General features: G+C 39.3%; 54 protein-coding genes and 1 other annotated feature (2 of these 55 only partly in view). Of the genes, 1 reads left to right on the forward strand and 53 read right to left on the reverse strand.

All coding sequences use genetic code 11. The annotated features are described in order from the left end of the window. The 14 genes from pknB to M3610_RS01670 form a co-directional block, all read right to left on the reverse strand. Positions 1–784, reverse strand: the 5' end (the start) of a protein-coding gene (pknB, locus tag M3610_RS01605; protein WP_251456126.1) for a Stk1 family PASTA domain-containing Ser/Thr kinase. It extends 1,199 nt beyond the left edge of the window; only the first 784 of its 1,983 coding nucleotides appear in the window; the start codon lies at positions 782–784; the stop codon falls past the left edge of the window. After that, entirely contained in the window at positions 781–1,539 is a 759-nt protein-coding gene (locus M3610_RS01610) for a Stp1/IreP family PP2C-type Ser/Thr phosphatase (protein WP_251456724.1), read from the reverse strand. The genes pknB and M3610_RS01610 overlap by 4 nt, the downstream gene beginning before the upstream one ends. Before the next feature lie 5 nt (positions 1,540–1,544). After that, positions 1,545–2,636 (reverse strand): dual-specificity RNA methyltransferase RlmN, encoded by a 1,092-nt coding sequence (gene rlmN, locus M3610_RS01615; protein WP_098572713.1) that lies wholly within the window; start codon positions 2,634–2,636, stop codon positions 1,545–1,547. A 3-nt stretch (positions 2,637–2,639) separates the two neighbouring features. Further along, the gene (rsmB, locus tag M3610_RS01620; protein ID WP_251456128.1) at positions 2,640–3,989 is read right to left on the reverse strand and encodes a 16S rRNA (cytosine(967)-C(5))-methyltransferase RsmB; all 1,350 of its coding nucleotides are present in this window, start codon (positions 3,987–3,989) and stop codon (positions 2,640–2,642) included. A gap of 2 nt (positions 3,990–3,991) precedes the next feature. Further along, positions 3,992–4,930 carry a methionyl-tRNA formyltransferase gene (gene fmt, locus M3610_RS01625; protein ID WP_251456130.1) on the reverse strand — a complete coding sequence of 313 codons (939 nt, stop codon included), beginning with the start codon at positions 4,928–4,930 and terminating at the stop codon, positions 3,992–3,994. Then, on the reverse strand, positions 4,927–5,412 hold the full coding sequence (gene def / locus M3610_RS01630; RefSeq protein WP_251456132.1) for a peptide deformylase: 486 nt from the start codon (positions 5,410–5,412) through the stop codon (positions 4,927–4,929). Before def ends, fmt begins: the two co-directional genes overlap by 4 nt. Before the next feature lie 113 nt (positions 5,413–5,525). Continuing rightward, positions 5,526–7,937, reverse strand: a complete 2,412-nt coding sequence (gene priA / locus M3610_RS01635) for a primosomal protein N' (RefSeq protein ID WP_251456134.1) — start codon at positions 7,935–7,937, stop codon at positions 5,526–5,528. Further along, positions 7,924–9,147 (reverse strand): bifunctional phosphopantothenoylcysteine decarboxylase/phosphopantothenate--cysteine ligase CoaBC, encoded by a 1,224-nt coding sequence (gene coaBC / locus M3610_RS01640; protein ID WP_251456725.1) that lies wholly within the window; start codon positions 9,145–9,147, stop codon positions 7,924–7,926. Before coaBC ends, priA begins: the two co-directional genes overlap by 14 nt. Positions 9,148–9,229: 82 nt before the next feature. Next, the gene (locus M3610_RS01645; protein ID WP_251456136.1) at positions 9,230–9,463 is read right to left on the reverse strand and encodes a hypothetical protein; all 234 of its coding nucleotides are present in this window, start codon (positions 9,461–9,463) and stop codon (positions 9,230–9,232) included. Between the two features lie 75 nt (positions 9,464–9,538). After that, complete coding sequence (gene rpoZ, locus M3610_RS01650; protein WP_098572707.1) at positions 9,539–9,757, reverse strand: DNA-directed RNA polymerase subunit omega; 219 nt, start codon at positions 9,755–9,757, stop codon at positions 9,539–9,541. A gap of 1 nt (position 9,758) precedes the next feature. Beyond that, on the reverse strand, positions 9,759–10,373 hold the full coding sequence (gene gmk / locus M3610_RS01655) for a guanylate kinase (protein ID WP_098572744.1): 615 nt from the start codon (positions 10,371–10,373) through the stop codon (positions 9,759–9,761). Between the two features lie 11 nt (positions 10,374–10,384). Next, entirely contained in the window at positions 10,385–10,648 is a 264-nt protein-coding gene (remA, locus tag M3610_RS01660) for an extracellular matrix/biofilm regulator RemA (protein ID WP_026566410.1), read from the reverse strand. Between the two features lie 60 nt (positions 10,649–10,708). Then, on the reverse strand, positions 10,709–11,584 hold the full coding sequence (locus M3610_RS01665) for a YicC/YloC family endoribonuclease (RefSeq protein ID WP_251456726.1): 876 nt from the start codon (positions 11,582–11,584) through the stop codon (positions 10,709–10,711). Positions 11,585–11,690: 106 nt separating this feature from the next. Further along, the gene (locus M3610_RS01670) at positions 11,691–14,369 is read right to left on the reverse strand and encodes a calcium-translocating P-type ATPase, SERCA-type (protein WP_251456138.1); all 2,679 of its coding nucleotides are present in this window, start codon (positions 14,367–14,369) and stop codon (positions 11,691–11,693) included. Between the two features lie 183 nt (positions 14,370–14,552). On the opposite strand from M3610_RS01670, the gene M3610_RS01675 reads away from it, so the two are divergent. Further along, positions 14,553–16,262: an Rqc2 family fibronectin-binding protein gene (locus tag M3610_RS01675; protein ID WP_251456140.1), complete on the forward strand. Its 1,710-nt coding sequence runs from the start codon at positions 14,553–14,555 to the stop codon at positions 16,260–16,262. Positions 16,263–16,332: 70 nt separating this feature from the next. On the opposite strand, the gene pyrE is transcribed toward M3610_RS01675, so the two are convergent. The 39 genes from pyrE to M3610_RS01870 all read right to left on the reverse strand — a co-directional run. Further along, positions 16,333–16,980 carry an orotate phosphoribosyltransferase gene (gene pyrE, locus M3610_RS01680; RefSeq protein ID WP_251456142.1) on the reverse strand — a complete coding sequence of 216 codons (648 nt, stop codon included), beginning with the start codon at positions 16,978–16,980 and terminating at the stop codon, positions 16,333–16,335. Further along, on the reverse strand, positions 16,977–17,693 hold the full coding sequence (pyrF, locus tag M3610_RS01685; RefSeq protein ID WP_251456144.1) for an orotidine-5'-phosphate decarboxylase: 717 nt from the start codon (positions 17,691–17,693) through the stop codon (positions 16,977–16,979). The genes pyrE and pyrF overlap by 4 nt, the downstream gene beginning before the upstream one ends. Further along, entirely contained in the window at positions 17,665–18,606 is a 942-nt protein-coding gene (locus M3610_RS01690; protein WP_251456146.1) for a dihydroorotate dehydrogenase, read from the reverse strand. Before M3610_RS01690 ends, pyrF begins: the two co-directional genes overlap by 29 nt. After that, complete coding sequence (locus M3610_RS01695; protein WP_251456148.1) at positions 18,603–19,376, reverse strand: dihydroorotate dehydrogenase electron transfer subunit; 774 nt, start codon at positions 19,374–19,376, stop codon at positions 18,603–18,605. Before M3610_RS01695 ends, M3610_RS01690 begins: the two co-directional genes overlap by 4 nt. Then, complete coding sequence (carB, locus tag M3610_RS01700; protein WP_251456150.1) at positions 19,373–22,579, reverse strand: carbamoyl-phosphate synthase large subunit; 3,207 nt, start codon at positions 22,577–22,579, stop codon at positions 19,373–19,375. Before carB ends, M3610_RS01695 begins: the two co-directional genes overlap by 4 nt. Beyond that, positions 22,572–23,663: a carbamoyl phosphate synthase small subunit gene (locus tag M3610_RS01705; protein ID WP_251456153.1), complete on the reverse strand. Its 1,092-nt coding sequence runs from the start codon at positions 23,661–23,663 to the stop codon at positions 22,572–22,574. Before M3610_RS01705 ends, carB begins: the two co-directional genes overlap by 8 nt. Next, on the reverse strand, positions 23,660–24,946 hold the full coding sequence (locus tag M3610_RS01710) for a dihydroorotase (protein ID WP_251456155.1): 1,287 nt from the start codon (positions 24,944–24,946) through the stop codon (positions 23,660–23,662). Before M3610_RS01710 ends, M3610_RS01705 begins: the two co-directional genes overlap by 4 nt. Next, positions 24,906–25,850, reverse strand: a complete 945-nt coding sequence (locus M3610_RS01715) for an aspartate carbamoyltransferase catalytic subunit (protein WP_098572697.1) — start codon at positions 25,848–25,850, stop codon at positions 24,906–24,908. Before M3610_RS01715 ends, M3610_RS01710 begins: the two co-directional genes overlap by 41 nt. A 153-nt stretch (positions 25,851–26,003) precedes the next feature. Further along, positions 26,004–27,311, reverse strand: coding sequence for a solute carrier family 23 protein (locus tag M3610_RS01720; RefSeq protein WP_251456157.1), 1,308 nt, complete (start codon positions 27,309–27,311; stop codon positions 26,004–26,006). Between the two features lie 170 nt (positions 27,312–27,481). Beyond that, complete coding sequence (gene pyrR / locus M3610_RS01725) at positions 27,482–28,024, reverse strand: bifunctional pyr operon transcriptional regulator/uracil phosphoribosyltransferase PyrR (protein WP_098572695.1); 543 nt, start codon at positions 28,022–28,024, stop codon at positions 27,482–27,484. Positions 28,025–28,209: 185 nt separating this feature from the next. Beyond that, the gene (locus M3610_RS01730) at positions 28,210–29,121 is read right to left on the reverse strand and encodes an RluA family pseudouridine synthase (RefSeq protein ID WP_251456159.1); all 912 of its coding nucleotides are present in this window, start codon (positions 29,119–29,121) and stop codon (positions 28,210–28,212) included. After that, entirely contained in the window at positions 29,093–29,602 is a 510-nt protein-coding gene (lspA, locus tag M3610_RS01735; RefSeq protein ID WP_285850877.1) for a signal peptidase II, read from the reverse strand. Before lspA ends, M3610_RS01730 begins: the two co-directional genes overlap by 29 nt. A gap of 104 nt (positions 29,603–29,706) precedes the next feature. Further along, positions 29,707–29,991 (reverse strand): hypothetical protein, encoded by a 285-nt coding sequence (locus M3610_RS01740; protein ID WP_098572692.1) that lies wholly within the window; start codon positions 29,989–29,991, stop codon positions 29,707–29,709. A 140-nt stretch (positions 29,992–30,131) separates the two neighbouring features. Beyond that, complete coding sequence (gene ileS / locus M3610_RS01745; protein WP_251456161.1) at positions 30,132–32,897, reverse strand: isoleucine--tRNA ligase; 2,766 nt, start codon at positions 32,895–32,897, stop codon at positions 30,132–30,134. Positions 32,898–32,971: 74 nt separating this feature from the next. Beyond that, positions 32,972–33,214, reverse strand: a binding site (T-box leader). 49 nt (positions 33,215–33,263) lie between these two features. After that, positions 33,264–33,779, reverse strand: a complete 516-nt coding sequence (locus M3610_RS01750; RefSeq protein ID WP_026566392.1) for a DivIVA domain-containing protein — start codon at positions 33,777–33,779, stop codon at positions 33,264–33,266. Positions 33,780–33,866: 87 nt separating this feature from the next. Continuing rightward, positions 33,867–34,643, reverse strand: coding sequence for a YlmH family RNA-binding protein (locus tag M3610_RS01755; protein ID WP_251456163.1), 777 nt, complete (start codon positions 34,641–34,643; stop codon positions 33,867–33,869). 30 nt (positions 34,644–34,673) lie between these two features. After that, positions 34,674–34,940, reverse strand: coding sequence for a YggT family protein (locus M3610_RS01760; protein WP_098572689.1), 267 nt, complete (start codon positions 34,938–34,940; stop codon positions 34,674–34,676). Between the two features lie 6 nt (positions 34,941–34,946). Continuing rightward, complete coding sequence (locus tag M3610_RS01765; protein ID WP_098572688.1) at positions 34,947–35,408, reverse strand: cell division protein SepF; 462 nt, start codon at positions 35,406–35,408, stop codon at positions 34,947–34,949. Between the two features lie 11 nt (positions 35,409–35,419). Next, complete coding sequence (locus M3610_RS01770) at positions 35,420–36,097, reverse strand: YggS family pyridoxal phosphate-dependent enzyme (protein WP_098572687.1); 678 nt, start codon at positions 36,095–36,097, stop codon at positions 35,420–35,422. Next, entirely contained in the window at positions 36,094–36,921 is an 828-nt protein-coding gene (gene pgeF / locus M3610_RS01775; protein WP_098572686.1) for a peptidoglycan editing factor PgeF, read from the reverse strand. Before pgeF ends, M3610_RS01770 begins: the two co-directional genes overlap by 4 nt. Positions 36,922–36,990: 69 nt before the next feature. After that, positions 36,991–37,260 (reverse strand): YlmC/YmxH family sporulation protein, encoded by a 270-nt coding sequence (locus tag M3610_RS01780; protein ID WP_098572685.1) that lies wholly within the window; start codon positions 37,258–37,260, stop codon positions 36,991–36,993. Between the two features lie 92 nt (positions 37,261–37,352). Next, positions 37,353–38,132, reverse strand: coding sequence for an RNA polymerase sporulation sigma factor SigG (gene sigG, locus M3610_RS01785; protein ID WP_026566385.1), 780 nt, complete (start codon positions 38,130–38,132; stop codon positions 37,353–37,355). 160 nt (positions 38,133–38,292) lie between these two features. Next, positions 38,293–39,012, reverse strand: a complete 720-nt coding sequence (gene sigE / locus M3610_RS01790) for an RNA polymerase sporulation sigma factor SigE (RefSeq protein WP_026566384.1) — start codon at positions 39,010–39,012, stop codon at positions 38,293–38,295. A 44-nt stretch (positions 39,013–39,056) separates the two neighbouring features. Further along, entirely contained in the window at positions 39,057–40,109 is a 1,053-nt protein-coding gene (gene spoIIGA / locus M3610_RS01795) for a sigma-E processing peptidase SpoIIGA (RefSeq protein WP_311315790.1), read from the reverse strand. 276 nt (positions 40,110–40,385) lie between these two features. Then, positions 40,386–41,522, reverse strand: coding sequence for a cell division protein FtsZ (ftsZ, locus tag M3610_RS01800; RefSeq protein ID WP_251456165.1), 1,137 nt, complete (start codon positions 41,520–41,522; stop codon positions 40,386–40,388). 38 nt (positions 41,523–41,560) lie between these two features. Further along, positions 41,561–42,859, reverse strand: coding sequence for a cell division protein FtsA (ftsA, locus tag M3610_RS01805; protein WP_251456167.1), 1,299 nt, complete (start codon positions 42,857–42,859; stop codon positions 41,561–41,563). A gap of 126 nt (positions 42,860–42,985) precedes the next feature. Continuing rightward, complete coding sequence (locus M3610_RS01810; RefSeq protein ID WP_098572682.1) at positions 42,986–43,348, reverse strand: small basic family protein; 363 nt, start codon at positions 43,346–43,348, stop codon at positions 42,986–42,988. After that, the gene (locus M3610_RS01815) at positions 43,348–44,079 is read right to left on the reverse strand and encodes a DUF881 domain-containing protein (protein ID WP_251456169.1); all 732 of its coding nucleotides are present in this window, start codon (positions 44,077–44,079) and stop codon (positions 43,348–43,350) included. Before M3610_RS01815 ends, M3610_RS01810 begins: the two co-directional genes overlap by 1 nt. Before the next feature lie 50 nt (positions 44,080–44,129). Further along, the gene (locus tag M3610_RS01820) at positions 44,130–44,840 is read right to left on the reverse strand and encodes a DUF881 domain-containing protein (RefSeq protein WP_251456171.1); all 711 of its coding nucleotides are present in this window, start codon (positions 44,838–44,840) and stop codon (positions 44,130–44,132) included. Beyond that, complete coding sequence (locus M3610_RS01825) at positions 44,815–45,606, reverse strand: cell division protein FtsQ/DivIB (RefSeq protein WP_098572680.1); 792 nt, start codon at positions 45,604–45,606, stop codon at positions 44,815–44,817. Before M3610_RS01825 ends, M3610_RS01820 begins: the two co-directional genes overlap by 26 nt. A 246-nt stretch (positions 45,607–45,852) precedes the next feature. Continuing rightward, positions 45,853–46,761, reverse strand: a complete 909-nt coding sequence (gene murB, locus M3610_RS01830) for a UDP-N-acetylmuramate dehydrogenase (RefSeq protein ID WP_251456173.1) — start codon at positions 46,759–46,761, stop codon at positions 45,853–45,855. Between the two features lie 61 nt (positions 46,762–46,822). Continuing rightward, the gene (murG, locus tag M3610_RS01835; RefSeq protein ID WP_251456175.1) at positions 46,823–47,926 is read right to left on the reverse strand and encodes an undecaprenyldiphospho-muramoylpentapeptide beta-N-acetylglucosaminyltransferase; all 1,104 of its coding nucleotides are present in this window, start codon (positions 47,924–47,926) and stop codon (positions 46,823–46,825) included. A gap of 152 nt (positions 47,927–48,078) precedes the next feature. Beyond that, complete coding sequence (spoVE, locus tag M3610_RS01840) at positions 48,079–49,143, reverse strand: stage V sporulation protein E (RefSeq protein ID WP_396953631.1); 1,065 nt, start codon at positions 49,141–49,143, stop codon at positions 48,079–48,081. A 138-nt stretch (positions 49,144–49,281) separates the two neighbouring features. After that, entirely contained in the window at positions 49,282–50,634 is a 1,353-nt protein-coding gene (gene murD / locus M3610_RS01845) for a UDP-N-acetylmuramoyl-L-alanine--D-glutamate ligase (protein ID WP_251456177.1), read from the reverse strand. After that, positions 50,635–51,609, reverse strand: a complete 975-nt coding sequence (gene mraY / locus M3610_RS01850) for a phospho-N-acetylmuramoyl-pentapeptide-transferase (RefSeq protein ID WP_251456179.1) — start codon at positions 51,607–51,609, stop codon at positions 50,635–50,637. Between the two features lies 1 nt (position 51,610). Further along, a complete protein-coding gene (locus M3610_RS01855) occupies positions 51,611–52,054 on the reverse strand; it encodes a hypothetical protein (RefSeq protein WP_098572674.1) in 444 nt (147 codons plus the stop codon). 2 nt (positions 52,055–52,056) lie between these two features. Beyond that, complete coding sequence (locus M3610_RS01860) at positions 52,057–53,517, reverse strand: UDP-N-acetylmuramoyl-L-alanyl-D-glutamate--2,6-diaminopimelate ligase (protein WP_098572673.1); 1,461 nt, start codon at positions 53,515–53,517, stop codon at positions 52,057–52,059. A gap of 190 nt (positions 53,518–53,707) precedes the next feature. Further along, on the reverse strand, positions 53,708–55,627 hold the full coding sequence (locus tag M3610_RS01865) for a stage V sporulation protein D (RefSeq protein WP_098572672.1): 1,920 nt from the start codon (positions 55,625–55,627) through the stop codon (positions 53,708–53,710). A gap of 116 nt (positions 55,628–55,743) precedes the next feature. Continuing rightward, positions 55,744–57,671, reverse strand: the 3' portion of a protein-coding gene (locus tag M3610_RS01870) for a penicillin-binding protein (RefSeq protein ID WP_098572671.1). Its footprint extends 319 nt past the window's final position; 1,928 of the gene's 2,247 nt are visible here — the last part of the coding sequence; the start codon falls outside the window, past its right edge — the gene reads right to left on this strand; the stop codon is at positions 55,744–55,746.

A 57,671-nucleotide genomic window follows, 5' to 3' on the forward strand; every position in this document is an offset into this window, starting at 1 on the left:
CATCAACACTATTATAACGATGAAATGGATCCTTTGCAGTTGCCTTCAAGACTATATTCTCTACACTTTGTGGAATATTTGAATTCCATCTTCTAACAGAAGGTGTTTCTGATTGAAGATGCTTTAATGCAATCGAAACGGCAGATTCCCCCGAGAAAGGAAGCCTCCCTGTTAAAACTTCAAACATTACAATCCCAAGCGAATAAATATCTGATTTCCTATTTGCCATACCGCCTCTTGCTTGTTCTGGTGATAAATAGTGTACTGAACCCAAAACCGAATTAGTTTGGGTAATGCTTGTTGCACTCAATGCCATAGCAATACCAAAATCAGTGATTTTTACATTGCCTTCCCGATCAATAAGTATGTTATGTGGTTTAATATCACGATGTATAATATGATTTTGATGAGCATGAGATATGGCAGAAGTTAATTGCATCATAATATCTAAAGCTTTTTCGACACGAAGTGATGAATGTTGGTTTATGTATTGCTTTAATGTTTGCCCATTCACATATTCCATTACAATATAGTAAAGAGAATCCTCTTCGCCTACATCGTATATACTGACAATATTGGGGTGGGTAAGACTAGTAGCAGACTGTGCCTCTCTATGGAAACGGCGAATAAATTCCTCATCATTAACAAAATCAAGGCGTAGCATTTTAACAGCAACTTCTCTGTCTAAAATCATATCATGTGCTAAATAAACATTTGCCATACCGCCTCCGCCAATCATTTCAAGCACTTTATAGCGGCCGCTTATTCTTTTCCCAATAATCACTGATAATCACCCAATTCATTATCATTAGCATATTCTAAAATAATTAGGGTAATATTGTCTTCTCCACCATTCTCATTTGCCATGGTAATTAATGTAGAAGCCTTTTGTTCAAGTGAATCTTCATTTTGAAGAATTTGAATCATTTCTTTTTCATTTACTTTATTGGACAACCCATCAGAGCATAGTAAAAGATAGTCACCTTCTTCAAACATGATTGTTTTAAAATCGATTTTAACATCTTGTTCCGTTCCTAATGCTCTTAAAATCCAATTTTTCCTTGGATGATGCTCCGCATCCTCCTTGGTAATTTGTCCCGTTCTGACCAATTCGTTGACAAGTGTATGATCCTCTGTAAGCTGCTTGAAGCCCGAATCATTTAAAATATAACAGCGACTATCCCCAACATGTGCTATGGTTGTAAAATTCTCTGAAGCTATGACCGCTTCAATTGTTGTGCCCATCCCCTCACATTCTGCATGGCTTCTGGAATGGTCATATAGTAATTGATTCACTTGAAGAACATGCGTTTTTAACCAAGCTTCCGCTTGATCTGCCGTTTGAATGCCTTCAGACTTCTCCCACATTTCCTGGAGATGTGAAACAGTCATATTACTTGCTACATCACCGGCAAGGTGACCGCCCATACCATCAGCTACGATGGCAAGGCGGTGTCCGTCCCGATTTACAAAAGTACCACCACTATCTTCATTATTCTGACGAACTCTTCCTTGGTCCGTTTTAAAAACAGCTTTCACTTTTGTCACCTCGTCTCCTCTTTCCGCTCCTTTGCACGAAGTTGCCCACATGCTGCAGCTATATCTGAACCTTGCTCTCGGCGAATCGTTACATTAATTCCGCGGTTTTTCAATGTTTTTTCGAAAGCAAAAATTTTGTCTCTTGGTGTCCGTACATAATCCCTTTCAGGAACATAGTTGACAGGAATTAGATTCACATGGCACTTCAATCCTTTTAATAGTTCAGCTAATTCTTCGGCATGCTCAACTGAATCATTAACTCCTCCAAAAAGACCATATTCAAAGCTGATTCGGCGACCTGTCTTATCGATATAATACCTTACTGCCGTCATTAAGTCATCAAGTTTATACGCCTTGTTAATCGGCATTAACCTCGATCGTAATTCTGTATTTGGAGCATGCAAGGAAATCGCAAAGTTAATTTGCGTATCTTCATCGGCAAACTTATAAATCTTTGGAACAATTCCACTTGTTGAAACGGTGATATGTCGTGCTCCTATGTTAAGCGCCTTTTCATGATTAATTATTTTTAAAAATGACATCATATTATCATAATTATCGAATGGTTCACCAATCCCCATGATAACAACAGAGCTTACCCGTTCATCGGTTTCATCTAGTGTTTGCTGGACTTTAACTACTTGAGCAACGATTTCGCCTGCCTCCAAGTGTCTTTTAAGTCCGCCTAGTGTAGAAGCACAAAAGGTACATCCAATTCGACAGCCTACCTGGGTCGTGACACAAACGGAGTTCCCATAATCATGACGCATTAATACAGTCTCAATCGAATATCCATCATGAAGTTCAAAAAGGAACTTAATGGTTCCATCAGAAGAGGTTTGTTGAATTGCCGTATTTAATGTAGTTAGTACAAAATTACTTTCTAACTTTTCTCTAAGGCCCTTTGAGACATTACTCATATCCTCAAAAGATGTAATTCTTTTTTTATAAAGCCATTCAAAGATCTGTTCGGCACGAAATGGCTTTTCACCATTTTCAGAAAGCCAATCCTTTAATTCTTGTAATTGTAATGAATAAATTGATTTTTTCTTTACTTCCGCTGTTGTGTTTGTCTCAGTTGTATTTAATTGTTCCAACTGTTACACCCTCTTTCTTAATACTGCTATATAAAATCCATCTGACCCAATATCTTGTGGGAATATCTGTAAATCGAAACCTGTAATTAATGGCTGGATTGCTTCAGGCATCCGGCTTTTAAATGTTACATCCCCTTCGAATTCAGGGTTGTTCTCAAGAAATGTCTTGACTGTATATTCATTTTCTTCTTTATCGACTGTACATGTACTATAGACAAGAATACCGCCCTTTTTCAATAACGGGGTTACGGACGTTAATAAGTCTTGTTGAATGGTACTTAGCCGCTTTATATCCATCTCTGTTTTGGTATATTTCATATCTGGCTTTCTTCTCATTACACCGAGTCCGGAGCACGGAGCATCGAGAAGAATTCGATCAAATGATTCAAGCTTAAACTTTTCCTGTAAATTTCTTGAATCAGAGACACTTGTTTTAATATTTTCTAACCCTAACCGTTTGGCATTATCATTGATTAATCTTACCTTGTGCTGATGAAGGTCTACTGAAATCACTTCACCTGTATTATCCATTTTTTCAGCAATATGGGTACTTTTACCACCTGGTGCCGCGCATGCATCGAGGATATATTCGTTTGGCGATGCACCTAGAGCATATGCTGCAAGCATCGAACTTTCATCTTGGATGGTAAACATTCCATATTTGAAGGAAATAGTTGAAGCCAGATTTCCCTTTAACGAACGAATGGCCTCAGGAATGACCGGGCTTTTTTCGATTTGAAACCCATCTTCTTCTAAAATGGAGATACATTCGTCTCTTGAAATTTTCGTAAGGTTCACTCTAGCTGTTTGCAATGGTGCAGTTAGGTTGACCTCACACATTTCTTTCGTTTTATCAAAACCGAATTGAGCCACCCATCTGGTAACAAGCCATTCCGGATGACTAGTTTCAAGTGCCAGCCGCTTATTGGGATCGGCGATTTCCGAAAGTGACGGAAGCCCTTCTCTTTGGATGCTCCTTAAAACTCCATTTACCAAACTGCCGATTCCTTTATGACCACGTTTTTTGGCAATTTCAACTGCTTCGTAAATTGCAGCTCTATCAGGTATTCGATCAAGGTAAACCATTTGATATAGAGTGAGCCTTAATAAATGGTGAACCCAATTTGCTAACTTTTTATTTTCTTTGACAAACGGCTCTAAAAAATAGTCAAGCGCCATTCTTCTCTGTAATGTCCCATAGACTAATTCTGTTAAGAGGCCGACATCTTTTGCAGGAAGTTCGTTTTTTTCAATGGTAGAATTAAGAAGTAAATTGCTGTATGCCTGATTTTTCTCAATAGCAACTAACATGTCCATTGCGATGGTTCGTACATTGTTTATGGTTGATGTCATTGCTATTCTCCTAGTCTCGTGCCTACTGAAATTTTAGAACCTCTTAAGAATTGTTCACACAGCATTTTTGATTTCCCGGAAGGCTGAAGTTCAATGATTTTAATGGCTGTTTCATTTCCCGTACTAACAGTGAAGCTATCTGATTCTACCTTAAGGACAGTACCAGGTTCTATTCCCCTTTGCCCCGCTTGCTTATTAGCTCGCCATATCTTTACCACCTGACCATTCAAGGTGGTAAACGCAACCGGCCAAGGGTTTAATCCACGAATATGGTTATAGATTTCTTCACCCGTTCTTGTCCAGTTAATTTTTTCTTGTTCTCGTTTAATGTTGGATGCAAAGGTTGCATCGGCATGGTTTTGCGGCTTTGGCGTAAGTCGGCCCTCCAATAGAAGCGGCAAGGTTTCCGATAACAATTTAGCTCCGGCTTCACTTAGTTTGGCGAAAAGTGTTCCAACATTGTCTTCTTCAGTGATAGGAACCTCAATGCTTGTTAAAATATCTCCAGCATCCAATTTTTCAACCATATACATTATTGTCACACCTGTTTTCTGTTTCCCTTGAAGAATAGCGTAATGGATAGGAGCACCGCCGCGAAGTTCAGGAAGCAAGGATGCATGAACATTGATACAACCGTATTTAGGGGCTTCTAATAATTTATTGGGTAAGATTTGACCAAATGCGGCCGTAACAATTAAATCAGGTTTCAATGATAGGATCTTTTCGAGTTCTTGTTCTTGACTTATTTTTTCTGGCTGAAAGACCGGAATATCATGTTTTAAAGCCTCAACCTTTACTGGAGGGGGGGTCAATATCTTTTTCCTGCCAACTGGTCGGTCTGGTTGTGTCACTACACCAATGACATCATATCCGTCATTAATAATTTGTTGTAAAACCGGCACGGAAAAATCCGGAGTACCCATAAAAACAATTTTGGTCATTCAGCTTCTACTCCTTTTAACTCATCTTCTTCTAGATATCTTATCACCTTTGTTGTAAATAAAATCCCATCAAGGTGATCGATCTCATGTTGAATTGCTCTCGCGAGAAAGCCCTCTGCTTCTAATGTATATTTTCTTCCTTTACGATCAAATGCCTCAATCTTAACAAAATTGGGTCTTGTCACTTCACCAAACAAGCCAGGGAAACTTAGACAACCTTCTGGTCCAGTTTGTTCACCAGATGTTTCTAAGATAACTGGGTTTATCATTTCTATTGTCCCTAATTCATCATCGATATCAACAATTGCGATGCGTTGGTCTAATCCAATTTGCGGGGCAGCAAGTCCTACCCCATCATATTCAATCATCGTGTCATACATATTATCAAGTACTTTTGCCAGCTTTCTATCAAACTTCACTACTGGCTTGCAAGCCTGCTCTAGTATTTCAGCAGGATAATTAACTACTTTAAGGATTGGCAAATCGTTTCCCCCATTAATGCCATTTAAAAAAAGGCGTAATTAAATTTTTTATTGCTTACATTTTCACCAAAAAAGCGAAATATTAACCTTTACAGCCTCAGGTAATAAGATGGTTACATTAAAATAAATGGATTCACATCAATTGTTACCAGTAAGCCACTCTTTGTATCTGTTTGATATTGATCCAAAATGGTTTTTAACATTTTTGTCAAGTTCGGTTCCCGCTTGTATTTTATCAGACATTGATAGCGATATCTATTATTAATCCTAGGAATTGGCGAGGCCGCCGGTCCTAAAACGACGGCATCATTTGAAACTTGAGAGCGAACATAATTAACAATTTTTTCTGTAGCTGTAACGACTGTCATTAACTGCTCATGACTGACAGTGATCAATGATAGATAATAAAATGGTGGATAATGATGTGTTTTTCGCATCATCATTTCTTGTTGATAAAAGAGATCATAATCCTGTGTCCCGGCAAGCTCAACACTATAGTGTTCAGGAGTGTAGGTTTGAATAATGACCTCTCCTGGCAACTGGTGACGTCCTGCCCTTCCGCTTACTTGAGTTAATAATTGAAAGGTTTTTTCAGAGGCGCGAAAATCTGGTAAATGAAGCATAGTATCAGCCGAAAGCACACCAACTAAGGTGATATTGGGGAAATCCAAGCCTTTTGCAATCATTTGTGTCCCGAGGAGTATATCTGCTTTACCATTTTGAAAATCGGTCAATAATCGTTCGTGGGATCCCTTTCGACCTGTTGTATCCACATCCATACGAATAACTCTAGCTTCTGGAAGAATTTTTCCTAATTCATCTTCCACCTTTTGTGTACCAGTCCCAAAATAGCGGATATACTCACTGGCGCACTCCGGGCATTGCCTTAGCACATGGCTTTCATAGCCACAATAATGACATTTCATTTGTTCGTGAACACGGTGGTAGGTTAGCGATATATCACAATTAGGACAATTCATCACATACCCGCAATCGCGGCACATCACAAAAGAGGAATGTCCACGTTTATTTAAAAATAAAACAGATTGTTGTTTTTTTTCAATTCGGTCTTTTAACATCTCAAATAGCTTGCTTGAAAACATCGAACGATTTCCATTCCGAAGCTCCTCGCGCATGTCAATGATCTCCACTGAAGGCAGGGATTGATTATTCATCCGAGTAGGAAGTGATAAAAGATGATATACCTTCTTTTGAGCTCTAGCGAATGATTCGAGCGATGGAGTTGCGCTTCCAAGTACTACTGGGCAGTTATAGTTTTTCGCCCTTTCGATGGCTACATCCCTGGCATGGTATCGAGGCATTTCCTCCTGCTTATAGCTTGTTTCGTGTTCCTCATCAATGATAACGATGCCTAAATTTTCAAATGGTGCAAAAATTGCTGATCTAGCACCAACTGCTACTTTTACTTCCTTCCGTTGAATCTTACGCCACTCGTCATATTTTTCTCCTGCAGATAAACCACTGTGCAAAACAGCCACTAAATCCCCGAATCTTCCTTTAAAGCGATTAACCATTTGAGGGGTAAGCGAAATTTCTGGTACAAGTACAATCGCCTCCTGTCCTCTTTCAATCACCTCTTGGATGGATTGGAGGTAGATTTCTGTCTTCCCACTTCCCGTTACCCCGTACAACAAAAATACCTCATGTCGATTGGATTCAATTGAGTTTAGAATTGGCGCAATTGCAGTTTGTTGGGAATTGGTTAATGGTAATGGCTTTGTTCTTTTAAACGCCCTATCTTCAAATGGATCACGATAAACCTCCATGTCATACTCAATAAGGAGCTTTTTTTCCACAAGTGCTTTAATGGTTGAGGATGTCGTTTTTATTTCAGCGACCAATTGTCTTAATTCGATAGGATCAAAATGATCGACAAAATAACTTAATACTTGTTTTTGTTTTTCCGCTTTCTTGGGGAAGCTCTTAAGGACCTCTTTTAATTCAGCAACAGAAACTACTGGACGAACAAACTTAAGTTGTTTCTTTTTGACCTTTTCCTTAACAATGTATGTAACTTCCAGTTTTCCTTTCGCTGCCTCTTTTTGTAATAAGGGAACCATTCCATTTTTTAATGCGTCTTCCCAATCAACCATTATTTTATTTTCAAAAAGAGCTTGAAGGGGTTCTGTTAAATCAGCCAGTTGTACCCCCACAGCCAGTTGCACTTTTTTTTCATACTTTGCTTTTAATGCAGCAGGCAGCATCACCTGATAGGCAAATATTTTAAAACAAAGTGTATGTTCGGTCAGCCAATCGCCAAGTTCTAATAATTCTTTGTTTAAAACAGGCTCGAGCTCCATAGGTTCGATAATCTCTCTTAACTTTTTAAATTCTGAATGTGATTTTAACGAGGTGACAAATCCTTGAATCTTTCTAGGACCGAATGGAACGATTACTCTCATTCCAGGCTGGATGACTTCGCTTAACTGCTCTGGAATCAAATAATCGAAGGCCCGGTCGGTTTGCTTTGTCGGTACATCCACAATCACACTAGCTATCTCCATTTTCATCCATATCCTTTAAAAGGGAAGTAATTTCTTCAATAATCATTTTTGCTACATTACTTTTTGACATAAGTGGTAATTCGATTGCGTTTCCTGAACGTTTATACAGGGTAACAATATTCGTGTCCGTCCCAAACCCTGCCCCTTCCGCTTTCACATTGTTGGCGACAATTATATCAGCGTTTTTAGCAGTTAACTTTTTTCTAGCATATTCTTCCACATTATCCGTTTCAGCAGCAAAGCCCACCAGCACTTGGTTCCTCTTTCTCTTTCCAAGTTCCATCAGGATATCTTTTGTTCTTTCCAATTCAATACTCGAGTCACCCGATTGCTTTTTCACCTTATGATCATAGGTGATTTTCGGACGATAATCAGCAACGGCTGCTGTTTTTATGACAACATCCGCTTTTGAGTAAGATTCCAAAACAGCGTTGTACATTTCCTCCGCACTTTCCACTTTCACCACTTCGATTCCTAAAGAAGCTGTAAGATTGACCGGACCTGAAACTAATACCACATGTGCCCCTTGTCTCTTTGCCTCTTCAGCTAGAGCATACCCCATTTTCCCGGTCGAATGATTTGAAATAAACCGAACAGGATCAATTTTTTCACGAGTCGGTCCTGCAGTTACTACAACAGTTTTTCCTTTTAAGGGCTGGTGCTCCTGCTTGATAAAATATTCTCTGATGATATCCACAATTTTTTCCGGTTCTTCCAATCGTCCCTTTCCAACATAGCCACAGGCTAGATATCCTTCACTAGGTTCAATGAATTGATAACCGTATTCTGCTAAGAGTGATAAGTTTTTTTTCACAGCAGGATGATCATACATATGTACATTCATGGCAGGAGCAATCCAAACAGGCGAGGTGGCTGCAAGCAATGTTGTTGTTATCATATTATCTGCGATTCCGCCCGCAATTTTCCCAATGGTATTTGCCGTAGCAGGAGAAACTAGAATTAAATCAGCCCAATCTGCTAAATCAATATGTGCAATGACACGTGGATTGATTTCATCAAAAGTATCAACATGCACTTCATTGCGAGATAATGCCTGAAAGGTTAATGGGGTAACAAACTTTTGAGCTGATTCACTTAAAATTACTTTTACTTGTGCTCCAGTCTGAACAAGCTTACTTGTTAGTGCTGCTGCTTTATAGACAGCTATTCCACCTGTCACACATAATAATATTTTTTTATCTTTCATCATCATCGCTTCCCTCGCTTCTTAATCCATTTGTCTTTCTTTTATTATGCAAGAATGAATGCAATTTTTCATCTTTTACCTACCATCATTCGACAAAATCCACTAAATATTGAATCACCAAAATAAAAGCTGAGTTAAACATGTCTGTTGATTTCCGTTCCAGGCACTTCGCTTTCCGCGGGCGTGCCGGGAAGCCTCCTCGTCGCTTTGCTCCTGCGGGGTCTCCCCTGCCACGTACTCCCGCAGGAGTCTTCGTGCCTTCCACTCCAATCAACAGAGTGCCAAAATCAAAATCAACATTAACCTTTAATACAGCCAAATAAAAAAGGCTGACACGTAAGGTTTATCCCTTTTGTCACGCCTTCTCTAATGATTTTAATCGTATAATTATATATTATTCAGCAAGTGTATCTGCCTTTTTAGAAATCCGATACGTTAATTCACCGCTATAAATTTCCTCAAGTGCTTTACCCACATGCTTATGAGAAACATATTTTGGTAATCTTTCATCCTTAACTTGGGACATTACCCGCGCACGCTTGGCAGCCACGGACACTAGTGAGTATTTAGAATCAATTTTTTCAAGCAACGAATCAATAGAAGGATATAACATCTTATTCAACCTCCAGCAATTTTTTATAGCGATGTTCCACACGTTCTCTGCGGCAATGTTCGGCAGTGACAATAGCTTTCACACGCTCACAAGCACGCTCCACTTGGTCATTTTCAACGACATAATCATATAATTCCATCATTTCAATTTCTTCACGGGCAGACAACATCCGGTTTTGGATAATGTCATCAGTTTCTGTTCCCCTTGTTACAATCCGGTTCTTTAATTCGGATAAACTTGGCGGCATTAAGAATATAAATAAACCTTCAGGAAACTTTTCACGAACCTGACGGGCACCTTTTACTTCAATTTCTAAAAAGACGTCTTTTCCGGCATCTAGTGTTTCACGAACATAGTCCACAGGGGTACCATAATAATTTCCGACAAATTCGGCATACTCTAACAGCTTTTCCTGCTTGATTAAATGTTCAAACTCTTCTCTTGACTTAAAAAAGTAGTCAATTCCATCAATCTCCCCTTCTCGCGGCGAGCGGGTTGTCATCGAAATGGAATACTCAAAAGCTGTATCCGGATGTGAAAAAATCTCTTTCCGTACCGTTCCCTTTCCAACCCCAGATGGCCCAGAAAGCACAATTAACAATCCCTTTTCCTGCATTTTCAAAAATCCTACCCTTCATCAATTATTTCATCACGATCAGCTAAACGGTGTGCGACCGTTTCTGGTTGAACAGCTGATAGAATAACATGGTCACTATCCATAACAATTACTGCTCTCGTTCGTCTGCCGTATGTGGCGTCAATTAATGCACCACGGTCGCGGGCATCTTGAATAATTCTTTTTATTGGAGCAGATTCAGGGCTGACAATTGAAATAATTCGATTGGCAGAAACGATATTGCCAAATCCAATATTAATTAATTTAATCGACATGGTCTTCATCCAATCATTAATAATATATTTTGACCGTCTCAAACCATTTCTAAACAAGGTTCACTCGATATTTTGAACCTGTTCCTTCAACTTCTCGAGCAAACTTTTAATATCAACGACCTGTTTAGCAATGTTGGAGTCATTTGCTTTTGATCCAATCGTATTTGCTTCTCTGTTCATTTCTTGAACGATAAAGTCCAACTTTCTTCCAATTGGTTCTATACTTTGCAGGGTATGCAAGAACTGTTGAACATGGCTTTTTAAACGGGTAACTTCTTCATTGATATCTGCTTTATCAGCAAAAACGGCAACTTCCGTTAATATCCTAGTTTCGTCTAATTGCCCATTAACGAATTCTTCCATCCTTTTTGTTAAGCGTTCTTTATATGAATGAACAACGAGGGGAGCGAATTTTTGTAGTTCCAGCACATTTATTTCTAACTGTGACAAGATAGCGAGCAAATCCTTTTTTAATTCTTCTCCTTCTGCCAATCGCATTTGTCTTAACAAATTGGCTGCTTCCTCTGTTGCTTCTAGAACTAGCCTTTCCAGCTCATCATTGCCGATTTCACTTTCTTCAATATGTAAGAATTCACTTCGACTAAGTAAATCCTGAAGTGTGACTATTCCTTCAACATGATACTTTTCACGTACCTGCTCGATAATTTGAGAATATTCATCCAGGAGTTTCCAGTCAACATGGACTTTTCGGGTTACACTTCCTTCACCCTCTAAGGTGACATAAACTTCAACTCTGCCACGGCGGATATACTGACTTAGTTTCTTTTTCAAACGATCTTCTATTTTTAATAGCTGCCTGGGCATTCGGATATTCATTTCACAAAAACGGTGGTTCACTGTTTTTATTTCTACATTTACAGAGAAAAGATCTGACTCTGCCTTAGCTCTTCCGAAACCCGTCATACTAGTTACCATTTTGTGCACATCCAATCTCCTGAAAAATTGATCTGCTCCCTAAATTTTTCAAAAAAGACAAAAGGTAATAGAGTGGAATCTATTACCTTTTGGATTATAACACACTTTATTTTGTTTTTCTTAACAAAAATGACCCAGCTAGTAAAAAAGTTGGAATCGATGATAACCCAACAATCAGTAACCAATCCTTTGCTGCGATCGGAAGTGTATGGAATACTGGCTGTAACGGCTGGTAATATATAACAACCAGCATCAATACTAGTGACGATATCACCGCCCAAACAAGATATGGATTTCCAAAAGGATTTCTTGAAAGGACCGATTTTTCACTGCGGCAATCAAATACATGAATGAGCTGTGCCATTACGAGTGTAGCAAAGGCAACAGTTTGTGCATATTGCAACTGTCTTGGGTCGTTATGATAGACAACCATAAAGGACAACAAAGTTACAACCCCTATTAAAAAACCCCGCGATACAACTTTCCAGCCTAACCCACGCGAAAAAACACCTTCATCTGGGCTGCGCGGCTTACGTTTCATCACATTTTCTTCTGGTCGGTCGAGTCCAAGTGCCATCGCTGGCAATCCATCTGTTACCAAATTAACCCATAGAATTTGGATAGGGATCAATGGAAGTGGAAGCGCTAAAACCATCGCAAACAACATCACCAAAATTTCGCCTACATTGGAAGCCAATAAGTAACGGACAAACTTCCGAATGTTTTCGTAAATATTTCTACCTTCAACTATTGCAGCCTTAATTGTGGCGAAGTTATCATCCAACAGAACTAGTGCAGATGCTTCTTTAGCAACATCTGTACCGGTTATTCCCATTGCCACTCCAATATCAGCTGCTTTAATGGCTGGAGCATCATTTACTCCATCACCCGTCATCGCAACAATATGGCCGCGATTTTGTAATGCTTTGACAATTTTCAGTTTATGCTCTGGCGATACCCTGGCGAAAACGGAAACATCATTAACGACTTCTTCCAATTCTTCGACAGACATTTGAGATAAGGCATTTCCATCAATGACCTTACTCTTATTGGTTATGATTCCAAGTTGGGAGGCAATTGCTTTCGCTGTGATCACATGGTCACCGGTTATCATAACTGTTTTTATGCCTGCTTCCTTACATTCCTTGACCGCCTTTTTCACTTCCGGTCTTGGCGGGTCTATCATTCCTTGGATACCAATTAGGGTTAGATTCTTCTCCGCCTCATGCTCACTTAATATGACGGTGTTAGCCTGGATTGGTTTAAAGGCAATCGCAATCGTTCGAAGAGCCTGTGACGCAAGGCCGTTTATAGCCTCTTGTACTTTGGACTGTGTTTCTTTATTTAAAAATTGCGTTCTCTCGTCCCAAAGGACTGATTCACTAATTCCTAATAGGACATCTGGTGCCCCTTTGGTGACAATGAAATTCCGCCCCTGCTTGTCTTTTACATGCACACTCATCATTTTACGAGCAGAATCAAATGGGAATTCTTTAATAATTGTAAATTCATCTAATAATTTAGGACGATCAAAGCCTGCTTTCATGGCACTTACTAAAAGTGCTCCTTCAGTTGGATCTCCATCGAGAAAATAATCATCATCCCTGACAACTAAATCTGAATGGTTACATAACATCCCAAAAATCAGCATCTGCTGAAGTGCTTTTTCATCTTTAGGATTAATATTTCGTTCATTTCTATAAAAATTTCCTTGGGGTTGATAACCGACCCCATCTACAGTCCAGGTTTGCCCCCCGCTCCAAAGGTGAGTAACGGTCATTTTGTTTTGCGTCATTGTTCCTGTTTTATCTGAACATATGACCGATGCACAACCAAGTGTTTCAACCGCCGGAAGCTTCCTAACAATCGCATTTTTCTTAATCATTTTTTGGACACCAAGTGATAATGCTACTGTGACAATCGCTGGGAGTCCTTCCGGAATGGCAGCAACAGCAAGTGAAACACCTGCTAAAAACATCTCATAGATGTCGTGTCCCCTTAAAACACCAACCACTACCACCAGAACAGTTAACAACAATGCGACAGTTATTAAAATTTTCCCCAATTGTTCTAAGCGCCGCTGTAATGGTGTTTCCTGAGTCTGTGCATTTTGAAGTAAATCTGCAATTTGCCCCATAGCTGTTTTCATTCCTGTTGCAATGACGACCCCAACACCGCTTCCCCTCGTGATCATCGTACCCATAAAGGCAATATTCTCCATGTCACCTATTCCTGGGTTTGGATTAGCTAATGATTCGGTATGTTTAGAAACAGGAACAGACTCACCGGTTAGGGCCGATTCTTCAATCTCTAAACTATTTGACTCAATTACCCTAACATCTGCACCAATTCGGTCCCCGCTAGTAAACTTCAAAACATCGCCAATAACAATTTCTTTCGATGGGATCTTGATCCACTGTCCATCCCGAAGCACTGAAACTTGGGGAGCAGATAATTCCTTTAAAGCCTGGAGTGATTTCTCCGCTCTTCTTTCTTGAAAGAAGCCTAGAAAGCCATTAATAATGACGATGGCGATAATCGCAATGGCATCAATGTATTCGCCAAGCAACCCAGATATCAGTGTAGCAGCAAGCAGCACTAAGACCATAAAATCCTTAAATTGACTAAAAAATAAGAGTAAAGCCGATTGCTTTTCTCCTTCGTCCAATTCATTTAGACCGTGCAGCTTCACCCGTTTTTTTACTTCTTCCTGCGATAATCCAGAAGAAAAGTCGGTTTCTAGGGCCTTTTCTACTTGATCTATCTTCATTTCATGGAATTTCATCCGACCATCTCACTTCCCCCTTTAAATACCTATAAATACATACTCTAAAGAAAGCTTATTCAGGGTCGTCCCAAAAAATGCTATGATATAGTGAAAGTTAAAATAGATAATAAGTTAAAATAAGACAGTTTTTTTTTGGTAAGCTATAATTAATACATATGAATGTAGTAAAGGATGTTTTCCATGTCATTTGATGGTTTATTTACAAAAGCAATGGTCGATGAACTTGTCCGTTCGTTAAAGGGCGGAAGGATTAATAAAGTTCATCAGCCCTATAAAAATGAAGTGATTCTCACCATTCGTGCCAATGGTGTAAATCAAAAACTGCTATTATCGGCGCACCCAAGTTATGCACGAGTTCAATTCACTGAAGAGTCATATGATAATCCAAGTGAGCCGCCAATGTTTTGTATGCTGCTCAGGAAACATATTGAGGGTTATATATTAGAGGATATATATCAAAAAGAAACCGATCGGATGATTGTACTAGAAATTAAGGGACGGAATGAGATTGGGGATATTAGCTACAAGCAATTAATTATTGAAATTATGGGTAGACACAGCAATATTGTACTCGTTGATAAATCCCGGAATATCATTCTTGACAGCATCAAACATGTCTCCTTTGCAGTGAACAGCCACAGGGCGATTATGCCCGGACAGCCTTATGTTTTCCCACCAGAACAGCATAAGCAAGATCCATTTCATTGTGATCAGGACGATCTATTAAGAAAGATTGATTACAATGCAGGGAAAATTGATCGCCAATTAGTTGAACAATTTGCTGGGATTTCACCACTATTCGCTAAGGAAGTAATATTCCAGAGTGGCCTTGCTAATCGTGCTACTGTCCCGGGAACGTTTATAGGTATGGTTAAAAAAGTTGCATCTGGTGATATTTTCCCCTCCATTATCTCGGCAGGCGGGAAGGACGCATTTTACTTATTTCCACTTGAGCATCTGAAAGGAGAAATAAAAACATATCCCACGCTAAGTGAAATGCTTGACCGCTTTTATTTTGGCAAAGCCGAAAGAGATCGGGTAAAGCAGCAAGGGAATGATATTGAACGATTTATTCATAATGAAAAAGAAAAGAACGAAAAGAAAATTGACAAACTGAACGTTACATTAAAAGAAGCTGAGCGTGCGGAGCAATTTCAACGCTATGGGGAACTTTTAACAGCCAATTTATATGCAGCCAATAAAGGGATGCGTGAAATTGAAGTGCTCGATTATTATGATGAATCAGGTGGGACGATTATCATTCCACTAGACCCGCGGAAGACACCATCTGAAAATGCCCAGAAGTATTTTTCAAAATACCAGAAGGCAAAAAATGCAGTTGAAATTGTTATTGAGCAAATCGAGAAAGCCCAAGTTGAAGTTTCCTACTTTGATAATTTATTACAGCAAGTACAAGCTGCCTCCCCTAAAGATATTCAAGAGATTCGTGAAGAACTTGTGGAGGGTGGATATATTAGGGAACGGCAAAAGAAGAAACTGAAGAAGGCACAGAATGCCAAGCCAGTATTAGATCATTTTAAATCGAGCGATGGTACCGATATTATCGTTGGCAAAAATAATAAACAAAATGATTATTTAACCAATAAATTGGCAGCAAGGGATGAGATTTGGCTTCATACAAAAGATATCCCTGGCTCACACGTGGTAATTCGCAGCAAAGAACCATCTAGTGAAACGATTCGGGAAGCTGCCATTTTAGCCTCCTATTTTAGTAAGGCACGAAATTCCAGCTCTGTTCCTGTTGATTTTACAAAGATTCGATATGTAAAAAAACCTAGTGGGGCAAAGCCAGGATTTGTGATTTATGATAATCAGCAGACAGTATATGTCACGCCAGATGAGGAATTGGTACTTAAATTGAAGAAATAGAAAGAAAAGAAGGCATCCACAAGGTCGTGGATGCCTTCTTTTTCTATTTATCAGCGGAAATTTGATTTTATCAGCGAATCTCTGTTTCCAAAAACTTGTTGCTCCATTCAGCAGGGTTTTTGCTCCATAAAAGGAGACTTTTCTGATCATCTCCCGTAACGATCCCCTTAGAAATCGCTACTTCAATTAATGTTTCATAATCAGTCAGTGATTTACTCGTAATCTCGTTTTCCTGAAGCAGTTCTCTTCCCTTTTCAAGCCCATAGGTAAAAATGGAAACCACACCAAGTACATCACAACCTGCTTCCCTTAATGCTTGAACTGCTGTGATTACACTGCCGCCAGTTGAGATTAAATCTTCTACAACGACAACCTTTTGACCTGCTTCTGCTTTTCCTTCAATCTGATTCCCTTTACCGTGTCCTTTTGCTTTCGAACGAACGTAGCACATAGGAAGGTCCATTAAGTCGCTGACCCATGCGGCATGAGGAATACCTGCGGTTGCTGTACCAGCAATAACTTCAGTTCCCGGAAAATTTTCTTCAATCAACTGCTGCAGCCCAGCAGCTATTGCTTTTCTTACCTCAGGATATGAAAGTGTTAAGCGATTATCACAATAGATTGGGGAACGAAGTCCTGATGCCCACGTAAATGGCTCCTCGGGCTTCAAGGCCACCGCATTGATGTCTAGTAATTTTTCAGCAATTAATTTTTTCATTGTGTTACTCCCTTCCATGCTTCCATCCATTGTTGATAACTTGTTAGCGGGTCTTGTGAACGGGTAATCGAGCGGCCAACAACAATCGCACTAACCCCCATTGTCCGTGCTGATTCAGGAGTTGTGATACGCTTTTGATCTCCTGCCTGATCTGAGGCCATCCGAATACCTGGACAAACCGTCAAAAACGATTGTCCGGCCTTTTCCTTAATCAAAGCAGCTTCCCATGCCGAGCAAACAACTCCATCTAAGCCTGCTTGTTTCGTTATAGAGGCATAATGAAGCACCGATTCCTTTAAGGAGACCGGAATAAGTTGTTCTTTTTGCATTTGTTCCTCAGACGTACTTGTTAATTGTGTTACCGCAATACAGTTAGGCCGCTTCCGTCCTGCAGGGGTACCTGCTTCTAGACCCTCCAGTGCTGCTCGCATCATGTCAATTCCGCCTGCAGCATGAACATTTACCAAATCACACTCTAAACGTGCCAGACCCTTCATTGCACTTTTCACTGTATTTGGAATGTCATGAAGCTTTAAATCAAGGAAAATACGATGACCTTGCTCTTTTAATTGATGAATAATCGAGGGGCCTTCCTGGTAAAACAACTCCATCCCTACTTTTACAAAAAGCTCTTTACCAGCAAACGGCTTTAGAAATTGATTCACTTCGTTGACGCCGGGAAAATCAAGCGCGATGATTAGCGAGTTGTCCATGTTCCTTCCAGCTCCTTCCTGTACATTCACTGATGTGCTCAAATCCTAATTTTCCAAGCAGTTCAGGCAGTTCCTCAATGATCGTCGGACAAACAAATGGATCCACAAAATTGGCTGTGCCGACTGCGACCGCACTTGCTCCTGCATAAAAATACTCGATGACATCACTAGCCGTCTCAACACCACCCATACCGATGATTGGAATACCGACCACCTGACTGACTTCGTGAATCATCCGGATCGCCACTGGCTTAATTGCTGGTCCTGACAATCCACCGGTTCGATTGGCAAGAATCGGTTTGCCTGTTTTTAAATCAAGTCTCATTCCGATTAGAGTATTAATCATCGTCAATCCATCGGCACCACCTGCTTCAACAGCCTTTGCCATCTCAACGATATTTGTTACATTTGGCGACAGCTTTACATATACTGGTACCTCTGATACCTCTTTAACCTTACGGGTTAATTGTTTCGCCGTTTCAGGAATGGTTCCAAAAGCAATCCCGCCTGTTTTTACGTTAGGGCAGGAAATATTCAGTTCTAGCGCATGAACATTTGGAGCCTTTGAAATTTGACGGGCTACCTCTACGTAATCCTCTTCAAGTGATCCAGCCACATTTGCAATAATTGGAACATCGTACTGAGATAAAAAAGGAAGCTCTTCGCCAAGGACCTTTTCTAGTCCTGGATTTTGCAAGCCTATGGCATTTAACATCCCTGCAGAAGTTTCCGCAACACGTGGTGTTGCATTTCCGAACCTTGGTTCTACTGTTGTCGCTTTAATCATAATCGCGCCAAGTACACTTAGATCATAGAACTGACTGTATTCTCTGCCAAATCCAAAGCATCCAGATGCAGGCATGATTGGGTTTTTTAAGTTTAAGCCTGGTAATTCAATGTTTAAGCAACTCATATCAATACCTCCCCAGCTCGGAATACAGGACCATCACTGCAGACTTTTTTATAAGAAATTCCTGTCGGGTCATCCTTCTTTTTACATACACACGCAAAGCAGGCACCTATGCCGCAGCCCATCCGTTCTTCTAGCGATAAGAAAACTTTCTTACCTTGATAATTCTGCTCAATTGCTCTTAACATCGGGGTTGGTCCGCATGTATAGATACAATCAAACTGCAATTCTTTCATTACATCCGTCACAAAGCCCTTTCTACCATGAGAACCATCCACAGTCGCTACATAGGTTTCCCCATTTTTCGAAAATTCTTCTTCATAAAAGACAGCTGATTCAGTCTGGAAGCCGAGCACATGGATGACTTTTACACCTTTTGCGACTAACTGATTTGACAGTTCATATAGGGGAGGAACGCCAATTCCACCGCCGACAAGTAAGGCAGTATCTCCCATACTGACTTCTTCAACAGGAAAACCATTGCCTAGTGGACCAAGGATGTCGACATACATCCCTGGTCGTAATTCTGATAGCATGGAAGTTCCTCTTCCATCTTTACGATAAATCATTGTTAAATTTTTCTGTTCATAATCGTACGAGGAAATACTAATTGGTCTGCGTAACAGTGGATCAAGGCCATTGGATACTTTAATATGGATAAATTGACCTGGCTCCGTTATTTGAGTAACTAACTCTCCTTCAATCGTCAGCTCATAGATATCTTCAGCTATTTCTTTTTGGCTGAGTACTTTGCATAACTCTTTTTGGATCATGCAAACACGGCCTCCTTTTTCATAGCGGCCATTGGTTCTGCTGAAAAATTCATCGATTCAATTACTTTTAAGATTGCATCAGCCGTGTCAAGTGAAGTTAAGCATGGAACTCCATTTTCAACAGCTTCGCGGCGAATTCTAAACCCGTCACGTGCAGGCTGTTTGCCTTTCGTTAAAGTATTAATAATGAACTGTGCCTCACCATGATGAATGACATCTAATAAAGTTTTACCCTCTGTACCAATTTTGCCGACAACCTTCACTCTTAGGCCTGCTTCTTCCAAGACAGCCGCTGTTCCGCTTGTTGCCATTAAGCGATAGCCGTTTGCAGAGAAACGTTTCGCAAGTTTTAAGGCTTCCTGCTTATCCTTATCTGCTACCGTAAACAATACCGTACCGAATTGCTGAATTTTCATACCTGAAGCAATTAAGCCTTTGTAAAGGGCCTTTTCGAGGGTTACATCCTTACCCATGACTTCTCCAGTTGACTTCATTTCTGGCCCAAGCGTGATATCGACACTCTTCAGTTTGGCGAACGAGAATACAGGAACTTTGACATATACTCCTTCTTTTTCAGTAACAAGACCTGGGATGTAACCTTGGTCGAGAATCGATACCCCAAGAATCGCTTTTGTTGCGATTTTTGCCATTGGGATATTCGTAATTTTACTTAAGAATGGAACAGTACGACTTGATCTTGGATTTACTTCAAGTACGTATACTTGTTCTCCCGCGAGCACATATTGAATATTTAGTAATCCAATAATATTTAACCCCTTCGCTAATTTCTCGGTATACTCCACAAGTGTTTGTTTCACTTTTTCACTTAGAGTTTGCGATGGGTAAACTGCAATCGAGTCACCTGAGTGGACTCCAGCTCGTTCGATATGTTCCATGATACCCGGGATTAAGACATTAGTGCCGTCACAAATGGCATCAACTTCAATTTCTTTTCCTGTTAAATATCGGTCAATCAAGACTGGATGCTCTGGATTCACTTTTACAGCGTTCTGCATATAGTAAAGAAGTTCTTCTTCATGATAAACAATTTCCATTGCTCTTCCACCAAGTACATAGGAAGGGCGGACAAGAACCGGATAACCGATATCTTTAGCGATCACAAGTGCCTGTTCTACTGACATAGCTGTTTTTCCTAATGGCTGTGGAATGTCTAATTGCACAAGTGCTTGTTCAAATTTATCACGGTTTTCTGCACGGTCTAAGTCTTCTAAGCTTGTTCCTAGAATTTTCACGCCATTTTCTTCAAGTTTAGCAGCTAAGTTGATTGCGGTTTGTCCTCCAAACTGGACCACTACCCCCATTGGTTTCTCTAAGTCAATAATACTCATCACATCTTCAATGGTCAGTGGTTCGAAGTATAGCTTATCAGAAATACTGAAATCCGTTGATACTGTTTCTGGATTATTATTAATGATAATCGCTTCATAGCCTGCTTCTTTAATAGCCTTTACAGAGTGTACAGTCGCATAATCAAATTCAATGCCCTGACCGATACGGATTGGACCGGATCCTAGAACAATGACACTATTTTTCTCTGTTACAATCGACTCGTTTTCATCTTCATATGTGCCATAGTAGTAAGGTGTTGCTGATTCAAATTCAGCTGCACAAGTGTCAACCATTTTATAAACTGGGATAATTCCGAGATTTTTTCTTGTAAGATAAATTTCTTTTTCAGTTGTATTCCAAAGCTGGGCGATCGTCTTATCCGTAAAGCCTTTTTGTTTTGCTTCAATGAAGATTTCTGTGTCAAACGGTTTGGCAGCAATTACTTTTTCAAGTTCGATAATTCCTTCCATTTTCTTTAAGAAGAATAAGTCGATTTTGCTCCATTCATGGATCGTCTCAATGGTTAATCCACGTTTTAACCCTTCTGCGATATAAAAGAGTCGTTCGTCTCCGGCTTTGCGAATCCGTTTCTCAAGTAAATCATCATTGATCTCTGCGGCGTCGTTTAATTCGAAATGATAAACCCCTGCCTCAAGGGAGCGGATTGCTTTCAAAAGAGATTCTTCAAATGTACGGCCAATCGCCATAATCTCTCCCGTTGCTTTCATCTGTGTCCCTAGGGAACGGTTACCTGATTCAAATTTGTCAAACGGCCATCTAGGTATTTTGGTTACGATATAATCTAGTGCCGGTTCAAAGCTTGCATAGGTTTTTCCTGTTACCGGATTTAACATTTCATCAAGTGTTAAGCCTACGGCGATTTTAGCTGCAAGCTTAGCAATCGGATAACCGGTTGCTTTTGACGCTAATGCCGAAGAACGGCTAACTCGTGGATTTACTTCAATAATATAGTAGTTGTAGCTGTATGGATCTAATGCCAACTGAACGTTACAGCCGCCTTCAATACCTAAGGCACGAATAATTTTTAATGAAACATTGCGAAGCAGCTGGTATTCCCGATCGCTTAATGTCTGACTTGGTGCAACCACGATGGAATCACCTGTATGAACACCAACAGGATCGATGTTTTCCATATTACAAACCACAATGGCATTGTCATTTTTATCACGCATTACTTCGTATTCAATTTCCTTGAAACCAGCAATACTTTTTTCTAGCAGACATTGATTCACCGGGCTGTGTTTTAGTCCACTTGTAACAATTTCCTCGAGTTCCTCATCGGTATGACAGATACCTCCGCCTGTTCCTCCTAATGTAAACGCTGGTCGAACAATCACCGGGAAACCAATTTTTTTAACGAATGCTTTTGCCTCAGCTAATTCATGGATAATTTCACTATCTGGAACTGGTTCGTTTAATTCATTCATAAGGCTTCGGAAAAGATCTCGGTCCTCTGCTTGATTAATCGCTGAAAGTTTCGTACCAAGAATCTCTACTTCGCATTCAGCTAATACTCCGGATTTTGTTAACTCAACTGCCAGGTTAAGACCTGTTTGTCCGCCAAGTGTTGCAAGCAGCGCATCCGGACGTTCTTTGCGAATGATTCTGCTGACGAATTCTACAGTCAAGGGTTCAATATAAACGGCATCTGCCATCTCTGTATCCGTCATGATGGTGGCCGGATTGGAGTTAACTAAAATAACACGGTAGCCCTCTTCTTTCAGAGCGATACATGCTTGGGCACCGGCATAGTCAAATTCTGCAGCCTGCCCAATGACAATTGGTCCTGAACCGATTACTAAAATGGAGTTGATATCTGTACGTTTAGGCATTTGCTGTAACCTCCTGTTTGTTCTTTTCCATCAAGTCAAGAAATTGATTGAATAAGCCGTTTGCGTCTTCTGGTCCTGGAGATGCTTCCGGATGATACTGAACTGTAAATGCTGGGTAATCCAGGTGTTTCAGTCCTTCGACTGTTCCGTCATTTACTGCAATGTGAGTAATTTCTAATCTTGTATTTTTAATTGATTCTTCCTCAACTGTATATCCATGGTTTTGTGAAGTTATGGCAACTTTTCCTGTAGCAAGATCTTTAACAGGATGGTTGGAACCGCGATGACCGAACTTCATTTTTTCCGTATTAGCTCCACATGCTAGGGCAAACAATTGATGACCTAAGCAAATTCCAAACAATGGTACCCTGCCTAATACTCCTTTTAACATATCAATCGCTTCTGGAACATCCTTTGGATCCCCAGGTCCATTTGAAAGCATGATTCCGTCTGGGCGCAACTGAAGGATTTCATCTGCTGTTGTATGATATGGGACAACCACTACATCACAATCCCGTTGGTTAAGTTCCCGTAAGATTCCGTGTTTCATTCCAAAATCAACTAGGACCACTCTCTTGCCGCGTCCTGGACTTGGGTAAGGATTTTTAGTAGAAACTTGTTTAACTTGGTTTGTTTGAAGCGGTGCTTTACGTAATTGAGCTAAAACCTCATTCGAATCCTTCTCAATACTGCAGATAGCTCCTTTCAAGGTTCCGTATTGACGGATAATCCGGGTTAATTTACGTGTATCAATCCCTGCAATCCCAGGGATTTTTTTCATGTCAAAGTATTCATCCAATGTATATTCATTTCTCCAGTTGGACGGGAAGTCTGCTGCTTCTTTTACAATCAATCCTTTAACAGCTGGATTGATGGATTCGAAATCGTCGCGGTTTATTCCGTAATTTCCGATCAATGGATAGGTTAATGTCACAATCTGTCCGCAATAAGAAGGGTCAGATATAATCTCTTGATAGCCTGTCATCCCTGTATTAAAAACAACTTCACCAATTGTTTCCGTATCACTTCCAAAGCCTTTACCAATAAAAATGGTACCATCTTCTAATATAAGTTGTTTTTTCATACTAAGACACTCCCTTTTTCCCAAGCGATTTCTCCTTCAGCGATTGTCATTTCTGGCCAACCTTTACATTTCCAACCGCCAAATGGTGTATTTTTTCCTTTTGATAGGAATTCTTCTGTATTAATTTCACGTTCTTCTTCTAGGTTCAACAGTACTAAATCTGCTGGTGCTCCCACTTCGATTTTTCCGTATGGAAGTCCAAATGCTTCCGCTGGCTTAACGGTGAGGTAGTTGATTAACTCTTCAAGCGTCATAATTTCCTTTAATACGAAGTGAGTATATAAAAGCGGGAAGGCTGTTTCGAGACCAACAATTCCGAATGGCGCAAGCGTCATTCCTTCTGCTTTTTCTTCTGCTGTATGTGGCGCATGATCTGTTGCAATGAAATCAATGGTTCCATCTAAGAGCCCTTCGATTAAGGCTTTGCGGTCTTCTGCAGCACGAAGCGGCGGATTCATTTTATAGTTTGCATCTAATCCTGGGATATCATCTTCAGATAATAATAAGTGATGTGGTGTTACCTCGGCTGTTACTTTTATTCCTGCCTGTTTAGCATCTCTAACTACCCGAACTGATTCTTTTGTACTGATATGGCATACATGGTAATGACAGTCTGCCGCTTCGGCTAAGAGTACATCCCTAGCAATTTGAACGGATTCACATATAGATGGAATTCCATTTAATCCATGCTTCTTCGCAAATGCTCCATCATGGACAGAACCCTTGTTAATTAATGTGTTTTCTTCACAGTGAGCGACAATTGCCATATCAAGTGCCGCCGCTTTACGCATTGCTTCAAGCATCATCGCAGCTGACTGCACGCCTACTCCGTCATCCGTAAAGGCAAATGCGCCACTAGCTTTCAAGCCCTCAAAATCCGTTAACTCCTGGCCCAACTGGCGGATTGTGATGGACGCATACGGCAATACCCTAACCTTCGCTGTATCCTTAATGCGCTTTTGTAAGTCCTCCATGTTTTTAATGGTGTCAGGCACCGGTCTTGTGTTAGGCATGTTGGCAATAGTGGTAAATCCGCCTCTTGCTGCGGCGGCTGTTCCGGTTGCGATGGTTTCCTTTTTTTCTCCGCCTGGTTCACGGAGGTGGACATGCAGGTCGATAAAGCCTGGTGCCACTAATTTTCCTTCCGCGTCGACGGTCCGATCCACAACCGCAGTGATTTGTGTTTCAATTTTTGTAATCTTTCCATCTTCTATTAATAGATCAGCCTGTTTCTTTTCTCCCTTAGATGCTATGTAACATGCGTTCTGAATAAGTATTTTCATGTTGTTTTCCTCCTTCAAGATTTTCGATTGATCTCTTGATTGCTGCCATTCTTACATAAACACCGTTTTCCATTTGCTTAAAGATTCTTGATCGCTTGCACTCGACAAGACTATCTGCTATTTCTACATTTCTATTTACAGGAGCAGGATGCATGATGATGCTCCCCTGCTTCATCATCTTTTCTCTTTCAATCGTAAGACCATATTGCTTGTGGTATTCATTTGCCGTAAAACTGCTCTTTTGTTGATGCCGTTCATGTTGTACACGGAGAAGCATGACGACATCCGCTTCTTCGATGGCCAAATCAATCGGCCTATACCTCGATATATCCGTGCTCCTAGTATCGAACCATTCTTCTGGACCAGAAAAAGTCACTTCTGCACCCAGCCTTGTTAAAACATCGGCATTGGAACGTGCCACCCGACTATGACGAATGTCACCGATAATAGAAATTTTCAAGCCTGCGAATTGGTCAAACTCCTGCTGGATCGTCAGTAGATCAAGAAGTGATTGCGTCGGATGATGCCCGCACCCATCCCCGCCATTAATGATTGGCGTGTTAACTTTTCCGACCAATTCATCAAAATAGCGGTCCTGACCGTGTCGAATGACAATGGAATTGACACCAATGGATTCTAATGTTTTTACTGTATCGTAAAGTGTTTCCCCTTTTTGGACACTTGAAGTAAGCACTTCAAACGGAATTACCTCTAATCCTAATCTTCTTTGGGCCACTTCAAAGCTGCTCTTTGTTCTTGTGCTCGGTTCAAAAAATAGATTGGCAGTAAACATTTGCCTGTCCGGACGCCATTGCATTCCGTTTTTAAAGTTATGAGCATCTGTTAAGATTTGATAAATCTCATCCACCTTTAATTCGTTCGTGGTTAGTAAATGATTTAACATCCATCATCCGCCTCTCTCATTTTGGATAAAAAACACCCTGACCAGAAGTCACGGGTGCAAGAAATACAAACTTAATCCATGCGTTGTCATACATGGTACTAAGCTTACACCCTTATAAACCTCTCTGGATTTCTTTAAAGAGTTGAAACTTATTTATGCAGTTTTCCGTTTATCAGTGGATTCCTCCAGCATATTTTCATCCGCTGGTTCTCTTCCAGGAAGAATGAGGTTTAACAATACACCGCAAATAGCTGCTAGGGCCATCCCCTGGATTTGTAATGATTCTGATACTTTTATCACTGCTCCACCAATGCCCACTACCAAGATGACAGATGAAATGACTAGGTTACGCTTGTTACCAAAATCAATTTTGCTATCCACCAGCATTCGTAAACCAGAGGAAGCAATGATTCCGAAAAGAAGGATTGAAACGCCGCCCATTACCGGTGTTGGAATGGTGCTGATTAAAGCAGTTATTTTTCCAATAAAGCCAAAGATGATGGCGAAGATTGCTGCACCAGCAATGACATACACACTATAAATTCGAGTAATTGCAAGGACACCGATGTTTTCACCATAAGTGGTTTTTGGCGGCCCGCCAATCAGAGCGGAAATCATCGTTGCTGTTCCATCCCCTAGGATTGAGCGGTGTAAGCCCGGTTCTTTAATATAATCCCGGCCGACTACCTTACTAAGCACCAACTGATGTCCGATGTGCTCTGATAATGTTACAATTGCAACTGGGACCATTAACAAGACTAAATCCCAAGTGAATTTTACTTTATAACTTACAAACGGAATGATAAATTCAGGCATTTCAAACCATTTAGCCTCTAAAACTGGTTTAAAATCGACCACTCCAACCACTAGTGCGTAGATATATCCGACAATAATCCCTGCTAAGATTGGGATCATACTTAACATTTTTTTTGCATATATCGAAAAGATAATTGTTGCTATTAGCGTGACAAGGGCTACCGAAAAATGAAGCATGCTGTATTTTCCACTCACAGGATTATTCATCGCCATATTCACAGCAGTTCCAGATAGAGCTAATCCGATGACAATAATAACTGGTCCCACAACAATTGGCGGGAGAAGATTCATAATCCAGCGATGACCTGCCTTGCTGATGATTAGTGAAACCAGTCCGTATACAAGTCCTGCGATGAATGTACCGACCATGGCACCGCCTGGTCCCCCAGCTGCTTTAGCGGCAATCACAGGTGCAATAAAGGCAAAGGATGAGCCTAAGTAAGCTGGAACTTGGAATTTAGTTATTAATAGAAAGGCTAATGTGCCAAGTCCACTTGATATAAGTGCAATCGCCGGGTTTAATCCAACAAGGTATGGTACCAATATTGTGGCTCCAAACATGGCGAATAAGTGCTGTAAACTTAATGTAATCCATTGGAAGGGTTTAGGAATCTCTTTTACGTCTAGGATAGGTTTATTGTTCATTGTGAATTCCCCCACTTTGCTATATTGCTTTTCTTTAGTATCTTATTTTTTTCATAAAAAAAACCTCTTTGTCCGTGAGGGTACAAAGAGGGTATGGACATGCCTAAATAAGTATATTTCGGCATTCCCCTTTGTCAGCCTCACAGGACTACTTTTAAAAGGGTAACTATTTATTTTTCAAAAATACTGACTTGATCGACCTGATCCACATCTGCTAATTGAACAACAATTTTTTCCTCACTTGAGGTAGGAATGTTTTTTCCCACATAGTCTGCTCGGATGGGAAGTTCCCGGTGACCGCGGTCCACTAAAACCGCCAGTTGAATGACCGCAGGTCGTCCTATATCCATTAAGGCATCCAGTCCAGCTCTGACTGTCCTCCCCGTATAGAGAACATCATCAACCAGTATCACTTTTTTATTATTTATCCCCACCGGAATATCAGATCCTTTAACCAGTGGTTCTTGATTATCAGTTTTCTTTGTTAAATCGTCTCGATAAAGGGTAATATCTAACTCCCCAACAGCTATTGCTTTCCCCTCAATTTCTTCAATTTTGGCTGCAAGCCGATTGGCCAAATATATGCCCCTCGTTCGAATACCAACCAAAATACAATCATCTATACCTTTGTTTTTTTCAATAATTTGATGGGCGATTCTTGTCAGGGCCCTGCCAATAGATTGTTCATCAAGGACAACTGCTTTTTGGTTCATACTACACCTTCTTCTTTTGTAAAAATAAAAAACCTCTCACCCAATTTTGGCGAGAGGTTAACAAGTTAATTTACAGATATGGGTATAGTTCCCCCCATTATCTTAACCGTTTCCTTCTCAGCCTCACGGGACTGATTTAAAGGCTTATTAAGCTAAAATCATCTTACTTCAAATCACCGGCTATGTCAACGATTATTTCGAAGCTGATTAAGTAATGCCTCGATATCTTCTGGCAGTGGTGCTTCAAATTCTAGATATTCGTTTGTTCTAGGGTGGTTAAAACCAAGCACACCTGCATGTAATGCTTGTCCGTTGATATCGAGTGTCTTTTTCGGTCCATATTTTGGATCTCCAGCAAGCGGGTAGCCAATATATTTCATATGAACACGAATTTGGTGTGTTCTGCCGGTTTCTAATTGACATTCTACGAATGTAAAATCTTTATAGCGTTCAAGCACATGAAAGTGTGTGACCGCATGTTTGCCATGATCAACGACGGTCATGCTTTGCCGGTCTTTAGTATCCCTGCCAAGTGGAGCATCAACAGTTCCAAAATCATGGGGAATGACTCCATGTACAATCGCTTTATATTTACGGGTAACGGATTTGGCCACTAACTGATTGACAAGACTCTCGTGAGCCAAATCATTTTTAGCTACCATTAATAAGCCGGACGTATCCTTATCGATTCGATGAACAATACCAGGTCTTAACACACCGTTAATCCCTGATAAATCCTTACAGTGAAACATTAATCCATTGACCAATGTTCCTGACATGTGACCCGGTGCGGGGTGAACAACCATACCCCTCGGCTTATTTACCACCAAAACATCACTGTCTTCATAGTAAATGTCTAAATTAAGATCTTCTGGGACCACATCTAACTCTTCAGGGTCCGGTATCGTAATTTCAATTTGATCGTTCAAGCTACATTTATAATTTGTTTTAATTTGTTGTCCGTTCACCGTAATATTGCCTTCTTTAATCCATTGCTGTACTTGAGTTCTTGACCATTCCTCATCAAGACCAGAGATCACCTTATCAATTCGATCCCCTTTTTGCTCCTCAAGAATGATGTGTTCCATTTTCTCCATATGATTTCTCCTTTGTTTCTCTCTCTTCTAGCAACATTTGAATCATTAACAAGATGACCCCAATAACTAACGCTGAATCCGCGATGTTAAAGACAGGGAAATTATAGCCAAAAACATACGTATGAATGAAATCAACAACTTCCTTGCGAATGACACGGTCAATAAAGTTACCTATCGCTCCTCCAAGCATTAATGCCAAAGATACACCAAGCATCCATTTCCCTCTTGCAGCTTTGTACAGATAATACATAATTCCGACGATAACAATTATCGTAATAACGTAAAATAGCCACATTTGTCCTTGTAATATTCCCCACGCCGCACCACGATTTCGATGAGAAGTAATATAGAAAATATTATCAATGATAGGAATACTTTCTCCTAGATACATTTTGCTTACAATAAGCCATTTCGTAATTTGATCTAATAAAATAACAAAAAGTGCGATTAAGTAATAAAACACTAAGAAATACCCCCACATCAACCTAGACTAAACTAATCAGTCTAGAAGCTTTCGCTTATCATACTTCTTAAGCATTTTAGCACACTTTATCGCGAAACGAAAATGTAACTTGATGAAAATGATTAGTAAATCGGTTTTTTGTAATAATGCAGTAAGTACTCTGAATCCTTTACTGACTTTATAGTAGGAATCATCTGTAATAATTCATTAGGCAAAAATTCTCCAGAGATTTCGCATTGCCCAAAGTTTCCATTTTCAAGTTTTCGAATTGCTGTATTAATATCTGATAATTCCTCTTCTAAGACGGCAGTAAACCAATCCTGCTTTGGTTTGTTTTTTAACGAATATTCAATTTCTTCTTTCGTATGACGGAGTTCCAAAAACAGCTGTTCCTGCGTGGCATTCATAGTTGTTACCTCCGTGTTTTATTTGTCTTATTATTTCCGCCAAGCAATAACCGACTCGGAAAAACATTTGACAACAACTACAACAATTAACGGAGAAGGAAAAATTTAAAAGCCCTATGCATTAGCACAGGGCTTTCAGATTAATTATGAGTATAGTTAGCTTTTACTACTTCAGCACAACGTGGGCAAAGTGTTGGGTGTTCTGGATCTTGACCTACTTCTGGTGTTACAATCCAGCAACGCTCACATGTTTCACCCTCGGCTTTAGTTATAACAATAGCCGCAGTTTCTAATTTAATTGCATTATCAGGGGCTTCCTCATAGGTTCCTGCCACTTCAAACCCTGAGATAATAAAGAGCTGTTTCATATTTTCTTCAATTGAGTCTAATAACGCTTTTGATTTTTCATTAACATAAAGTGTAACTTTGGCAGTTAACGACTTCCCAATCACTTTTTGATTACGTGCTTCCTCAAGTGCCTTTAACACATCATCACGAAGAATCATAAATTCAGTCCACTTTTCCTCTAAAGCTTGAGCATTTGGTAGTTCCTGATACTCAGGTAGATCTGTTAACTGGACACTTTCTTCGGTTGCATCAGGGATAAAATTCCAAACTTCATCCGCAGTGTGTGAAAGGATTGGTGAAACTAATTTTGTTAAAGCAAGCAGCGATTCGTATAACACCGTCTGGATTGCACGTCGCTCATGATTATCTGTCGCTTCAATATAAAGAACATCTTTCGCAAAATCCAAATAAAATGAACTTAAATCAAGAGTACAGAAATTATTTATCGCATGATAGATGCCTGCGAATTCATAGTTTTCATAGGCATTGCGAACATTTTTAATCAACTTATTTAATTTAACAAGCATAAATTGGTCGACTTCACGGAGATCTTCATATCGCACTTTATTTGCTGGAGTAAAATCAGCTAAATTTCCTAATAAGAAACGGAAGGTGTTACGAATTTTCCGATAAACCTCTGCGACCTGCTTCAAGATTGCGTCTGAAACACGAACATCCGCTTGATAATCAACTGAAGCAACCCAAAGGCGTAAAATATCTGCACCTAACTGATTCATGACTTTCGCAGGGATAACGACATTCCCAATGGACTTACTCATCTTCCTGCCTTCTCCATCAAGCGCAAAACCGTGGCTTAATACTCCTTTATATGGTGCTTCACCTGTCACGGCTACAGCAGTAGATAATGACGAGTTAAACCAGCCTCGATACTGGTCCGATCCTTCAAGATAAAGATCAGCTGGACGAACTAAATCATCTCTTTCAAGCAAAACAGCTTGATGGGAAGATCCTGAATCAAACCACACATCCATGATATCTGTTTCCTTAGTAAATATACCATTTGGACTTCCTGGATGGGTAAAGCCGGCAGGTAGTAATTCTTTTGCCTCACGCTCAAACCATACATTCGAACCAAATTCACGGAATAAATCTGAAACATGATTAATCGTTTCATCTGTAATGATTTCTTGGCCAGTTTCTGCATAGAAAACAGGAATTGGTACTCCCCAGACACGTTGACGAGAAATACACCAGTCACCGCGGTCACGAACCATATTAAATAATCGCGTTTCACCCCAAGCAGGAATCCATTTTGTTTCCTTGACTGCATCTAGTAATTCATTACGGAAATCTTTAATAGATGCAAACCATTGTGCTGTCGCTCGGTAGATTACCGGTTTCTTCGTTCTCCAATCGTGTGGATAAGAATGGGTAATAAACGAAAGTTTGAGCAATGCTCCTGCATCTTCTAATGCCTGTGTGATTGGTTTATTAGCTTTATCGTAAAATAACCCTTCAAAACCTGGCGCTTCACTCGTCATCACACCTTTATCATCAACAGGGCATAGGACATCTAAACCATATTTTTGTCCTACGTAAAAGTCATCTTCCCCGTGACCTGGTGCTGTGTGGACACAGCCAGTACCTGCATCTGTTGTTACATGTTCTCCTAACATCACCAATGAATCCCGGCCATAAAGCGGATGGACAGTTAAAATATTCTCTAAATCATTTCCTTTTACCTTTTTAACAACGGTTAATTCTTCCCAGCCAATTTCCTTCGAAACAGATTCGAGAAGAGCCTCAGCAACTAGATATTTGTTTTCATTTGCTTCAACCACAACATATGTTAGGTCCGGATGTACAGAAATACCTAAGTTCGCCGGAATTGTCCATGGAGTTGTTGTCCAGATAATGATTTGGGTGTCTGCATCTAGTACACCTTTTCCATCCTTCACCTTAAAGCCCACATAAATCGAAGCGGATTTTTTGTCTTGGTATTCAATCTCTGCTTCAGCAAGTGCAGATTCACTTGATGGTGACCAATAGACAGGCTTAAGTCCTTTATAAATATAACCTTTCTTAGCCATTTCACCGAAGACTTTAATTTGCTGTGCTTCATAGGCAGGTTTTAAGGTAATATAAGGGTTTTCCCAGTCACCGCGGACACCCAGACGTTTAAATTGTTCACGCTGATTGTCAATTTGCTCGAGTGCATACTTAGTACAAAGTTGACGGAATTCTGCAACCGTCATTTCTTTACGTTTCACACCTTTATTCGTTAACGCTTGCTCGATTGGTAGACCATGTGTATCCCAGCCTGGTACGTATGGTGCATGGAAACCACTCATGGATTTATAGCGGACAATCATATCTTTTAAAATTTTATTAAGGGCATGCCCCATATGGATGTCACCATTGGCATATGGAGGACCATCATGCAATACAAACATCGGACGTCCCTTGGTTCGTTCTTGAACTTTTTTGTAAATATTCAACTCTTCCCATTTTGCCTGAATCTCAGGCTCTCTTTGTGGAAGATTGCCACGCATCGGAAATTCAGTTTGCGGCATTAATAACGTATTTTTATACTCCATTTTTTCTTCCTCCTGTAATCCTCTTCATATAACAGAATAGCCAATAGACAAATAAAAAAACCCTCTCATCCCCAAATAGGGACGAGAAGGTTTTATTCCCGCGGTACCACCCTGATAGATAGTTCGAATCAAATCGACTATCCTCTTTAGCATTCGTAACGTGAATAACACGCCTAAGCCTACTAGCCTTAAATTAGGAAGTTCAGCTTTGGAACTCAAGGGTGATCTTCAATTTTTCAACTTTACCAGGCTTCCACCACCCCTGACTCGCTAAAAAAGTCCTAGAAAAATTATACTGTCCCTATCATCGTCATTGACCATTCTTTATAACTGTTAAGAAATTATATGCTATAAAAACGCTTTTCGTCAAGCTAATGAATCTTCTTCTTCATGAACTTTTAGTTCTGTTGCATCTACCTCATATTCTAATAAGTGATCCCAATCATCGGTATTTAACATATCAAGCTGGGCCTCAATCAACATTTTAAAACGTGTACGGAATACTTTTGACTGCTTTTTTAAATCCTCGATTTCAAGAGCAATCTTTCTTGCTTTTGAAAGGGATTCATTGACAATCCGATCGGCATTCTTTTCCGCTTCCTTAATAATCAACTTTGCTTCCTTTTGAGCATTCCTTTTAACATCCTCACCCGCTTCTTGCGCAATGATGATTGATTTATTTAAAGTTTCTTCAATCGTAACAAAGTGACCAAGTCGCTCATTCATATCATTCAAGCGTTCTTCTAATTCTTTTTTTTCTCTAAGTACTAATTCATAATCCTTGATAACCTGGTCGAGAAACTCGTTTACCTCATCCTCATCATATCCTCTAAAACCCTTATTAAACTCCTTATTGTGAATATCCAACGGTGTTAACGGCATGAATGCCACCTCCATACAATCTCTAATTCTATATGTATATGCAAGAATTCGACATCATTCATCGAATTTCCTTCTTTATTTTTGTACTTATTTTTGTTTTCCGACATTTAGTCGCCATTTTTCTTTTTTTGTTTTCCCTTCAATGGCAAGAATTTTTGCTCGGCCACTACCTCTAACAGAAATCATATCACCCACACCGCATTCAAATGACGGATTTTCAATTAATGTCCAATTCACCTTCACGAGTCCCTGTTGAATAAAGAGTTGTGATTTCTGCCGTGACACATGATAAATTCCTGAAATAACAGTATCAAGCCTCAAAGAAGATATCGTTAAATCACTTTCCACCAATTTTTCATTGGTGGAAAGTGCATTTTCTATATCTGTTTCAGTTAGTTTTACGCCTGCCCTGCCAATTGTTTCAACGTTACTTACTATATAGTCGCTAATATCCTTTGCAGCAAAAAATTGGCATTTCCCATCTATAATGATGATATCCCCAAATTTCCCCCGCTTTAGGCCTAAGGACATAAGCGTACCCAATACCTGTCGGTGTTCGATTGTAACAAACTTGGTTGGATAATGGATGTTAAAAAGGCTTATTTGAAATTCATCATGATTAATCGAAGTTAGATAATCTGGAAAAATTAAGGCTCTTTTTCGTTCTACATCCGTGCCGCCGCCAAAAAGTTTATATTTAACATCCCCATGTTCACCAATTAACTTTTTAAGAATATGCTGTTCTCTCGGATCAAGGAAATCAGTTAATTTAGGAGTATATTGTGTGTCTACATAATTCTTCCAATTTAACACCTGATCAATAAATTCTCGCTCTTCTGGACGAAAGTGCTGATAAATATTCATAATTCAATACACAACCTAGATTCAATATTCTTAAGAAACAAGAAAACGATAGACACTTGATAATCCACTTTGCGCAAAATTAAGAACAAGAAAGGCAACGATTGGAGAGATGTCCATCATACCAATCGGTGGAATGATTCGTCTAAATGGCTCTAAATATGGTTCACAAATCCTCGCAAAAAATTGTCCAATAGATGACTCTCTAGCGTTTGGAAACCAAGACATTAAAATATATATAATTAAGGCATACGAATAAAGTTGTATTAGCTTCTGTAATAAACTAAAAACCAGTGCCATTAAGCATTACCACCTCGTATTTTGATTTTCAAAGTCAGGAATAAGTTCTGATATATTTCCTGAAACCTCAACATTATCGGGTGTACATAAGAATATACTAAAACCAATCTTTTGAATGTCTCCACCAATTGCATAAACAGCGCCACTGAGAAAATCGACAATTTGTCTGCCCTGATCACTATCAATTCGCTGCAGGTTCACGACCACAGCGCGGCGGCTTTTTAAATGATCAGCAATTTCAGTTGACTCAGAATAAGAGCGTGGCTCAACTAAAATTACTTTGGATGACTTTGTGGAATTGGCAGCCTTTTGTACGGTTTGCAAGCTGACGACGTTTTGGTTCTTTACCACTGGTTGTTGCTTTTGTTTTACAGGAAGTGGTTCAACTACTTCTGGATAATCAACTTTGTTATCATCATATTCATCATCCAAAAAGAAAAATGTTTTTAATTTCGATTTAATCGTCATGATTTTCTCTCCTAACCATCTTCACCAACAAGCGCAGTGCCTATTCTTACCATTGTAGCCCCTTCTTCAATAGCAATTTCAAAATCATTTGACATGCCCATCGAAAGTTCGGTGCAAGGAGCATAATCCAAATTTAAGGCTTGGACTTGTTTACGAAGTTCACTTAATTTATGAAAACATTCACGTATTTGCGATTCATTATCAGTAAGTGGAGCCATTGTCATTAAACCTTCAACACTGATGTGTTCAAACTTACGAAGTGACTCAATAAAAGTCAGTACTTCTTCAGCAGGTAAGCCATGCTTGGATTCTTCTCCAGAGACATTAACTTGGACCAAGCATTTTACCTTACGCTCTGCCCGTTTATTAATTTCTTCTGCAAGAGAAATCCTGTCCAAAGAATGGATATACTCAACAATATTAACAATATTCTTTACTTTTCGTGTTTGAAGTGAACCGATATAATGCCAAACAGGCTTGTCCCTAAGTTCTTCCCACTTCCTGAGGAGTCCCTCATCCCGATTCTCACCTAGATTTATTATTCCTGCTTGAAGTGCTTCATTTGCTCTCTCAGTACTAACATATTTAGTAACCGCTATCACCCTGACTTCTTCAGGGTTTCGCTTGACTCGAAGGCAGGCCTCAATGATTTGTTGTTTTATTATTTCGTATTTTGCTTCTACCATCATAAACGTTCCGTAGTCTCCTTCCAGCCTATAAAAGTTAACATTCTTCCTGTTTTCCCTTGGTCACGACGATGGGAAAAAAACTCTTTATTACAACTAGAACAAAAGTTTGTCAACTGGATATTCGTATTCGGCACACCAGACTTTATTAATATTTGTCTATTTACCTCACGTAAATCTAAGGAATATTGGCCTTCTTTAATTAAATTATAGGGTAAAATTTCGACATCTTCTAGTGTATTTTCGACCAAGTTTATCACATACTTATCAACAATATAACATTTTTCACAAATGGATGGGCCAATTGTAACTAGAATCTGTTCTGGGTTAATTCCTTCTCTTTTCCACGCAATGATCATTTCCCTTGCAATTTGACCTACAGTCCCTTTCCAGCCAGCATGGGCTACACCAATCATTTTTGATTCAGGAGCAATAAAAAAAAGAGGGACACAGTCGGCATAGCAGAGTGTTAACAAGACGCCCTCCTCATTCGTATAAAAACCATCTGTATCTTTAATAGCATTTTCATAGGAATTGGATCCTTTGCCACGGTCAAGTTTAGAAATTTTTTTAAGATGAATTCCATGTGTTTGTTCAGCTCCGACCCAGGACTTTAGTGGAAATGTGAGCAGGTCTGAAACTTTTTCTCGGTTGGAACAAACATCGCTTTGAATATCACCAACGTGAAACCCAAGGTTAAGGGATTTGTAATCCCCTTTGCTTACCCCGCCATTATTAGTGGTTATTCCTGCAACTAAACCTGGATATTTGCTTACCCAATTTTCAATAGTTAAAAAGGATTGATTTTTTAAAACAAAGGGTTCCATATTCATACCTCTTATGTTTTTTCTATAGTTTACCATGAAAAGAAAATTTGGTCACCGCAAAAACAAGAGTTAAACTTCTGCTTCTTCCGTTATATTTTCTGCACTGCCTTTATATCTAACCAAAATGACATCTTGACCTATTTTTAAAATATTCTTCCAAGGAATAACTACGTCGTCATCTTTACCAAAAAAGCCAAGTACTCTTCCGCTGCCGCTAATCACCACTGCTTCAATCTTTCCTGTTGTTAAATTTATCTCAATATCACCAATATTCCCAAGCCTCTTTCCATCTGCTACATTCACCACATCTTTAATTTGGAACTCAGAAATTTTTACCATCTCACTCACTCCCGGTTTTATTTCTATAAAATATATGTTTACTCAATGACATTTAGTAAAAGGAATAAAAATAAAGCTGCCCTAAGGACAGCCTAACTTTGGATATTTTTATTCATTTGTCTTATCGCAGCTTTTTCTAAACGAGAAACTTGTGCTTGAGAAATCCCAATTTCATCTGCGACTTCCATTTGTGTTTTCCCTTGAAAGAATCGTTTTCGTAAAATTAACTTTTCGCGATCATTTAGCCTGCGCATTCCTTCTTTTAATGCAATTTCTTCAATCCAATGGATATCTTTATTTTTTTCATCGCTTAATTGATCCATTACATAAATTGGGTCGCCGCCATCATTATAAATTGGCTCGAAAAGAGACACTGGGTCCTGAATGGCATCAAGGGCGAAAACGATTTCTTCATGTGGAACTTCTAAGACCTTCGCAATTTCTTCTGCGGTTGGTTCCCTTGAAGTTTCGCTCATCAATCGCTCTCTTACCTGTAGGGCTTTATAAGCAATATCCCTCAATGATCTAGAAACGCGAATTGGATTATTGTCACGCAAGTACCTTCGAATTTCCCCAATAATCATTGGAACCGCATAGGTTGAAAACTTTACGTTTTGGCCCAAATCAAAGTTATCGATAGATTTCATCAGCCCAATACAGCCAACTTGAAACAAGTCGTCAACAAACTCGCCTCTATTGTTAAAACGTTGAATGACACTTAATACGAGTCGTAAATTACCGTTGACGAGCTTTTCTCTGGCATAAATATCGCCCTCTTGCATTTGCTTGAAGAGTATTCTCATTTCTTCGTTTTTTAGGACAGGAAGTTTTGCTGTGTCCACACCGCAAATTTCAACTTTATTTCGAGTCAATCCTTTTCCCTCCTCACAGGAGTTGCTGTACAAAAAACAGTATCTCCTTGAGAAGGAAAAATATGCACTTATCCACGATGGTGGACAAGTGCATATTTGTCGAAAAATGCAATTAAGTCACGAAAATCATAGGTTTTTAATAGAAAAAATTTTTTCTTCTTTACACCATTTTATTAAATTCTTTTCGCAGCCTTTTTATAATTCTTTTTTCTAAGCGGGAAATATAAGATTGGGATATTCCCAGCATGTCAGCTACGTCTTTTTGGGTTTTTTCTTCTCCATTTGTAAGACCAAACCGGAGTTCCATAATTTGTTTTTCACGGTCAGTTAGTTGATGAAGTGCTTTTGTCAGGAGCTTTCGGTCTACATTGGCCTCTAAGTCCTTTGTAATAATATCATCATCCGTCCCTAAAACATCAGATAATAATAGTTCATTCCCATCCCAATCAATGTTTAAGGGTTCATCAAAGGATACTTCTGACCTGATTTTATTATTGCGCCTTAAGTACATGAGAATCTCATTTTCGATACAACGTGAGGCATATGTAGCAAGTTTTATTTTTTTCTCAGGATTAAAGGTATTGACGGCTTTAATTAATCCAATGGTTCCAATACTAATTAAATCTTCGATATTAATCCCGGTATTCTCGAATTTTCTAGCAATGTAAACAACAAGACGAAGATTTCGTTCAATTAATATTGACCTAGCTGCTTTATCACCACCAGGTAATTTTTTCAGCAGCATCTCTTCTTCATCTTTGCTTAAAGGAGGCGGCAAGGCCTCACTACCACCAATATAATAAACTTCATCTGTTTTTAAACCCAATTTCATTAATAGTTTATACCAGTAATAGGATAGGCGAAGCCTCCATTTTTTCATATGTGTTCCTCCTTCTAAAATATGTTTTTCTGAGTATAGTAATACTAACTCACCTTAATGGTTTTCATTTGCTGCCTAGGACCTGTGAGCATCTTTGGATGAACAATACATTGAAAGGCATCTTCACTTGAGAGTTGCTTTGTTGTAAAGGAAACAAGACCTTTTTCACATAAATATTGAGTATCTTTATGTTCAATAAAAATGTTTTCTGGCTTTACCGCAATAATTAGTTGATGCTCTTGTCCAATCACACGAGTAGGTATAATTCTGATCCTATTTTGCCATTCATCTGGAAGGTCTCCACTGCCATTGATAAGTAATTCTGGGTCTCCTGCAAGCTTTCTTATTGATTCTGAAATTGTTTCTAGTTGGGTTTTAATGGAAACAAACATCACAGGAAGCTTTGATAATGGATCATAAAGTTGATTCCCGCTATCCACTAATCCTTTAAAGGTTAGTGTTTCGTTATTTATATTGATTCTGACTTTAACAATTTGGTCAAATTGTATTTTTGTCATCTCCATGCTTTCAACATTTTTCCTTGAGAAGTGCCAAGCAACGGGAAATCCAATTAGAACGAATAGCCAGCTTATCGGATCTCCAAACCCTTTTGTACTGGACACTAGGACCTTGGTTGTTAGCTCAGAATCATACTGGATAAAATAATGGGCCCCCATTAATGCTCCGCCGATTAAAAAGGTGGACACATAAAGTGTCATTAACGCCTTAAAGAAAAAAGACATCCGCTTATATCCAAAGGTTATTAACACCATGAGGATTGAAAATATGAATTTTGATATGGGATGGCTTGTATAGACATTTAATGGCGTAAATGATAATAAAATTATCAAGGAACCAATAAATCCTCCGGCAGCTAGTCTCCCTATTTTAATCTCTCTTTTTAGAAAAATAGCTGTTAAATATAGAAGCAGACTATCAAATAATAAATTTAGAGCCCAGATCACATCTAAATAAATAGTTACCAGCTTCCTCTCTATAGATTTATCAGCTTTTCCTTTCTGTTTACGAAAAAGTATAACGTACTTGCATGGATGAAGTGTGTCACTTTGTGTAATCAAACAAACAAAAATTTGCACTATTCACAACGTATTTTGTCAGATGGATTTTGTCATTAATAAAAACATGGCTGTTGATTTCCGCTCCAGGCACTTCGCTTTCCGCGGGCGGTCCGGGGAGCCTCCTCGGCGCTTAAGCGCCTGCGGGGTCTCCCCTGCCCCGTACTCCCGCAGGAGTCTCGTGCCTTCCGCTCCAATCAACAGGTGCCAATAATATCAACAATACGATTAAAATTAGTCTAAATAAAAAGACACGACCTGTGATTAGGCCGTGTCTTTTGTATAAGTATTCACTTTTTATCTTCTACGATTGCGGTTCCGTAAGAAGGTTGGAATATCTAATGTTTCTTCTTGGGAAACTTGTGTATGGCGGACAGGCTCTTGCTGAACCTCTTCACGTTTTGGCTGTTCTCTTTTAACATTACCCATCTGTGGTTTAGCCTGACCAAAAGTAGGACGAGTAGCTTTTGGCTGCAAGGTTTCTTCTTTAAATCCAGTAGCGATGACAGTAACGATAATTTCATCCTTTAATGATTCATTGATAACAGAACCAAAAATCATATTTACTTCCTGATCAGAAGCAGTTGCTACGATATCAGCAGCTTCTTGAACTTCATAAAGACTTAGGTTTGTACCGCCTGTAATGTTCATTAGTACCCCTTGTGCTCCATCAATAGATGTTTCTAATAAAGGAGAACTAATTGCTTTCTTAGCAGCCTCTGCGGCACGGTTTTCACCAGCTGAAACACCAATACCCATTAAAGCAGATCCCTTATTAGACATGATTGTCTTTACATCCGCAAAGTCCAAGTTAATAAGACCAGGTACTGCAATTAAATCTGATATACCTTGTACACCCTGGCGAAGTACATTATCAGCTTCACGAAATGCTTCCAGCATTGGAGTGCTTTTATCAACAATTTCTAGGAGACGATCATTTGGAATCACAATTAGTGTGTCAACCGCATCTTTCATCGCACCAATTCCACCTGATGCTTGTCCAGAGCGTTTTTTTCCTTCAAATGTAAACGGACGAGTAACTACACCAACGGTCAATGCACCTAAGTCTCGAGCAATTTGAGCAATAACAGGTGCTGCACCAGTGCCTGTACCACCGCCCATTCCCGCAGTAACAAATACCATGTCCGCACCACTTAATGCTGCTTCCAATTGTTCTTTACTTTCTTCAGCAGCTTTCTTTCCAACCTCTGGATTAGCACCTGCTCCTAGTCCACGGGTCAGTTTAGCACCTATTTGCATCTTAACTTCTGCTTTAGAAAGATTTAGTGCTTGAGCATCAGTATTAACAGCGATAAATTCAACTCCTTGAACGCCATGTTCAATCATTCGATTTACCGCGTTATTACCCCCACCCCCGACACCAATTACTTTTATAGTTGCAAGAGAATCTAAATTTGTATCAAATTCTAACATGACAATCCTCCTAATTCTTCGATTTCTTTTCGATTAGCCTATTCGAAAAAGTAACCAAGGAATTTTTTTACTTTTGATGACATCTTTTCTTCCGGATGTTTTTCTGCTTTTGGTTGTTTAGGTTGTTGATGTTGTTTAGGTGCTCTCTTTTCGGCAGGTTCAGAAATGGTTGAAGAACCTGCGTGTCCACCTGGTAATCTAGCATTCTTGTAAGCATACTTAATTAAACCAACCGCTGTGGTATATTGTGGTTCCCTTACACCAATATAGTCTGGCACCGCAATGCGCACTCTATTCTGTAATATCACCTGAGCAAGTTCAAGTACACCTTGCATATTTGCAATACCGCCAGTTAATACATAACCGCCCGGTAGGTCACTATATCCTAAGCGTTTCATTTCATGTAATACTAGTTCAAAAATTTCTTCCATTCTCGCTTCAATAACATCAGATATTTCCAGCTGATTAAACTGTTGATGTTGATCACTGCCAATGATTGGTACACTAAACACTTCATCTTCTGACGCTTCGTCATAGAATGCATGTCCGTGTTTGATTTTTATTTTTTCTGCATCTTCTGTCGAGGTCCGAAGGCCCACAGAAATATCTTTTGTAATATAGTCTCCGCCAATCGGAATAACACTTGTTTGGGAAATAAAACCTTCTTCGAAAACAGCAATCGTAGTGGAACCACCACCAAGATCGATAAGAGCGACACCGAGGTTTTTCTCATCTTTTGACAGTGCATAATCACCTGCTGCTAACGGCTGAAGAACAATATCTACTATCTCTAGACCGGCCCGTTCAACACATCGGAGAGTATTAATGATAATTGATTTGGAACCAGTAATAAGAATACCATCCATTTCCAAGCGAACCCCTATCATCCCACGGGGGTCGTTAATTTCATCTTTACCGTCGAGGATAAATTGTCTTCGGATAACTCCGATATTTTCTCTTTCAGGCGGGATCGAACCAACGTGTGATGCTTCAATGACACGAATGACGTCTTCATTCGTAATCTCTCTATTTTGGCTGGAAACAGCTACAATACCATGACAATGTTGAAGCATGACATTGTTACCTGAAATGCCTACCACCACATCCTTAATTTCCATCCCAATCATTCTTTCTGCCTGCTCTATCGCCCTTCTAATCGAATGAACGGTATCGTCCATATCAACAATTGATCCTTTGCGCAATCCTTCGGATTTCACATTTCCAACACCAATTATATTTAATGAGTCTTTACCCGAGTCATTGACCATTTCACCAATGATTACTTTCACACTGGATGTACCGATGTCAAGACTAACATATATTTCATTGCTGTTCATTCTTTGGCACCTCCTTTAGATTTCCTTAAGTTGAACAACAACTATATTTTTTTTGTTCAATAAAAGTTCACTATACATATCATATAAAATTATTCGTCACAACTAAATGATTCCCTTTAAAAAAATTCAATTTTTTTCTACTTTTTCTTTGTTCGTTGACCATTTTGCCAATAATATTCGCCTTATTACGGCAATATTCTGAAACAGTCTGACACCAAACGCGAAAACTGCCGCTAAATATAAGTCTACACCAAGATTAACACCGAGAAAAGCTAAACTTGCAGCAAGTATAATATTAAAGAAGAACCCTGATACAAACACTTTTTCATCATATATATTTTGCAGGTATGCCCTGATCCCACCGAAAAGAGTGTCGAATGCTGCTAAGACAGCAATCGACAAATAATTGGAATATTCTTCAGGAATACGTATTTCTGTTAATAGTCCCAGAATGATCCCAATTACTAATCCTATGAATGGAAGCCACATTAAGAATCGCCTCCTTCTTTTGCCGGTTCCATGTAGCGGATGCGTATGGAATCATCGTAGGCTGGTACCGTTAAGTTCGGAATTGGTTTTGAAATCGAAAGTCTTAGATTTTCAATAAAGAATTCTTCCGTTGCTTTTGATACTTTCATCCGATTATATAATTTTTCAGCTGTAGAGTTATCATCTACACCTACAACAACTTCGATTGGCAACCTTTCAATCGTATGCCCATCGATTTTTGTTTCCATATTGATGTCTCGAATTACAGTGGTATTAATAATTCTCTTCCCATCGATTGCTACATATTTAGCTTCGTACATATTCAATTCGTTTAACAATCTTGTTAGAAGTTCAGGAGGAATAACTCTATTTACAGGTGTACCTATCTTAATTTCTTCGATTACTGGTTCAATCTTTAATTTAATACCAGGAACAGTAATTTCAGATAACCCGGCTTCAAGCTTTAGTTCCTTTAAAGTATCACTTAAGGCTTGTTCTTTGCTTTGTTTCCGTTTAGATTCATAGGCTGCCAGTTTTTCTTCATTTGAACGAATTTCACTTAATAAATTGGATTGAATTTCTTTTTCTTTTAATATTGCATCACGAAGCTGCCATATATCACGAGTATCCCGTTCAACAGGTTTTTTTACTGTTTGAAATTGGATAGCAATCATGAATCCTACTAAGACTGCGATCAAAGTAAAACTTACATTTATTTTTTTGTTGTCCACTTTTTTCACCTAACCTTTTAAATTATCTTAACGTGGACATTTCTTCATGACTAACTGCCTAGGATGGGATCAAGAACAATTTCATTATCTTTTTCCAGTGTAAAAATAATATTATCGTTTACTAACTGATCTTTCACCCCTCCTATAAGGTTTATGGATGAAGAGAGGACTTCAGGATCTCCGATTGCTGAAATTATGAAAGGAGCTGGATGCTCAATTCCATCAACCGTAATAACTGGTCCATTACAAATAATATAAGAATGGCTTGTCAGCCTCTGACCATTTATGGCAACTGCTGCTGCCCCGGATATATAAAGCTCATTTACAACTTTAAATACGTGATGTTCATGAACAAGATAATTATTGATATTATCCTCTTTTGGGTCGTAAGCACCATCCGTCAGTGTAATCTTGACTCCTTTACCTTTAACCTTCACTTTCCCTAAGAACATTCGATATTTCTCAGCATCTTCAGCAAGATTTTCATAAACCTCTGCCTCTTTAGAAAGATCTTTCTCATTTTTAAAAACCAAATCTTGTTTTTGACTTAATTCCTTTTGCAGTTCACGATTAGTTTTTTCTTCATTAATTAATTGGTTTCGAAGTGCAAGGGTCTGTTCCCACTGTCCATCAGAAACATTTGGTTTCCCTTTGTTCATTTCCAATTGTGTTAAATGATAGGAAAAGGCCATCAAAAATCCTAATACAAGGCAGACTAGGGACAAAACAACATGCTTACCCTTCACCCTTATCTTGCTCAACTTCTTTTTCCTCCACTTCGGTGTCAAAGGCCTTAAAATACGTTCCTACTTCCAGGTCAATAATCCCCTTTTTGTTGGGATCAATCTGAGAGATAATTGAGGGATAATGTACCATTTTTTCCGAGAAACTTCTTAATGTAGCACTAACCTCAAAACCATCATTCATAAATAAGGAAATATGATATTTATCAGTTTTTTTCGGAGTATAATGGATTTCAGAGATAGAGTTTGAAATTTCATTAGGAAGTTTTTCTAACTCTTTTACCATTTGATTGAGGGCTGCACCTTCTTTAAACTCGAATAAGATGGGAGAATTTACAGGAATTTTCTTCGCTGCTTTTTTGTTCACTATTTTCCCATTCTCCATAATTGGTAAGAATTTATTTTCCTTTTTCAGATAAGCAATTCTTTTATGTTCTTTTACTTGGATGACCACTGTATTTGGCCAATGAGTCTTGATGGTAACTGTCTTTATCTCAGATAGACGCTTTATTCTCGATGCCGTTTCATCCTTTTTGATTTTCCAAATATTCGTATTATTCGAAAGGCCGCTCTGACTGATTAATTCCTTATCAGAATACACACCATTTCCTTTTATTGTTATCGTCTTTACATGGCTTAAAGGTGATTGTGAATAGGCGATAACTACTATCATTGTAAAAAACAGAATTAATAGGAGTACAAGGCGTCTGTTTGCTTTTCGTCTTCTTTGCTCCTTAAGCTTAGGAATACGGTCCTCGAGAGCTACAATTTTACCTTTTTCCATTTAAATTCCTCCACATAAAAAGCAGCTGCTCTAAAATAAGTAGACTAAGCCTGTCCAACATTCGATAGTGTTACCTCGAAAAGAGAAACAACGGCACGAAAAACCATGCCGTCACTAACTTTTTCGAGGTTGCACCTATAATATTATCAGTAATTATAACACAATATTTGTCATTCGGACGACATTTCTTACAAGAAAAGTAAGGATAATTTCTTTGGAAATTTAGTATAAATCCTTCCAGTTTTCTTATTTCCTACCGATTATTTCAACCTCTGTTTCCATTGTTACTTTATATAAGCTAAAAATGGTATCCTTGACATGTTGAATTAATGCCAGCACATCCTCTGCAGTGGCACCTCCAGCATTTACAATAAAATTCCCATGCATTTCCGAAATCTTTGCACCGCCAATACTAAATCCCTTTAATCCAGCGTTTTCAATTAATTTACCAGCATAATTCGGCAGCGGATTTCTAAAAATACTGCCAGCACACGGAAAATTCCACGGCTGTGTCTCTTTCCGATAATCTTTGTTTTTTTGCATTTGCGCGACAATGGCTGATCGATCGCCTTTCACAAGATCAAAAACAGCTTCCACAACAATTCCTGGGCGAGTTTTTTGTAGTACAGAAGTCCTGTAGGAGAACCCCATTTCCTCATTTGAGAGCCATTCCATTTTTCCATCATCAAATAAAATATGTGCTTTGGTTAGGATTTTACTAATATCTGAACCATGCGCACCTGCATTCATATAAACTGCCCCGCCAACTGAGCCAGGAATTCCACTCGCAAATTCCAGACCCGCAAGACCTTTTTTACTAATAAGTGTTGAAAAGCTGACGAGGGAGTGACCACCACCAACGGTAATACTTGTATCGTTAATCTCAAGGTGATCCATTCCAGAACTAAGCTTGATAACTACCCCTTCAATCCCCTTATCCGACACTAACAGATTTGAGCCGCGGCCAATCGCACGCCATGGCAATCCATGATTTTCAATCACATTCATGACAGTTTTTAAATTTTCAACTGAAGACGGTTCAATAAAAAGGTCTGCAGGACCGCCTATTTTCATCGTTGTATGATTGGCTAATGGTTCATTTTCCTTAACCTTTCCGATATTTAAAGCCAATAACTCATTTAAGATTCCGTCCATAATTACCACCCTTACTTTCCTAGATGCATTTACATCAGTTTATGCTAAAAATCTTTATGGGCTACTTTTGATTTGTGTTTACCAGTTCTTGCATTAAGGAATAGAGTCTTGATGCTGAATCCGGAACACCCATTTTTTTAGCCTTAACCTTCATCTCTTTTAATTTATCTTTATTTAAAAGAATACGATCAATATGATTCACAAGACTATTATTATTTAAGTCTTTTTCTAATAATAGTTCTGCTGCACCATGGTCACTTAATGACCGAGCGTTTTTCTCTTGATGATTATTTGTTACATATGGACTTGGGACTAAGATACTTGGGATACCAAGTGAAGTTATTTCTGCAAGTGTGGTTGCTCCTGCTCTCGATACCACTAAATCTACTCCTGCAAGTACTTCTGGCATATTATGAATAAACGGTTTAATGACTACATTTTTAGGGTTTCCAATTAATTCAACTTCTTTTCTGACATCCTCATAATGGACGTCGCCCGTAATATAAAGGACTTGATATGGTTTCTCAGCCAATTCAGCGAATGCCTTCACGACTGCCTCATTTATCGGCCTCGCACCACGACTACCACCGAAGATTAAAACCACTGGCATAGTTGCACTTAGTCCAGCACCGAGACGACCTTGAATCCCGTCTTTGCCCATTACTTCAGATGCACGAGGATTGCCCGTAAAAACTGTTTTCTGTACTGGAAAGTACTCTTTTGCCTCTTCAAAACAAATGGCAATCTTGTTTACATATCTGCTTAAAAATTTATTAGTTAACCCTGGAACACTATTTTGTTCGTGAATGATTGTTGGGATGCCCAACTTTGATGCAGCATACACTACAGGTCCGCATACATACCCGCCTGTTCCGATAACAATGTCTGGTTTGAATTCCTTTAACATTTTTTTACTGTCTTTCACTCCTTTTAGGAAGCGGAGAACCGTTTTTACATTTTCAAAGGATAGTTTTCTTTTAAAACCAGTTATATGAATCGCTTTAAAATCAATATTCTCCCGCGGAACTATTTTGCTTTCCAAGCCATTGGTAGTTCCTATGTATAAAAATTGTGCCTCTTTGTTCTGTTTTTGGATTTCACGAATGAGTGCGAGAGCAGGATAAATATGCCCGCCAGTCCCTCCGCCACTAACTACTATTTTCATTTTTTCCACCTCATTAACTATTTAACACCTAATGCCTACCCTATCTTACTATAAAAACTCACAAAATAACGCAAATGAAAAAAGAATGTTACCTAATTGTAAATTAACACAGCCTAAAATAAAAAAACCCTGCCGCTAAACAGGGTGAAGGTTCATAATCTCGAATACCTGCTGATATTAAGAAGAACACCTATCGCCATTAACATCAAGGTTAAACTAGAACCCCCGTAGCTTAAAAATGGTAAGGTAATGCCTGTAACAGGCATTAGTCCTGTAACAACACCAATATTAATCATGACTTGAATCGCTACCATGGCGATGATTCCTACAGCTAGAAAGCTGCCGTATAAATCTGGTGCACCTAAAGCGATTCGTATTCCTCTCCATAACAACAGTGCAAACAAGAGTAATATAAATGATCCACCAATAAAGCCTAGTTCTTCAGAAAGAATCGCAAAGATAAAGTCTGTCTGGGGTTCAGGCAGGTAGAAGAACTTCTGTCTGCTCTCGCCAAGTCCAAGCCCAAACAATCCACCAGGACCAATTGCATAGAGTGATTGAATAATTTGAAATCCCGTTACAAGCGGATCCGACCAGGGATCCAAAAAAGATGTGATCCGTTTAATACGGTACGGAGCAGAGGCAATTAGACCAATAAATCCTGCGACTCCCAACAGTCCCAGAAAGGCAAAATGACTTACACGAGCACCAGCAATAAAAATCATCACAACACAGGTTCCCATCATCACCGTTCCTGTGCCTAAATCAGGTTGAAGCATGATCATTGAAAAGGCAAGAAAGGCAAGACCTAATGAAGGAATAAGACCTTTCTTAAACGAAGTAATCAACTTTTGCCGTTCGGAAAGATACTTAGCCAAAAAAGCAATCATTGCCAGTTTCATAAATTCAGAAGGCTGTATTGAAAAGGCTCCAACACCTATCCAACTACGAGAACCATTCCTTTCATTTCCTATTCCAGGAATTAACACAAGGATAAGTAACACAAAACAAACCAGTAGAAAGGTTTTGGACCAGGTCCGCCACGTCCAATAATTGATGTTCATGATGAAAAACATGGCAGCCACTCCAACCCCGGCAAAAAGAGTTTGCCTTTTCGCGAAGAAAAAGGAATCATTAAATTTATATTCAGCCCAAATAGCACTTGCACTGTAAACCATGATTAGCCCTATTGCCAAAAGTGTGAATGTTACAATCATTAAAATAAAATCAGGAGTAGTTCTCTTTGTCGGCACCACCATACACCTCAACTGCTAGTTTTAGGGCTTAGCAGAACCTCTAATTTTGCCTAGTGTCAAGTGTACTTGAAAAGTGAACTTTTCTACTAAGACAAGCCCTTACTTAAGCTTATGCACCGCATCGATAAAAATGTCTCCCCTGACCTCAAAAGTTTTATATTGATCCCAGCTCGCACATGCAGGAGATAATAATATCACGTCACCTGATTCAGAGTATCGATAAGCCTCAGGCACAGCCTTGTCAACATTATCGACACGCTTGATTCGTTTTATTCCCGCTTCCTTCCCTATTCGTTCCATTTTAGGTGCAGTTTGCCCAAAGGTTATCATTGCTTTTACATTTTTTAAATAAGGAAGTAGTTCATCAAATTCATTTCCGCGATCCAAACCACCCGCAAGGAGAACTACCGGGGATTCAAAAGCAGCCAAGGCATTTACCGTTGCCAAAATATTCGTTGCTTTCGAGTCATTGTAAAACTTTCGTCCGTTCACTTCAGTTACGAATTGCAGACGGTGCCTGACACCAGTAAATGTTCGAAGAACCTGCTGGATGGCTTTATTTTCTACACCTGAAAGCTTTGCTGCAGCCATAGCGGATAAGATATTTTCAAGGTTGTGATTGCCTGGTAAAGCTATATTCTCAATTTCCATCACTTTATCATGATTAAACATAATCCAGCCATCAGATAGGTAAGCACCTTCAGTCAGCTTCTTCTTCGTCGAAAAAGGAATAATTCTGGCATTAGAGTGACGCGCAACTTCCAATGTTTCTTCTTGGTCGGCATTGACAATAAGGTAGTCAACTTCCGTTTGATTTTTTGTAATGTTTGCCTTTGCAGCAATATATTCCTTTTTTGTCCCATGATAATCTAAATGGGCATCATAAAGGTTCGTTAGAATGGCAATCTTAGGTTTAAATGTGTCAATTCCCATTAACTGAAAAGAGGATAATTCAATGACTATCGTATTTTCTGACGTAGCTTCTTCGGCTACCCCTGATGCCACTGTACCAATATTCCCTGCGATTAACGGGTGCTTCTGCCCCTCATTTAGCATCTCATAAACTAATGTTGTCGTTGTTGTTTTCCCATTGGTTCCTGTGATCCCAATAAATGGAGCTTCAGATATTTCATAAGCAAGTTCAACCTCAGTAATTACAGGAATCCCTTTTTCTATAGCGCCTGCAATCATAGGGTTGTTATATGGAATACCGGGATTCTTGACAATCAACTCGAAGCCTTCATCAAGCAACTCAATAGGATGATCCCCACAAATCACTTTAATCCCCTGTTCTAATAATCCCTGAGCTTCTGGATTTTCCGAAAATGGCTTTTTATCATTAACTGTGACAAATGCACCAAGTTTATGTAATAGGGCGGCAGCTGTTACCCCGCTTTTCGCCAAACCTAGGACAAGAATTTTTTTATGACTGAAAGATTTAATCTGTTTCAATTATAACCACACCTCAATATAGATTCCTAGTATCGCAAGAATTAATCCAACACTCCAAAAAGTGACGACCACCCGCCATTCCGACCAGCCAACCAATTCATAATGATGATGTAAAGGGCTCATACGAAAAATCCGTTTACCCGTCGTTTTGAAGGAAATAACCTGTAAAATAACTGATAACGTTTCAATAACAAATACTCCACCAATGATAATAAGTAAAATTTCAAGCTTCGTAAGAATAGCAATCGTTGCAATTGCACCACCGAGTGCTAGAGAACCTGTATCTCCCATAAAAACTTTTGCCGGGTGGGCATTAAATACCAAGAATCCTAGTACAGCACCTACCACCGCCACAGAAAATATCGCAATTTCTATCTGTGATTGATTCCATGCAAGAACTGCAAATGCACCAAATGCAATAGCAGCGGTGCCTGACACCAAGCCATCCAGTCCATCTGTTAAATTTACAGCATTGGAGAAGCCAACCAGCCAGAATATGATCAAGAAAATGAAGAACCATCCTAAATCAATTGTGGAATCTGTAAATGGAATGCTTATTTCGGTAGAAAAACCTTGTTGTTTATAAATAAAATAAAAAATTACTGAAATAATAATTTGACCTGCCAGCTTTTGTTTGGAAGTTAATCCTAGATTCCTTTTAAGAGCAACTTTGATAAAATCGTCCAAAAACCCAAGCAATCCAAAACCAAGTGTAACAAGAAGCAGCAAATATGTTTTAACAGTCGGTTCAGAAAACTTACCCGTCATGACAAGTGTTGTAATAACAATCGAAAATAAAATCATCACACCCCCCATAGTCGGTGTGCCTGATTTTATTTGATGGGATTTTGGTCCCTCCTCACGAATGCTTTGTCCAAATTTCAACCTTCTTAAGAAGGGAATAAAAACTGGAGAAAGCAATACCGAGATAAGAAATCCCATAATTATTGTGAAGAAAATAACTTGCTCGAGCATTTTATTCCCTCCCTTCAGCGTCGTTTTTGCTTGTAATTTCGTTTAACATCACAGCTATATCATATGTTTCTTTATTTTTATTAAGAAGTTTTTTATTTGAAATTTTAAAGTTAGTTATTTCCATAATTTTATCTGTTTCTCCATTTAATTTTTCATGATAACAATTTAAGATAGTTACAATCGCCTCTGCCGGGTCTGGTGTAAAGAATAGTGGAAACTGGTTTGGTATATAGCTTGGAAGTTCAAGTCCTTGATCCCAAATCGCTGCTATTGCCCCGTTCGAGATTGCATCAGAAAGTTCCCCAGCGTTTTTAGTTAATGATACAAATAATCCTTTAGGCTGTGCTGTGTGAGCTTGGTCGCAAACTGTAACAAATAGCAGGTTATCCTTGACGCCACGACTATTCTTAAATAGACTTACCAAGTCTTTTAAAGCTAAATACATAGCTATCTCCCCTCAATCGCTTCCCGAGCAACTAACCGATCGTCAAAGTCGTGAACTTCATTGCCAATAATTTGATAGGTTTCATGACCTTTGCCTGCGATTAAGATTACATCACCTGCTGATGCCTCTCGAATAGCAGTTTGGATCGCTTCTTTGCGGTCAGGGATCATTCGGTATGCTGAACCTTGCACTCCTGCTTCCATGTCCTTCAAAATGGCTAATGGGTCTTCACTTCTTGGGTTATCCGAAGTTAGGATGGGATTTGTGGACCATTGGCAGGCTATTTGAGCCATCAATGGTCTCTTCGTACGATCACGGTCACCACCACAGCCAACTATAACGAAAACCTTTTTCTTAGCAAAATGCTGAACCGTTTTTAATACATTTTCAAGACTGTCTGGTGTGTGGGCGTAATCAACAATAACAGTAAAATCCTGTCCTGCATTTACAAGCTCAAATCTGCCTGATACTCCTTTTACACCTTCGATCGACTGGATAACTGCTTTAATATCAATGCCGGACACAACGGACGCCGCAATACTTGCTAAAACATTATACACACTGAATTTACCAATTAATTGCATTTTAATCGGATATTTTTCCGAATGAACCACAAGCTCGAACTGGGTACCTGAAGAAGTCATTTGAATATTCTTTGCTTGAAGATCAGCTATATTATCGATTCCATATGTAATAACATGTGCAGCAGTCGACCTGCGGTACATATCAGAAGCAGGGTCGTCTGCATTTAATACGGCAAACTTAGGTTTTTTCTGATCAAATGTATTACCCAGCTGGGCAAATAATAAACTCTTAGCACGCTTATATTCATCCATTGTTTTATGATAATCCAAGTGGTCCTGCGTTAGGTTTGTAAACACAGCCACATCATAATCGCAGCCATGTACTCGACCAAGATCTAATGCATGTGAGGAAACCTCCATTACTGCTATATCAACACCTGCTTCAACCATTTGTCTAAAGGTTTTTTGAAGTGTTAAACTTTCCGGGGTTGTGTTTTTTGTTTCAATCGTCTTTTCAGCTATTTTAGTATACATCGTGCCAATTAGACCTGTTTTTTGATTGGCATCGGAGAATATTTTCTCAATTAAATGGCTGGTAGTTGTTTTCCCATTTGTTCCGGTAATTCCTATTAAGTGCAAGTTTTTCGTTGGCTGTTCATAAAAAGCATCAGCTAGCACTGCCATTGCTCTCGTTGTATCTTTAACAAGAATGACAGGTACATCTAGTAATAACGGACGCTCAGCCAATACAGCAGCTGCCCCGCTTTTTACTGCAGATTCTGCAAAATCATGGCCGTCTACTGTGTATCCCTTAATACAAATAAATAAGCTCCCGCTTTGCACCTTCCGATTATCGTTTTCAATCGAAGTTATTTCTGGATCCTCACCTAAATAAGGAACTAGAAGATGCAAATTCTTAAGCAGCTTTTGTAGCTTCATTTCTCTCAAATCCTCTCATAACCGTACATACATTGACTAATTATCATTTTGAAAATTCTTCTTAAGAAAGTTCCATCTTATTTTACATTAAAACATTTTATTTTGCTATTTAGTAATCAAAGCTTAATGAAAAAATTAGGCGGCGGAAATCATTCCGACCGCCTCTAATTTAATGAATTTTTTAATTGCATTAATCCTCCTTACCAAAATAAAGCCTAATTTTTGACCCTTCCTTAACTTTGGTACCTGCTTCAGGGGATTGTCTAACGACCACATCACCCTCACCACTTGCATCAATCTTTAGATTTATCAGTTGATCCATTAGTTCCATTTTTGTTAAACCTGTGAAATCCGGTAATTTTATTAACGGTGTATCCGGCCATTTCAATTCTTTTTCAATTTGACCCTTCCGAGGTTTAATCCCCATCTGACTCAAACTATCCTTCATAATATTACCAACAATTGGAGCACTGACTGTACCACCGAAGGCTGTAACTCCTTTTGGATTATCAACTGCCACATAGACAACAATTTGCGGATCATCTGCAGGGGCAAATCCAATAAAGGAAACGATAAAGTTATTTTCTAAATATCTCCCGTTTTGTGCTTTCTGGGCTGTTCCGGTTTTTCCGCCAACTCGGTAACCATCAACAAACGCCCTTCCCCCTGACCCCTGGGCAACTACACTCTCAAGGGCATGGCGAATTTCTTTTGAAGTTTCTTCCTTAATTACCCTGCGTTTTTCCACTGGGGAATTTCTCATTACGACTTCGTTTGTAATTGGATCGATGAGCTCTTTTGCAATATATGGCTTATATAATATCCCGCCATTAATAGCCGCAGATACAGCCGTAACTTGCTGGATAGGTGTTACTGATACTCCTTGTCCAAAGGCTGTAGTTGCTTGTTCAACTGGGCCAACACGGTCTAAATTGAATAATATCCCTGTTCCTTCTCCTTGTAAATCAATACCGGTCTTTTGACCAAAACCAAAATCCTTCACATATTTAAACAATTTTTCTTTCCCGAGTCTTTGTCCCAATTCGACAAATCCAGGGTTGCAGGAATTTTGAACAACCTCTAAAAAGGACTGATCTCCATGGCCCCCTCGTTTCCAGCACTTTAACCTCGCCCCCGCAACCTGAACCGAACCCGAATCATGGAAATGCTCTTTTTCTAAATTCACTTTCCCTTCATTCAAAGCTGCCGCAAGGGTAATAATCTTAAATGTTGACCCTGGTTCGTACGTTGACCATACAGGAAGATTTCGATTATATACCTCTTGAGGAACATTTTGAAAATTAGCCGGATCAAAAGTTGGTCTGCTCGACATGGCTAATATTTCTCCATTATTCGGATTCATTGCAATGGCAACAATCCCATCCGGGTTGTATTTTGCGTCCGCGATATCTAACTCTCTTTCTACTATCGTTTGGATTTTTGAATCGATTGTCAGCTTCAATGCAAGACCGTTTGTCGGCTTCTCATAATCATCTGCCATATCGTTCATTCTTTCCCCTTTAGCATTTGCATAAAATTTAACAGAGCCCCGTTCACCACTTAGTTCTTTATCATAATATTGTTCTAGTCCCATCAACCCCTGGTTGTCAACTCCTGCGAACCCAAGAACATGTGATAAATAGCTCCCCATTGGATAATGCCGCTTAGAATCTTCACCAATATAGACACCTTCGAGTCCTAGGGATCTGATTTCCTTGGCCTTCTCATGTGAAATTTTTCTGCCTTCCTTAATCCGAACAATTCTTTCTCTCAGTGTAATATCCCGATAGGCCTTTTCTTTTGACATATTTAAAACGGAGGCAAGCTTTTCCGCGGTTGTTGCCGGGTCTTTAATTTGTCTTGGAACAACCCAGACGGTTGGAGTACTAATATTTGTGGCAAGAGGCACCCCGTTCCTGTCAACAATTTCTCCTCGTTCAGGTTCAAAGGGAATATTACGGCTCCAAGAGTCTTTAGCACCTGCTGTTAACCAATCACCAAGGACAAATTGGACATATCCAAGCCGAATATCAATTATTAAGAAGGTGAGAATACCAATAAATAGTGCAATCATTAATCGTTTACGGACAGTAACATTTGAAACACGCATAGTTTGAACGACCCTCCTTTTTCTATCGTTCATTTATATGCTTGTACTTTTTTTCTTAGAACGCAGGTTTTGGCCATTAGATAGGAAAAATCCCGCTAAGACAGCGGGATTTTCTATTAATCCTGGACTAGATCCTCTGTATTTTCCTCAGTTTGACCTTGAGTATTTGTTTTTTCATTATTTTCCTGTTTCCACTGCTCTTCAGGAGTCTTTAAGTCTACGATTAAAAAATCTCCTTTTTGAACATGTGTTTTCGGTTTAATATTTTGCTGGGTTACAAACCCTTTTCCCTTTGAATTTAACTTCAATCCGGCAATATTCGCTACTTTCATTACATCTCTAAGTGACCAACCTGTCATATCAGGGGCAAATATTTCACCATTTGTTTGTATGATTACCTTCTCACCCTGTAAAACAGTTGTCCCAGACTCTGGTAAATGCCTGACAACCTCTGCTCCTTTTCCAATTACGATAGGTTCAATTCCTTTTCCTTTTAATTCAGCTACAGCTTCAGTAACCGATTTCCCCTTAAAATCTTCTAGTTTATTCAATTGTGCCTCTTCAAGTTGAGAAGGCTTAATGTTCAAGTAATGCAGGCTGTTTTTCATGACTGGGTTAAATATAGCAGAAACAGGTATTGCACCTTGACCAGTTTCAAGCCCCTCTAATTCAGGTTGCTGAACAGCAACATAAACAATTAATTCCGGATCATCCTTTGGTGCCATCCCTAAAAATGAGAACATATAGTTATTAGCACCTTGTAAATACCCGCCATTCGGTCCAGGAATATTAGCTGTTCCCGTCTTCCCAGCGACACTGTATCCATCAATTTTATACCGGCCGCCAGTACCTTTGGGTGAGGTAACAACTGTTTCAAGGATATCCCGAACCTCCTTGGCCGTTTCTTTTGTGATTGGTGTTGAAACAACTTTAGAGGACCCTGATTTAATAACCTCACCTGTATCATGATTGACAATTTTTTTTACCACATGCGGTTTAATCATTTTCCCGCCATTTGCAATGGCTGTTGCTGCTTGAATTTGCTGTATGGGAGTTATTGCAGTGCCCTGCCCGTAAGCCGTCGTAATTTTTTCAATCGGATAGGTAAATTGGATTTTCCCAGATGTTTCGTTGGGAAGGTCAATTCCTGTGGGCTGATCAAAGCCAAACTTTGTTAAATATTCTCGAAACTTTTCAAAGCCAAGCTTCTCTTTAGCTATTTTGGCGAAAGCAACATTTGATGAACGCTGTACCCCTTCAAGATAGGTGATCGGCCCCCATCCCGAGTAATTATGATCATGAATTGCTTTATCCCTTTTCGTTACTTGATATGAACCAGATTGATAGATTTCGTTGGGATTAAACACCTTTTCCTGGACGGCAGCGGCAAGCGTAAAAATTTTCATGGTCGAACCAGGTTCGAATGAAGTTTCAATCGCTTCATTATGCCAGCCGTCTTCAATTCCTTCTTTTGTTTTTGGATCAAAAGAAGGCCGTTGTCCCATTGCTAATATTTCACCGGTTTTCGGATCAGCCACAATCGCAATGATTTTCTCCGGTTTATATTCCTTAGCTGCTTTGTTCATGGCATCTTCTAAAAAGGTTTGAATCTTTTGGTCGATGGTCAAATAAACATCATTCCCATTTTTGGCAGGAGTAATTTTTTCTTTTCCATCCGGAAGTATATAACCCCACAAATCACTTTCAAAATTAATCTTCCCATTTGTACCCGTTAATTCATCATTTAGACTTTTCTCAATCCCCATTTTACCCACTGATTTAATACTTTTGTCCTTTTGTTCAATCCGATCAGCATAACCAACTAAGTGGGAAGCAAATACACCATTAGGATAGAAGCGCTTGGAATCACGGATAAATGTAATCCCTGGAAGTTTAAGTTTTTCAATCTTATTCTTTGTTTCGTGGGTAATATCTCTGCCTGCCTTGCCGAATTCAACCTGAAATTTATGACTTTTTATTCCTTTTGTTAAGATACTGTAAATCTCTAATTCATCCATTTCTAGATACTTTGCCAATTCTTGTG

This window comes from Neobacillus sp. MER 74 (genome assembly GCF_023714155.1).

Bases quoted from the DNA above. Each gene is read 5' to 3' on its own strand.
- M3610_RS01665 (WP_251456726.1), bottom strand. From the start codon at position 11,584: ATGGTAACTAGTATGACGGGTTTCGGAAGAGCTAAGGCAGAGTCAGAT.
- M3610_RS01710 (WP_251456155.1), bottom strand. From the start codon at position 24,946: ATGAAAATACTTATTCAGAACGCATGTTACATAGCATCTAAGGGAGAA.
- rsmB (WP_251456128.1), bottom strand. From the start codon at position 3,989: ATGACATCAACCATAAACAATGTACGAACCATCGCAATGGACATGTTA.
- M3610_RS01695 (WP_251456148.1), bottom strand. From the start codon at position 19,376: ATGATCCAAAAAGAGTTATGCAAAGTACTCAGCCAAAAAGAAATAGCT.
- pyrF (WP_251456144.1), bottom strand. From the start codon at position 17,693: ATGGACAACTCGCTAATCATCGCGCTTGATTTTCCCGGCGTCAACGAA.
- M3610_RS01865 (WP_098572672.1), bottom strand. From the start codon at position 55,627: ATGCGTGTTTCAAATGTTACTGTCCGTAAACGATTAATGATTGCACTA.
- M3610_RS01670 (WP_251456138.1), bottom strand. From the start codon at position 14,369: ATGAAATTCCATGAAATGAAGATAGATCAAGTAGAAAAGGCCCTAGAA.
- M3610_RS01715 (WP_098572697.1), bottom strand. From the start codon at position 25,850: ATGTTAAATCATTTACTAACCACGAACGAATTAAAGGTGGATGAGATT.
- pyrE (WP_251456142.1), bottom strand. From the start codon at position 16,980: ATGAAAAAATTAATTGCTGAAAAATTACTAGACATCAATGCGGTGGCC.
- M3610_RS01855 (WP_098572674.1), bottom strand. From the start codon at position 52,054: ATGTATTTAGCTTTAAAAGACTTGGTAAGTCTATTTAAGAATAGTCGT.
- coaBC (WP_251456725.1), bottom strand. From the start codon at position 9,147: ATGATGAAAGATAAAAAAATATTATTATGTGTGACAGGTGGAATAGCT.
- rpoZ (WP_098572707.1), bottom strand. From the start codon at position 9,757: ATGTTATATCCTTCTATTGATTCGTTGCTTGAAAAAATTGATTCTAAA.
- remA (WP_026566410.1), bottom strand. From the start codon at position 10,648: ATGTCGATTAAATTAATTAATATTGGATTTGGCAATATCGTTTCTGCC.
- M3610_RS01810 (WP_098572682.1), bottom strand. From the start codon at position 43,348: ATGTGGCTTCCATTCATAGGATTAGTAATTGGGATCATTCTGGGACTA.
- carB (WP_251456150.1), bottom strand. From the start codon at position 22,579: ATGCCTAAACGTACAGATATCAACTCCATTTTAGTAATCGGTTCAGGA.
- fmt (WP_251456130.1), bottom strand. From the start codon at position 4,930: ATGACCAAAATTGTTTTTATGGGTACTCCGGATTTTTCCGTGCCGGTT.
- M3610_RS01720 (WP_251456157.1), bottom strand. From the start codon at position 27,311: ATGAACAATAAACCTATCCTAGACGTAAAAGAGATTCCTAAACCCTTC.
- ileS (WP_251456161.1), bottom strand. From the start codon at position 32,897: ATGGAGTATAAAAATACGTTATTAATGCCGCAAACTGAATTTCCGATG.
- M3610_RS01755 (WP_251456163.1), bottom strand. From the start codon at position 34,643: ATGAATATTTATCAGCACTTTCGTCCAGAAGAGCGAGAATTTATTGAT.
- murB (WP_251456173.1), bottom strand. From the start codon at position 46,761: ATGGACGGAATCTTAAATGAGTTATTGGCTTTAAATATCGGAAAGGTT.
- ftsA (WP_251456167.1), bottom strand. From the start codon at position 42,859: ATGAACAGCAATGAAATATATGTTAGTCTTGACATCGGTACATCCAGT.
- M3610_RS01765 (WP_098572688.1), bottom strand. From the start codon at position 35,408: ATGACGATTAAATCGAAATTAAAAACATTTTTCTTTTTGGATGATGAA.
- M3610_RS01760 (WP_098572689.1), bottom strand. From the start codon at position 34,940: ATGGCACTGGTTTTTAGTTTATTACAGAAGCTAATACAACTTTATTCG.
- M3610_RS01860 (WP_098572673.1), bottom strand. From the start codon at position 53,517: ATGAAGCTACAAAAGCTGCTTAAGAATTTGCATCTTCTAGTTCCTTAT.
- gmk (WP_098572744.1), bottom strand. From the start codon at position 10,373: ATGCAGGAAAAGGGATTGTTAATTGTGCTTTCTGGGCCATCTGGGGTT.
- spoVE (WP_396953631.1), bottom strand. From the start codon at position 49,143: ATGATTGTAACATTCACACTTTTGGCAATAGGGCTAATCATGGTTTAC.
- M3610_RS01825 (WP_098572680.1), bottom strand. From the start codon at position 45,606: ATGGAAAAAGGTAAAATTGTAGCTCTCGAGGACCGTATTCCTAAGCTT.
- ftsZ (WP_251456165.1), bottom strand. From the start codon at position 41,522: ATGTTAGAATTTGATACAAATTTAGATTCTCTTGCAACTATAAAAGTA.
- M3610_RS01750 (WP_026566392.1), bottom strand. From the start codon at position 33,779: ATGCCGTTAACACCGTTGGATATTCACAATAAGGAGTTTAATAAGGGT.
- murG (WP_251456175.1), bottom strand. From the start codon at position 47,926: ATGAAAATAGTAGTTAGTGGCGGAGGGACTGGCGGGCATATTTATCCT.
- M3610_RS01675 (WP_251456140.1), top strand. From the start codon at position 14,553: ATGTCATTTGATGGTTTATTTACAAAAGCAATGGTCGATGAACTTGTC.
- M3610_RS01780 (WP_098572685.1), bottom strand. From the start codon at position 37,260: ATGGTAAAAATTTCTGAGTTCCAAATTAAAGATGTGGTGAATGTAGCA.
- mraY (WP_251456179.1), bottom strand. From the start codon at position 51,609: ATGCTCGAGCAAGTTATTTTCTTCACAATAATTATGGGATTTCTTATC.
- pyrR (WP_098572695.1), bottom strand. From the start codon at position 28,024: ATGAACCAAAAAGCAGTTGTCCTTGATGAACAATCTATTGGCAGGGCC.
- M3610_RS01740 (WP_098572692.1), bottom strand. From the start codon at position 29,991: ATGAATGCCACGCAGGAACAGCTGTTTTTGGAACTCCGTCATACGAAA.
- priA (WP_251456134.1), bottom strand. From the start codon at position 7,937: ATGGAGATAGCTAGTGTGATTGTGGATGTACCGACAAAGCAAACCGAC.
- lspA (WP_285850877.1), bottom strand. From the start codon at position 29,602: ATGTGGGGGTATTTCTTAGTGTTTTATTACTTAATCGCACTTTTTGTT.
- M3610_RS01770 (WP_098572687.1), bottom strand. From the start codon at position 36,097: ATGATGGTAGAAGCAAAATACGAAATAATAAAACAACAAATCATTGAG.
- M3610_RS01705 (WP_251456153.1), bottom strand. From the start codon at position 23,663: ATGAAAAAACAACTTATATTAGAAGATGGTACCATTTTTATTGGTAAA.
- M3610_RS01730 (WP_251456159.1), bottom strand. From the start codon at position 29,121: ATGGAGAAAATGGAACACATCATTCTTGAGGAGCAAAAAGGGGATCGA.
- M3610_RS01690 (WP_251456146.1), bottom strand. From the start codon at position 18,606: ATGAGTTGCTTAAACATTGAATTACCAGGCTTAAACTTAAAAAACCCA.
- sigE (WP_026566384.1), bottom strand. From the start codon at position 39,012: ATGAAAAAATGGAGGCTTCGCCTATCCTATTACTGGTATAAACTATTA.
- pgeF (WP_098572686.1), bottom strand. From the start codon at position 36,921: ATGGAACCCTTTGTTTTAAAAAATCAATCCTTTTTAACTATTGAAAAT.